Consider the following 54,103-nt stretch of genomic DNA (forward strand, 5'->3'; position numbering starts at 1 on the left):
AGATCAACACGCCCGCAACCAGGATCAGGACGATGACCGGTTGCACATACAGTCGCATCCGTTCCGCACGGCGCGTGGCGGCGTTCTCGGCCGCACCCAGATCGGGGGCGTCCGGTTCCATCTCAGGCGCGGAGACGCGCTCCTCTGTCGTGGCAGTCATGTTCAACCCTCGACGTTCTCGGTGTCTGGCTCTTCGTCGTGGTCGTGCGCATGCTCCTCGCGCATCTCGGAGAGATGGCTGACCAGTGTGTCGATGGTGATGAGACCGACATACTCGCCGCGCCGTCCGGTGACCACAGTGGACGCATTGCTTTCAGCGAGAAGAGCTTCCAAGGCATCCTGCAGGGTGGACTGGATGGACACGGCTTCGCCGATCTCGTTACCGACACCTCGAAGCGTCGACGCATGGGCGAGGTGGCCGGGCGAGACCCAGCGAAGCGGCCGTCCACGCTGATCGAGAATCAAGGCCCACTTCCACTTACGCGCTGCGAGTGCGGTTCTCAAATCATCGACCGAATCGGTTTCGCGGGCGGTGAGGCACTGCTTGAGTTTGATCTGGCGCACGCGTGTCAGGGTCAGCTGCTTGAGCGAGGCGTCCGCCCCGACAAATCCCGCGACCATGTCGTTTGCGGGATTGGCGAGAATCGCTTCCGGAGTGTCATACTGCATGATGCTGGACTGATTGCCCAGCACGGCAATACGGTCACCGAGTTTGACTGCCTCGTTGAAATCGTGGGTGACGAAGACGATGGTCTTACCCAACTCCGACTGCAGACGCATCAGTTCGTCCTGCAGCAGGCCGCGGGTGATCGGGTCGACGGCACCGAAAGGCTCGTCCATCAACAAGACAGGGGGATCGGCAGCCAGCGCCCGCGCCACGCCCACACGCTGTTGCTGGCCACCGGACAACTGGCGAGGGTAGCGGTCGCGATAGGTATCGGGATCGAGGCCGACGAGGTCGAGCATCTCGTCGGTGCGAGCTGCGATACGTTTCTTGTCCCAACCGATGAGGCCGGGCACCGTCGCGACGTTCTTCGCAATGGTGAAGTGCGGGAACAATCCTGCCTGCTGGATCGAGTAGCCGATGCCGCGGCGAAGCTTGTCCGGGTCGATGGACAGCGCGTCCTTGCCGTCGATGGTGATCTTGCCCGAGGTGGGTTCGATCAGACGGTTGATCATGCGCATCGTCGTCGTCTTGCCGCAACCCGAAGGTCCGACGAAGACCACGATCTCACCGGCCGGAACAGTCAGTGAAACATTGTCCACCGCTGCAGCTTTCTGGCCCGGGTAACGTTTGGTCACGGATTCGAGAACGATCTCGACCCCGGATACCTTCTGATTTGTGGATACGTCAGACGGAATGGTTTCAGTCATTGCAGCCCCTTCGAAGTAGTGAGACGACCGATGACGACGTAGATTCCGTCGAGAATCAGAGCGAGAATGACGATCAGTACGGTGCCGACCAGCGCTTGAGGAACAGCGTTCGGGCTACCGACACGCGAGAGTCCGGAGAAGATCAGGTTTCCCAGACCAGGACCCTTGGCGTACGCCGCGATGGCGAGGATGCCCATGAGCATCTGTGTGCTGACCCGCATGCCGGTGAGGATCGACGGCCACGCGATCGGCAGCTCGATTCGACTCAGAACATGCATGCGATTCATTCCGACACCGCGGGCTGCGTCCGTGATCGCCGGGTTGACCGCATCCAGACCGATGATCGTGTTCCGAATGATCGGGAGCAGGGCATACAAGATCAACGCGGTGATCGTGGGAGCGACGCCGAGACCGAGAATCGGAATGAGCAGTCCGAGGAGAGCGAATGAAGGAACCGTCAGGATCGTGCTGGCCAACGCCGTAGCGATGGAGGATCCCGCCGGGCTCCGGTAGACGAGAATGCCGATGATCACGGCGGCAATCGTCGCGATGATCACGGACTGGATAACTGCTGAAACATGTAGGTACGAGTCGGTCATCAATTGTTGTCGTCGTGCAACGACAAAATCCCATAGGGCGCCCATATTTCCGAACCCACTTTCTTCGGACTTCTGCTCGCTCGAACGTCTTCCCTCGACACCGACCGGCGCACAAGGGCTTTCCCCGCAGCCTCCGTAGGCCGAGGGGTTTCCCTCGACTGTCGTCCAAAAACTGAGATACTGCAACTAATTCCGATTGCAGCGTGTCGGATGTTGTTCTGGACGTGAGATTTTGCGGGACGCGGGTAGGTACCCACTGCGTGCGGAGTTGAAACGTGCTGGAGACAGCAAACGCTCGAGACAGCAATGCGGGAGGGCTCCGGAGAACCCTCCCGCATTGTGGGAACTGTACGAGTCGGCCTCAGGCCCAGCTGAGCGCATCCTCATTGGACAGCCGCGGCAGACGGTCGAACCACGGGTTCTCGCCGGGATGGCCGATGTTGACCACCAGGGTGGTCTTGAAGCGTCCGTCCGCGAAGAACTCGCCGTCGATGCCGTCGGCGTCGAAGCCGGCCATCGGGCCGGCGACCAGGCCCTGCGCCCGAATCGCGAGGATCACGTAACCAGCCTGCAGTGCGGCGTTGAACTTGCTGCTCGATGTGGCGGCAGCGTCGTCGGACTCGAAGTAGTCCTTCATCTCCGGACGGATGGGGAACAGTGCCGGAATATGCTCGTAGAACTTGGTGTCAACGGCAAGAACCGCGACAGCAGGCGCCGATGCGGTCTTGGCCTTGTTGCCGTCGGACATGTGCTCGACGAGGCGCGCTTTGCCCTCCTCCGTACGCACGAACAGCACGCGCAGTGGATTGGTGTTGGCCGCGGTCGGTGCCCACTTCGCGAGCTCCCAGATCGCAGTCAGTTCGTCGTCGGTGACCGGTTCGTTGGAGAAGGAGTTTGCCGTGCGGGCTGCTGTGAAGAGCAGTTCACGGCCGGCTGCGTCGAGCTGCTGTGCGGTAAATGGGGTGGCTGCGTCGAGTGACATCGGTGGTTCCGTTTCCGTTGTAGCTCATCCGAGCGTTACCCGGTAAAGCTAGTTGCTAGTAAAAAGAAAGTACTTGGATACGGTAGCACCAGTCGTAGGGTTCAGCGCTGGGGAGTGACGAGTCAGACCGTCTGGGTGGCGAGAATCCTCACCGCCAGATCCTCGATCGCGCACTGTCGTGATTCGAGTCGGACGCGCGTGAGGTCGTTGATCATGCTGATGGTTGCCAACACCGTCGCCCGTGCATCCGCGGTTTCGTTACCGAGCAGGTGTACCCACTCGTCGATGTACTCGCGTTGTGCAATGTGCGTCGAGGCCTGCGCTTCTTCGGGCAAGTTCGCGGTTTCTTCGATGAGAATGGCAATCGCGCTGTCAGGTGAGATCACCGAATTGGTGTACGAATGTACGACGCGGGCAATCGCGTCTTCCCGTGAGTCTGCGTTCCTCAAAGCCTGGACCAGGCCGAGCCGGAGTGTTTCGTTCCCGCGGGCCAGAATTGCTTGCAGCACTTCGGCTTTACTTCCGAAATGGGTGTAGATGCTCGAACTCGGAACACCGGCGGCGCTGCCGATGTCGTCCATTGTCACGGATCGGTAGCCGCGTTGATCGAACAGCGTGATTGCGGCGCCCATCAAACTTTCGCGACGCGAAGTGTGGCTGAAGTTCGAAGTCGGCTGCGGCTGTGCCGCCGGCTCCTCGGGAAGGACCGGAGCGGTACGAACGACATCGAACAACCTGGCTAACAGAGCCTCGAAGCGCTTTCGAGGAAGCGTCGTGCGGTGTCGAGCGGGGCTGAACGCGATACTGGTGAGTGCCCACCCCAGAACGACGGAATCGGGAACCGACAGGTCGGGACGCTCGTGTCGAAGGGCGACTGCGACCCGGCTCGTGACTTCCCGAACTCCGGCACGCGCCTCCGTTCTGCGCTCAGGGGTCAGGTTACGGGCCTCCTGATCGAAGAGAAGACTACGGAAGTTGTTGTCGAGTCCGTAACGAACCAGTGCCGTGAAGACCACCTTGGAATCGGTTCGATCGACCTCGTCGAGGATCGCGAGGATCGAAGACGAGCCGTCGAGCATCGCCTGCGCGAGGAGTTCCTGCTTGTTCGGGAAGTGGCGGTACAGCGCGCCTGCGGTGATGCCCACCGCAGACGCGATGCCTTCCATGCTGACGTTGTGGTACCCCGAGCGGCCGAACTGTTCACGAGCCACGGTGATGATCTGCGCCTTGCGGTTGCGTGGGCGCAGCGTCTTCTTCAGGGTCGTTTTCGGCGCGGCCGGCCGGTCCGGCGAGGCCGCAGGTGTGCCGTCCGATGTATCGATCGTCATGGGGCCCTCGAGGTCGGTGGCGTGGTCAGGTGATGGTGCTGGTTGCCAAGTCGGAGAACTGCCTGCGGAGTTCTCTCTTGAGTATCTTGCCAGCCGGGGACACGGGCATTTGCTCGACGATGGTGATACTTCGCGGAGACTTGTAGCCGGCGATCAGCGTCTTCGAGTGTGCGCGGACTTCTTCGCACGTCAGAGACACCCCGGGACGCACGACCAGGACTGCGTGGACTCGTTCGCCGTACTGATCGTCGGGTACGCCGATCACAGCGCAGCTGATCACGTCCGGATGTGTGGCCAGAGCGTTTTCGACCTCCGTCGAATAGACGTTCTCACCACCCGAGATGATCATGTCCTTGAGCCGATCCACGACGAAGAGATACCCGGCTTCGTCCATGTAGCCTCCGTCGCCGGTGTACAGCCAACCGTCGCGCAATGCCGATCGTGTTTCTTCCGGCCGATTCCAGTAGCCGCACATGATGTTGCCGCCGCGGGCGATGATTTCGCCGACCTCACCGCGAGGAAGCTCGTTGCCGTTCTCGTCGACCACCTGAATCTCGACGTGTCCCATCGGCCGACCGGCAGATTTCAGGCGGGTCGCGTCGACGTGATCTTCTGCGCTCAGGCTGGTGAGTCCGGGTCCGGCCTCGGTCATGCCGTACCCCTGCATGAAGGCTGCCTGCGGAAAAGCCTGTTGCGCTTGCCGAAGCAAGGTTTCGGAGATCGGGGAAGCACCGTACTGCACGGCCAGGATGCTGGACAGGTCCCGGTTCGTCCGGTCCGGATGACGAATCAGCATTTGAATCATCGTGGGTACCAACAGCATCGACGTAACTTTGTGCTGCTCGATCAAGCGCAGTGCGGTGGCCGGTTCGAAACTTGGCTGAATCACCAACGTCGCCCCGACAGTGTTACGGCCGATCCAATTTGCCAGCGACGCAAGATGAAACATCGGGGCGGTGATCAGAGCCAGGCCGTCGGTACCAGGCGTTCGATTACTGGCCACTGCGCCGAGGCTCGACGTCACGAGGTTGGCGTGGGTGAGCATGACCCCCTTGGGGTGACCGCTGGTTCCGCCGGTATAGAAGATTCCGGCCAAGTGGTCGCCGCCGAGTCGCAGGTCCGGTGTGGGTTCGCTCGAGGCGATCAGATTCTCGTAGTCGAGAGCGCCGGCCGGCGTCGGCAGTTCGCCGGCATGTATCACTACGGCGAGCTGTGGGAACAACACCCGTACCTCGTCGAGTAGCGGCAGAAAGGTGTCGTCGACGACCAGCACTCGTGTATCGGAATCGTCCAGCGCAAAAGCGATCTCGGCAGCGCTCCATCTGGTGTTGAGCGGATTGACAGCGCCTCCCATCCACCAGGTGGCAAAAAAGTACTCGTGATAGCGATCGGAGTTGAGCGACAGTATCGCGACGCGATCGCCTACCTGCACACCGAGGTCACGGAAAGCGCCCGCAAGACGGGTTACTCTCCCGCCGACCTCGGCGCAGGTGCGGATACGGTCCCCACACACGGTCATGGGTTGGTCAGGGCGTTGCTGCATTGATCGTTGCAGAGACTGAGTCAAGTACATGGGGACCGCTCCTTTCGGGAAACGTGAGGTCAGCGACTGCCGCCGTCGCACACCAGGCATTGGCCGCTGACGTAGTCGGTTTCGGGCAGGCAGAGCGCAAATACCGCGCCGGCCGCTTCGTCCGGACGTCCGGCGCGGCCCAGTGGGATGGTCCGCTCGGCTGCCGCCAGGAGCTGTGGGTTGACGCCGACTTTGATCTCGCGACCCTCGACGTCGATGGTCGAGTTACCGTCTGCCGACGCTTCCGTCAGGCGGGTGTTGATCAGACCGTACGCAACGGCATTGACGTTGACCTTGTAACGACCCCACTCACGCGCAAGGGTCTTGCTCAAGCCGATGATGCCGGCCTTGGCGGCTGCGTAGTTGGACTGTCCGGCATTGCCCACCACTCCGGCATTGGAGGAGATGTTGACAACCTTGCGGTGGTAGTCGGTGGGATTGGCCTTGATGTAGGGCTGAGCGGCGCGCAGGATCTGGAACGGTGCCTTCAGATGCAGATCGAGAATCGTGTCCCACTGCTCGTCGGTCATCTTCTGGATGACGTTGTCCCAGGTGAACCCGGCATTGTTGACGATGATGTCGAGGCCGCCGAAGGTATCGATTGCGGTGTTGACGAATCGATCCGCAAAACCTTCTTCGGTGACCGAACCGACGCACGCCACTGCCTTGCCACCGGCCGCGATGATCTCCTCGACCGTCTCCTTGGCCGGGCCCGGATCAAGATCGTTGACTACGACGCTCGCGCCTTCCGCGGCGAACTTCATGGCGATGGCGCGGCCGATACCACGGCCGGATCCGGTGACGAGTGCTGTCCTGTTGTCGAGCTTGCCCATGTCGGGGTTCCTTTCGGTAGAGAGTTTTCAAGCGGCTACGACGGCGTCGCCGCGCAGGGTGACGGTGCCGTCGGAGAGAGTGACGGCAATATCGAGATGGGCCAGGCCGTCCTCGACCTTGGTGACGGTCCCGGTGCACGTCGGCTTGGCGTGCAGCGGTGTGATGGAGGCAAAGCGAACACTGTAGGTGCGGATGCGTTCCTGCGGAACGTAATTGGTCAGCAATCGACCGAGGTAGGCCATCGAGAGCATGCCGTGTGCGAACACGTCGTCCATTCCGCCGGAGCGAGCGACGTCGAGATCGATGTGCATCGGGTTGTGGTCACCCGAAGCGCCGGCGTAGAGCGCGAGAGTGGTGCGACTGATCTCGGGCAATTCCAGGGAGGGAAGAACATCTCCTGTTTTCATTTCTGCGCCTTAGGGTTTCGAACGACCAGGGTGTTGGTGAGGCGGGCGATCAACTCGCCGTCGCGGGTGACCTCGGCGGTCCGGACAAGGAAGTCCAAGGCGCCGTTCTTCTTCGAGTACACGTCCGTGACCTTGCCGTTGTAGGCAAGTGTGTCGCCGGCATAGGCGAGTGCGTGATATTCGAAGGACTGCTCGCCGTGCAGGACGTACCTCATGTCGATTTTCAGCGATCGGACCAGGGCAAACGGGTCCGGTTTTTCCATGTCGAGGCAAAACAGGAATGTCGGCGGTACCACCAGGTCACGATGCCCCGCAGCCTTGGCGGCCTCGACGTCTCCGTAGATCGGGTTGGTCTCACCGATGGCCTGGGCGAAGAAGCGCAGGCGTCCGCGCTCGACCAGTGCCTCGTGGCCCGGGATGATCGTTCCGACGACGGACGGATCGAGCGCCATGTCAGCCCACCTTCTTGAAGATGCTGACCACACACGCACCGCCGAGTCCGAGGTTGTGCTGCAGTCCGATTCGTGCTCCTTCGACCTGCCGCTTGCCGGCCTGACCGCGCAGTTGCCAGACCAGTTCGGCGCACTGGGCAAGACCGGTGGCGCCGAGGGGGTGGCCCTTTGACAGCAGGCCTCCCGACGGGTTGGTGACTACTCGTCCGCCGTAGGTGTTGTCGCCGTCCAGGATGAACTTCTCGGCAGTACCTTCGGGCGTGAGGCCAAGACCTTCGTACGTGATGAGTTCGTTGGCGGAGAAGCAGTCGTGCAGTTCCACGACCTGAACGTCCTCAGGTCCGATGCCGGCGGCTTCGTAAACCTGCGCAGCTGCGGCAGCCGTCATGTCGTAGCCGACGACCTTCATCATGTCGCGGTCCTCGAAAGTGCTTGGTGTATCGGTGGTCAGGGCCTGTGCCTCGATCACTACGTCAGCCGCCAGCCCGTGCTTGCGGGCGAACTCTTCGCTGCAGACGACAGCGGCAGCGGCACCACAGGTGGGTGGGCAGCATTGGTAACGAGTGAGCGGGCCGAAGATGTGCGGTGACTCCAGCACCTGCTCTTCGGTGAGAAGATCACGGAAGACCGCGTTGGGATTGTTGGCCGCGTGCTTACGTGCCTTGACCGAGATCTTTGCGAAGGTCTCGGGCTTGGTGCCGTACTTCTCCATGTGCGAAAGTCCTGCGCCACCGAACATCTGGGCTGCGCGCGGTGCGTCGTGGACGCCTTGGATCTCGGTCATCAGATCGTCGAAACGGTACATCGGGGCAGGGCGGTCGTCCCAAACTCGCTTGAGCGCACCGGGTTTCATCTGCTCGAAGCCGACAGCCAATGCGCATTCGACGGCGCCACTCGCGACGGCTTGGCGTGCGAGGAAAAGGGCCGACGAGCCTGTGGCGCAGTTGTTGTTGACGTTGATGACCGGGATTCCGGTGAGCCCGAGACCGTAGACGGCGGCCTGTCCGGCAGTGGAATCGCCGTAAACGTAGCCGGCATAGGCCTGCTGGACCAGCGAGTAGTCGATACCGGCGTCGTCGAGGGCGGCACGGGCGGCGGTCTCTCCCATGACGTTGTAGTTCTCGCTTTTGCCCGGCTTGGTGAACGGGATCATTCCCACTCCGGCGACATGGACTTTTCTGGTCACGATTGTCTCCTAATTGATCGGATGGAAATTTACTTAACACCACGATTCGAGTTTTGTCTACTGGATCATAGTGCGTCTTTACGTGGGACTTTCGTTGCAATTTCCGATGGTTCGCCGAGGTGTGTGGATGATTTTGCGAGACTATTGCGTCAGCATGCCGATTGATGATTTACTTTCTAGGCGGCAAGGTGGCGTGCGTCACAGAGTAGGTGCCCAGGCGGTTGAATCGACCACGAATCGACCACATCGGGTTCGCACCGGACCGGTCTCCGAGTCCCGCATCCAGTACTTCGGTGCTGAGATCAGTTCACCCAGCTTCTGTTTCGCATTGCGCTCACTCCGTGGCGCAGTTGTCGCACTTGCCTGAGAGGATCGATGAGAATGACGTTGAGCAAGCCGGCTCTTCCCACCGCCGCACCACCGCGAGAAGTAGGGGAATCCCGAGTGCGGGCATGGGGGCTCACCGGAGTTCTCGTTCTCCTTGTCGTCGTCAACTGGGCTGACAAGGCAGTCTTCGGCCTGGTTGCACAGCCACTGGCCAAGGAATTCGGGCTGACCTCTGCACAGATCGGACTGGTCGGCAGTGCATTCTTCCTGGCCTTCACCGTCGGTGGCTTCTTTGCCGGGGTACTGCACAAGTGGATGTCGCTGCGGTGGTTGCTGGTTCTGCTCTCACTGGGGTGGGCAGCGTCGATGATCCCGCTCGTCGTGGTTGCCGGTTTCGGCATGCTTCTGTTCACGCGCATGATGCTCGGATTCTTCGAGGGACCAGCGGGTGCGCTGGTTCACACGGGTGTCTACTCGTGGCATCCTGCGGAAAAGCGTGGTCTGCCAGGAGCTTTCCTGGCTTCCGGTGCCTCTATCGCGAAGATTGCGATCGCGCCGCTGATGGCCTTGGCTGTAGCCAGTTGGGGGTGGCGAGCAACGTTCGTCATCCTTGCCGGGGTCGGCGTGGTCTGGTGCGTCCTGTGGTTGTTCACCTGGAAAGAGGGGCCGTACATGCAGCGGCCGGTTCGGAAGTCCGAGCGGGAGACCACAACGGCCGCAGACTCGGTGGTTGTCGCCAAGGTGCCGCTGACGAAGATCTTCTTCACGCCGACATTCCTCGGTGCGCTTGCCGCGGTGTTCACCATGTACGCTCTCATCACGGTGGTGCTCACGTGGCTGCCGTCGTACTTCGAAGTGGGACTTGGATACTCGCGGGTTCAGGCGGGAACCATGTTCGGCATTCCCAGCATCGCGGGACTGTTCTTCATGTTCCTGTGCACGTCGATCAGTGACCGGCTGATGGCGCGGGGTGCCAGCTCTCGGATCCTGCGCGGTATCGTTCCCGGAATTGCCCTGCTGATCTGTGGGCTTGCCCTCGTCAGCATGCCGTTCATCAAGACTCCGATCGTTGCGGTGCTCGTGGTATCAGTGGGTTACGGCATCGGGACGGTCATCATTCCGCAGTTCAACGCAGCGATCTCCGAAATCTGCCCGCCGCAGCAGATGGCCTCGGTACTGGGTGTTTTCATGGCTCTGATGGCCACCGGCGGACTTGTCGCCCCTTACCTGACCGGTGTCATCGTCGACAGCGCAGCAACCCCGGCCGAGGGATACGCCACCGCATTCCAGATCTTCGGAATCGCGACTGTCATCGGTGCCGTCATCGCGCTCTGCGCCGTCAACGCCACCCGCGATCGGGTGCGAATCCTCGGCTGAGCACTACTCACTTTCATTTCACAATATCCAGGAGAAACAATGCAGCGCACAGTATTCAACGAAGAGCACGAGGATTTCCGCATGGTCATCCGTAGCTTCATCGAAGCCGAGGTAGTGCCCAACTTCTCCGATTGGGAGCGCGAGGGCATGGTGCCCCGCGACTTCTATCGCCAGCTCGGCAAGCTCGGCGTTCTCGGAATGACGGTTCCCGTGCAGTACGGCGGAGCGGGTGAAACAAGCTTCAAGTTCCAGGCTGCCCTGACCGAAGAGACGGCTCGTGCGGCAGTCAGCTTTGGCGCATTCGGTGTACACACCGGCCTGGTCCTGCCATACATCCTGACCTACGGAACCGAAGAGCAGAAGCAGCGTTGGCTGCCCGATTTCATCAGTGGCGACATGATGACTGCCATCGCGATGACCGAACCGGGCACCGGCTCGGACCTGGCGGGCATCAAGACCACGGCCAAACGGTCCGAGGACGGCACTCACTATGTTCTCAACGGCGCAAAGACATTCATCACCGGCGGCGTTCAGGCCGATCGGGTTCTCGTGATCTGCCGTACGTCACCGCCGACGGTAGAGAATCGTCGCGCCGGGTTGAGCATCCTCGCAGTGGACACGTCGAGCGAAGGCTACGAGGTCGGTCGCAAGCTCGAGAAGATCGGCATGCGCACTTCGGACACGGCAGAGCTTTCCTTCACCGACGTACGGGTGCCGGCCGAGGATCTACTCGGTGAGGAGGGGGCTGCCTTCGGCTACCTGGCCAACAACCTTCCGCAAGAGCGACTGATGATCGCAGTCACCCAAACTGCGGCGGCCGTCGGAGCCATCGACTTCGCCTCTGCCTACGTGCGTGACCGCAAGGTGTTCGGCCAGGCGGTGGCGGAGTTCCAGAACACCAAGTTCGTCATCGCCGAGTGCATCGCCAAGGTGGAGGCTGCTCAGTGCATGGTCGACCGGGCTCTGGAATTACACGAGACCGGCGACCTCAGTGTTGCCGACGCCGCCAAGGCAAAGCTGTTCTGCACCGAGACGGCAGCCGAGGTCATCGACAAGTGCTTGCAGCTTCACGGGGGCTACGGCTACATGCTGGAATACCCCATCGCGCGTCTGTACGCGGACACCCGTGTGTCGCGCATCTACGGCGGAACCAACGAAGTGATGAAGACGATCATCGCCAAAGCGGCCGGGTTCTGAACGAATCGAGGGAAACCATGGCAGAGCTTCTCTACGACGTCGATGACGGTGTCGCCACGATGACTCTGAACCGACCGGATCGACGCAACGCGATTACGTACACGCTGCTCACCGAGCTGCAGAACGCGCTTACGTCGGCGGCCGGTGACGAGGCCGTGAGAGTCGTCGTGCTCACGGGCGCTGGAGGGAACTTTTCGGTCGGTCGCGATCAGTCCGGTGATCGGTCGAGCCGTGTAGTGCGGGGTGATTCACAGCAAGAGGATCGCACTCGCTTGCTTGATGTTTCACGGGTGATACCAACTTTGGTGCAGCATCCCAAGCCTACGGTGGCGGTGATTCGCGGTGGCTGTGCGGGCGCCGGCTTGAGTCTCGCTCTGGCGTGCGATCTTCGCTATGCCGGAGCCGATGCGATGTTCAACACGGCCTTCCTGGGGGCTGGAATGTCCGGTGACATGGGAATGGCGTGGTTGCTGACCCGCGCAGCGGGCACATCGAAGGCGCGGGAATTGATGCTGCTGTCCGAACGAATCAAAGCTGATCGCGCTGCCTCGTTCGGAATGATTCACGAGGCTTTCGCCGAAGAATCGCTGGAAGCGAGGACTACGGAAATTGTTCAGCGGCTCTCTGTTTCGGCACCGTTGGCAGTGCGTGGCGCAAAGCTGAACCTCGATTCGGCGATGTCGCGGCCGCTGTCCGAATTCTTGATGGACGAAGCCGACCGGCTGATCACGTGCGCGTATTCCGAAGACGTGGAGGAAGCGCGCTCGGCATTCCTCGAGAAACGAGTACCGCACTTCACGGGCCGCTGAAAAGAACTGGAACACATTGTTATCGGGATCAGGAGAGTGAACGAGAATGTACTTGACTCAGGGTTTACATCGGTCGGTCCAGCGTGAACCCGACGCGATCGCCGTCGTTGACGGGCAGCGCCAGTTGACGTTCGCTCAACTGGAGAGTCGCGTTGCGCGATTGGCCGGTATGTTCACGTCGTACGGGCTCGACCGAGGTGACCGGGTAGGAATACTGGCCACGAACTGTCTCGAGTATGTCGAATACTCCTTCGCCTGCGCCTGGGCGTCGATGGTCGCGTCCCCGGTGAACAACCGCTGGAGTCCCGACGAGATGGCATTTCACATCGAAGACGCCGGAATCACAGTGCTTCTCGTGGACGGACCGCGCCTGGCCGCTGCTCTGGAACTGCGTGAACGGTGCGCTGTACTGGAGACCGTGATCGTATTCGGTGCGGCGGATCTGCCCGGCGATACGGTCGACTACGACTCTGCTTTGGCGCTGCACGGTCCGATTCCCGATACTCATGCAGATCCCGATGCATTGGCGCTGCTCATGTACACCGGCGGAACTACAGGCCGCCCCAAAGGTGTCATGCTGAGCGCAGGCCAGATCCTGACATCGGTGCTCGGAGTCCTTGCCGGTAGTGGTGAGCCGAATCTGCCAGGCCGCTCCCTGCACGTGGCGCCCCTGTTCCACCTCGCAGCCTTCGCCGGTTTGGTCCAGGCCTCGGTTACCGGATCCGTGCACGTTTTGATGGGGGACTTCACCGTCGAGAAACTCGTCGAAACCATTGCAGAGAAGGAAGTTACACAATCTCTGCTCGTGCCGACAATGGTGCAAGCGATGCTCGAATACGCTGATCGGACAGGTCTGCCGATCGACAGTCTCACCTCGATCACCTACGGCGCATCGCCGATGCCCGAACCACTGGTTCGGCGCTTGATCGAACGATCGCCTGATCTTCGACTGCGCCAGGGCTACGGAATGACCGAGTTGGCCCCGGCAGCAACACTTCTCCGCGACGACGACCACCGCAATCCTGATCACCCGGAACGACTTCGATCAGTGGGACGTGCTGCGCCACACACCGAGGTGCGGATTGTCGACGCAACCGGCACAGAGCTTCCGCGCGGCGATATCGGTGAGGTCGTCGTGCGGGGTTCGAACGTCATGATGGGTTACTGGAACAACGAGGCGGAGACGGCGCACGCGGTGCGCAGTGGATGGATGCATACCGGTGACCTCGGCTTCATGGACGAGCATGGCTACGTGTTTCTCGTAGACCGACTCAAGGACATGATCATCTCGGGCGGCGAGAACGTCTACAGTGCCGAAGTCGAAGCCGCCCTGTCCCAGCATCCCGGTGTAAGCAGTTGCGCGGTCATCGGAGTACCCGACGACAAATGGGGAGAACGCGTCCATGCAGTGGTGGTGCGCACACCTGAAAACAATTCGAGCGGTGATGAACTCCGAGATTTTGTCGGTGAGCGTATAGCTCGGTACAAGGCGCCGCGGTCGGTCGATTTTGTCGACGCACTCCCGCTGTCGCCGGTAGGGAAGATCCTCAAGCGCACTCTGCGTGAGACCTACCGGTGACACAGCCATCTTCCCAACATGCTTCCAGGAGTAGAACCGTGATCGACCCACAGATTCGCGACCTCGATTTCGACGCCTACCGGCAGGTGATCCGCGACTTCACCGACAATGAGCTCATTCCTCGTGAGAACGAAATGGTCGCTGCTGGTGAGGTTCCCGCCGACCTCGTGACAAGGATGGCCGAGGTCGGACTATTCGGCATCACGCTTCCGAGGAGCGTCGGTGGGTTGGGGTGGACCGTCGAACAGCAGGTGCTGCTGACTTTCGAGTTCACCCGGTCATCGGCGGTGTACCGTTCCCGATTCTCGACCAGTATCGGACTGGCTTCGCAGATCCTCCTCGAATACGGCACCAACGCTCAGCGTGAACAGTATCTACCGGCGATGGCGGCGGGGGAGTGCGTCATGGCGTTTGCTCTCACCGAGGAGCAGGCGGGTAGTGACGCCTCCGCCGTGCGCGCCACCGCTACCAACACCCCGGACGGCTACGTCATCAACGGTGAGAAGCGCTTCATCACCAACGGAGCGTGGGCTGATGTTCTGGTGGTGTTCGCCCGCACCGCGGACGGCGAGATTTCATCCTTCCTCGTAGATCGGGAATCGCCGGGGGTAGAGACCCGGGTGCCTGAATTGATGAACGGTCATGCCGAAGGCCCAGTCGCCGAGATCAGCTTGCGTGACGTTGTGGTGAGCGCCGACCGGTTGATCGGCGGTGCAACAGGTTTGGGGATGATTCACGCGATGCGCGGAATCAACCAGGCTCGCACCCACGTTGCCGCGACCGCAGTCGGTCAGGCGACTCGGATGCTCGCGGAGGCAATGAAATACGCGGGTTCTCGTGAGCAGTTCGACCAACCTTTGGCCGAGTTCGGTGCCGTGCAGGCGATGCTCGGACGCAGCTATGCGGAACTCGAGGCCGGACGAGCGATGATCCTCGACTGCGCCCGTGAGTTCGACCGCGGAACGCCGCCGCGTCATCGGATTGCCGCGGCAAAGCTGTACTGCACCGAGATGGCGTCGGTGGTCGGGGACCGGGCGGTGCAGGTGCTCGGCGGGGTCGGCATCGTCGGCAATCACCCGGTACCGCGTATGTGGCGGGATGTGCGTGCCTTGCGAATCTACGAGGGCGCCTCCCAGATTCACGAACGCAACCTCGCCCGGGCTCTGCCGTCATTACTCGGCTGAAAACCGTACCTACACAGATATTTCGACTCGAGAGAGAACAGAGGGACAATCATGGCTCCCACCACAGGCCGCGGACCGCTCGCCGGACTTCGCGTCGTAGAGCTTGCCGGAATCGGTCCAGGTCCCCACGCAGCGACGTTGCTCGCTGATCTCGGCGCTGACGTCGTCCGTGTTCAACGCGCCGGTCGGATCCCCGGTCCCGGTCAGCCACGGGATCAGACCCAGCGTGGGCGTCGTATCTGCGAGGTGGACCTCAAGGACCCTGCCGGCGTCGACATTGTTCTCGGATTGATCGAGCGTGCGGACGTGCTCATCGAGGGTTTCCGTCCTGGGGTCACCGAGCGGCTCGGCCTCGGACCGGAGGTTGCGCTGGAACGGAATCCAGCCCTGGTGTACGGCCGGATGACAGGATGGGGTCAGGAGGGGCCGCTTTCGCAGGCTGCCGGGCACGACATCAACTACATCTCGCTGACCGGTGTCCTGCACGCGATCGGTCGTGCCGGTGAGCGTCCGGTTCCGCCGCTGAACATGGTGGGGGACTTCGGTGGTGGCTCGATGTTTCTGTTGTTCGGAATACTTGCCGCGCTCTTCGAGCGACAGAAGTCCGGGCAGGGTCAGGTTGTCGATGCCGCAATGGTCGACGGGACGCTGGCGCTGTCGCACATGATGTGGAGTTTCCGCGGTCTCGGACGCTGGTCTGACGAACGCGGTGTGAACATGCTCGACACCGGCGCCCCGTACTACGACACCTACGAGACATCCGACGGCAGATACATGGCCGTCGGTGCCGTCGAACCGCAGTTCTATGCACTACTTCTGGCCGGTTTGGGACTTGATCCCGCGACGTTGCCGAGCCAGAACGACAAGAGTGCATGGCCGCACACGAAGAAGGTGTTTGCCGATGTGTTCGCGTCCAAGACACGCGACGAGTGGGCGGCGATCTTCGACGGCACCGATGCATGCACGACACCGGTTCTGACGTTTGCGGAAGCCTCATCCAATCCCCATGTTGCCCAGCGTGGTTCGCTCGTGGAACTGGACGGGGTCACTCAGCATCGTCCGGCGCCGCGATTTTCCCGCTCCGATCCGGGTCTGCCGTCGGCCCCTGCCGCTGAAGCCGTTGACGCAGGGACGTTGTGGACGTGACGCTCACCGAATCTCGAGAACTCGAGTCCTTCGATCTGCGCACGTTGCTGAGCCTGGAGGATCGCGGCTCCGACAGATTTCAGGGTTACTGTCACGCAGGTTCTCCCGGGCGTATCTTCGGTGGGCATCTGGCGGCGCAGGGTTTGACCGCTGCCGGCCGGACAGCGCCTGCGACTGCGGTGGTGCATTCCCTTCACGGATACTTCCTCAGCTCAGGCGATCCGCGGCAGCCCATCACCTACGAAGTCGGTCGTCTTCGTGACGGACGTACGTACTGGTCCCGTCAGGTCACTGCCCTGCAACTGGGCACGCCGATCTTCACACTGTCCGTGTCCTTCAAACTTCCGGAGGACAGCACCGATCGACAGGGGGAGATGCCCGTCGTACCTGCTCCGGAGGACCTTCCCGATCCATACGAGCGCTGGGCGAGTGCGCGCGCCGACGAGTTCCGCGACAACAAGACACATCGTGCGATGGACATGAGATTCGTTGCCGACGAGGGTGAGCGCGAGCGGGGGTCGGTCGCACAGTCGGTGTGGTTCAAACCGAATCACGCTTTTCCTGACGAACCGTTGTTCCATGCCGGGGTCCTCACCTACGCTTCGGACTTGTCTTTGGCATCGACGGCCTCACTCGACGTCCAGCCCCACCGGTCGTTGATGGTCGGACCTTCGCGAGTGCTGATGGCGTCACTCGATCACGCGATCTGGTTTCACCGACCCTTCCGGGCCGACGAGTGGATGCTCTTCGCTCAGGAAAGCAACTCCGCCACTGATGGTCGGGGATTCTCGACGGGCCACTTCTGGACACGCGACGGCGTCTTGGCTGCAACCGTCGCCCAGGAGTCCCTCTTGCGGCGAGTTGACGGGCCACCGTGGCCTCGGGCCTAGGATGAAGCAATGCCTGGGAAGAGTGAAGCCGAGCACCAACCACGCGTCTGTGACGCGGCGTTGGCTCGCGCTTTCAGCTTTCTCGGCAAACGCTGGAACGGTGTGATCCTGGCGACGCTCCTCGGTGGTCCGGCGGGATTTGCGGAACTCAAGCGTGCAGTCGGCAAGATCAGCGACTCCGTGCTCTCGGACCGATTGACCGAACTGGCTGGTGCGGGCCTGGTCACGCGGACCGTCGACGCCGGCCCGCCCATCGCTGTGGAGTACGAACTCACGGCGTCGGGGCAGGCGCTGCTCCCCGCTCTCAGTGAACTGACAACGTGGGCCGCCGAAAACCTGCCACCCGAGAGTTGCCCGAACTGACCTATTGCGTGTGAACAGTCTTGTGAGATTCGTACCAGGTGTCACCTGCCGGTTCTCCCGCCAAGTTCCAACTCCACGAGACTGTCGGCGTGATGCGTGAATAGATTCCGGGACCGACCATTCCTACCCTTTCGATCGGCTGTTCAGCGATTCCGTAGATCCTGATCCCGCGCGCGACAAACGGCTCGAATGACGGCATGTCGTCGATGACGAGGGCTACTTCGAGTTGTCCTGACCCGATATTGCGGAACTTCCTGGTTTTCAGGACACTCTGGCCGCCCCCGCCGATCCAGAAGTGGGCCCCGTCGTATTCGAAGGCCAATGGAACGACGTCTGGTTGCCCGTGTGGTGAGAGCGTCGCAACGCGCGCCAGTGGCTGCGACTGCATGTATGCGATTTCTTCTTCCGTGAATGCCATCCGTTCTCCTTCGGGGACGAAACACGTACGCAACGTAGATGCAACGTAATCAAAACTAGTGTTCTGGATCACACAGTGTTCGTGTGGTCGAGAGGCCTTTGGTCACGAATCTGTGGGCAGAACGGGTCCTGGTTCGCTACCGGTGGTGGATGAGGACAAGGTTCCGCGGGTTGAGCACACAGCTCGCGGAACCGCCCCACCACGCGCCCCGGCAAGGGCACCGGCCGACAGGAGTTCAGGTGTCCGTAGTTGCGGAAGTCTCGGCGATCGATTTCGCGGAGACCGAATTCGATTGGGCGCAGCGATCGACGCGGATTCGTGAAGTCGACCCACTCGTTCCGGGGCCACCATCCTTGGCGATGTGTCTGAGCGAGCCGACGCGCGGACTGGTCGACATCGCTTCACTGCTTCTCGCGGCTCCTTGGTTGCTTCGATCGCCGCGTGGGGACGGGCATCCGGTCCTCGTTCTCCCCGGATTGCTGACTTCGGACGTGTCGACTCTCGCCTTGAGGACGTACCTGAGCTTTCTCGGATACCGGGTTCACGGTTGGAATCTGGGTCTGAACACCGGTCCGACGGCGACGGTGGTCGACGGATTGCCTGCCGCATTGGCCGAGGTAGCAGATCGATACGAGCAGAAGGTGTCGGTGATCGGCTGGAGTTTGGGCGGTATCTACGCCCGAAAGCTGGCGAGGGATCTGCCGGATTCGGTACGTCAGGTAGTGACACTCGGAAGTCCTTTCGGTCTCACCAGTCTGGAGCAGACGAGAGTCGGATCTCTCTACGCTCGCTTGTCCGGTAATCACGCGATACTGCCTCCGGTCGACGGCATCGAATCCGAACAGGGATCGCCTATTTCCGTTCCTGCCACGTCGGTCTACTCCAGGCACGACGGTATCGTTCCATGGCAAGCGTGCTGTGAAACCTCGGCAGGCCTGTCGGAAAGCATTGCGGTGCAAGGCAGTCACATGGGGTTGACCCACAACCCGTCGGCGTTGTGGACCGTTGCCGATCGTCTGGCGCAGGACGTCGACAACTGGCAACCTTTTGCGGCTCCGAAACGGCTTCGACGCATGTTTCCCTGCTGAGGTACGAGGCTGGGGTTCGAGGCTGGGGTGTGGGGGAGAACCCTGAGTCCGACGCGGGGACGGACTCGTACCTGAGGACACACCGCGTCGGAAAAGATGGGTCCATGGCCTGATGCGCACAGGTGGATCGGCGGCGGATAGTGGAGGTCGACGCGGATGAACCGCGAGTTCCGTTGAAAGGAAACAACACATGACCTCCCCGATGAAGACCCGCAAGCTCACCCGCGCCCGCTCGGGAGCAATGTTCGGTGGGGTGTGCGCCGGAATCGCTCGATACTTCGGTTGGAAGTCGTCGACTGTCCGCTTGCTGTTCGTGCTCTCGTGCCTGCTGCCCGGCCCGCAGTTTCTGATCTACATCGTGATGTGGATTTTCATTCCTCGTGAGCAGATCTGACCGAACCGCTCAACGGCGGCGGTCTTTCAGGCATTGCTTGGCCTCGTGCAATTCCTCCGAACTCAGTGGAGGAAGGGGGAGTGCGTCACGGTGCAACCCCTCCGTGCGTAGACCGTCGAGCATCACCGAGAGGTATCGACGCCACACGGTCGGGTTGACGGGCTGAGCAAATTCGGTGACTGCGCCCACCATGAAGATGAGGCCGAACAGGTCCGTCGGTACGGCGTCGGGGCGCAGCATCCCGGCCTCCTGGGCCCGGTAGAAGATCCTCTCGACCGACGGTTCGATGATGGATCGTTGGCATGCGACTTGCTCGCATCCCTCGTCGGTTCCATTCAGGACGTCTTTGAGCCCGCGGTTGACCGACATACGGCTGCAGGCGAATTCGGCAAAGGTGACCAGGCCGTCCCACGGATCCGGATTGGCGAGTGACGCGTCCGCGGCCGCCGCCATGTCGGCGAAGTTCTGTTGGAAGACTCCGTCGATCAATTCTTCTTTGCTGGCGAACCGCCGATAGACCGTTCCGACGCCGACACCCGCGCGCCGGGCGACGTCGTCGAGTGTGACGTCGATCCCTTCTTCGGCGAACAATTCACGTGCGGCGTCGATGATCAACTGCCGATTACGTGCAGCATCGGCGCGAAGGGGGCGCTCCATTGCGGTACTCATGTCCCCACTCTACCCGCCAAGTGGAGACAGCCTCTCCGTTTTCGTGTAGCGTTTTTGCTAACCGGAGAAGCCATCTCCGCATAGGTTGGGCGAGGGACTATGTCAGACATTGCTGAACGGACTGAATTCGAGCAGTCCTCAGCGCCTTCAGGGGACAACCACGCAAAGCGGTGGCTGGTTCTCGCGGTTCTGGGAATTGCGCAGCTGATGGTGGTCTTGGATGCCACCATCGTCAACATCGCGCTGCCTGCTGCGCAGCGCTCACTGGAGTTCGGTGATTCGGACCGCCAGTGGATCATCACGGCATACGCATTGGCGTTCGGCAGCTTGCTGCTACTCGGCGGTCGATTGAGCGACTTGTTCGGGCGCAGGCGAACTTTCATCGTCGGCCTGATCGGCTTCGCCGTGGCTTCCGCCATCGGTGGCGCAGCCGTCAACTTCGAAATGCTTGTTGCCGCTCGTGCCGGCCAGGGCGTATTCGGTGCGCTCCTTGCCCCGGCAGCCCTGTCGCTGCTGTCCGTGACATTCACGGATCCCGGTGAGCGTGCCAAGGCTTTCGGTATCTTCGGTGCCGTTGCCGGCGGCGGTGGCGCCATCGGACTGCTGCTCGGCGGAGCGCTCACCGAGTGGGTCGACTGGCGTTGGTGCCTCTTCGTGAATCTCTTCTTCGCGGCGATCGCCCTGGTCGGAGCAGTCCTGTTGCTCGCGCCGCACACCAGTGACTCGCGACCCAAGCTCGACATCCCGGGAACGATCCTGGTGTCGATCAGCTTGTTCAGCATCGTCTTCGGATTCTCGAAGGCCGAATCGGACGGGTGGAGTGCAACTCCCACCATCTCGTGGCTCGTTGCCGGCGTCGTGTTCATGGCGGCGTTCATCTACTGGCAGACCAAGTCCGAGCACCCGCTCCTTCCGCTGCGGGTGGTCCTCGACCGAATCCGGGCTGGCTCGTACCTGGCGATCTTCCTTTCCGGCGCAGGCATGTTCGCAGTCTTCCTGTTCCTGACGTACTACATGCAGCTGATCCTCGGGTACAGCCCGATCATGACCGGCCTCGCATTCATGCCGATGGTGTTCGGAATCGTGACAGCGGCAACGCTTTCGACAGCGGTTTTGCTACCGCGCGTCGGTCCGCGAGTGCTGATCGTGAGCGGAATGGTCATCGCGGCGATCGGAATGACGCTGCTGGCCCAGATTTCCGTGGACAGCACCTATGCAGTCCACATTCTGCCGGGGCTCGTTGTCACCGGACTCGGCATGGGCAGCATTTTCGCCCCGTCGATGCAGGGAGCAACTTCAGGCGTGCACCACGAAGATGCTGGCGTCGCATCTGCCACGGTCAACACGATGCAGCAGGTGGGCGGCTCGATCGGAACTGCACTGCTCAGCACGATTGCAGCCTCGGCTTCCACCAACTACCTGGTGGGCCGCGAGATGAATCCGCTGACCCAGGCACAGGCTGCCGTCGAGAGTTACACCACCACGTTCTATTGGGCCGCAGGCATATTCGCGGTCGGTGCGGTCTTGACCGGACTGGTTCTTCGGAGTGGACTGCTTCCGGATTCGCCGGAAGGTGAACCGGTAATCGCTCACTGACAGCAAATTTCGGGGTCGACGCCATTGCGGCGTCGACCCCGAAATCGAGTCAGCAGTTCTTATCGGGCGATGCCTGAAACCGATGAAGGACGTGATCGAGTTGTTCGGAGGAAAGCGCCGGGACGGGCAACTCGCGATGGCCGGTGCGGGACGCGCAGAGTCCGTCGATCATGAACCCGAGTGCGCGGCGGTAAGCCTGAGGGGCCTCGTCGCCGCCGAACTTCTGGGCCATCTTGACGACCTGCATGAGAAGCGGAATGTCGTTGACTTCGAAGTCGCTCCGCAGGGTGCCCTGTTCCTTGGCACGATTGACAAGTGCCGCGGTGTGCTGAGCGATCCCGGCGCGCGCGCGAGCGAAAGTGTCGGACGCGAAGCGCCCGTCCATCAGGAGATCGCCGAATCCGCGGTTGTCTGCCATGCGCAGGGAGATCACGTCGAGAAAGTAGACAAGACCTTCCCAGGCGTCTGGCATCTCCCGGGCGGTGGCGGCAATCGTTTCGATCTCGGAGCACCGTGTGTCGAACAGGGCCTGGATCAGCTCGTCCTTGCTGGCGAACCGGCGATAGACGGTGCCGACGCCGACGCCGGCGTGCTTGGCGACGTCCGCCAGCGTGGCGTCGAGTCCTTGGGCAGCGAACACCTCGCGAGCGGAGTTGAGGATGCGCTCGAGGTTGGCCTTGGCGTCGGACCGAAGGCGCGGCTGTGAGCAGTCGGCCGAGGTCCCCGCATGAGAAGCGTCGGGGTGTGTTGTCGGCATCCTCACAGTCTACGGCACTAAGCGGAATGATCGATTCCGTTAGTGCTATATTACTAAGCGGAACGTGTGGTTCCGATTGTCCGTATGAGAGAAGCCGATATGAGCACGTCTGACATCTGGGTCGGGAGCAATCCGATCTCGATGGTGGGTACGCGGAGTGCAGGTTTCGCGGCAACGAGGCTTCGCGCTCTTGCCGGCGACGGCGCCTTTGCTCAGCTCGTTCGTTTTGCCCTCGTCGGCGGAGCCAGCAACATCTTGTACTTTGCCGCTTTTCTGGCGCTGCGCGGTGACGGAGCGCTGGTCGCCAACGCAGTTGGTGCAGTCTTGAGCACCATTCTGGCCAACGAACTGCATCGCCGGCTCACCTTCCATGCCGCGGATCGCGTCAACTGGTTCACCGCGCAGTGGGAAGGCGGTGGACTCGCTCTGGTCGGGTTGATCGCCAGTTCGGCCGCCATCAGTGCGCTCGGCTTCCTTCTCCCCGGAGCCGACGGACTTCTTCAAGCCGGGCTTGTGATCGCAGTGAGCGGAATTGTCGGTGGCCTGCGATTCGTCGCTCTTCGCGGTTGGGTTTTCTGAGCGGTTCTCGAATTCGAATCGGACTCGGCTCGTAGGGAACACTGTGACCTATGAGCCTTTCGATAGCCGACTCCGGCATCCGTCTGGCTGTGCTCTGCATCGTCATGGCTCTTGTCGCCACGCTCGTCTACCGATTCACCTCTCTCGGTAGCGTTCGGGTAGTCCCCGGCGCACTCGCTCGTGGCGCTCTTCAGTTGGCTGCGATTTCGTTGATACTCGCCGCAGCCTTGGCTCACATCTGGTCAGCGCTCCTCGTGCTCGTCGGCATGTTCGCTGCGGCGTCGTTCACTGCGGCACGACGCTGCGGCGCAGGAACGTCCGGAGCGTGGCTGACCATCGCCTTGGCGTCGGGAATCGGTGTGGTTCTGCCACTGATGCTGCTGTCCGGAGTGGTTCCGCTGGAAGGCGTCGCTCTTGTCCCGATCGGCGGAATTGTTCTGGGCGGCGCGATGACTGCAACATCGATGGCAGCCAAACGCGGACTCGATGCCGTCGACGACCGGTACGGGGAAGTGGAAGCCGCACTGAGCCTTGGATTTTCCCAGCGCGATGCACGGTGGGAAGTAGCCCGCACCGCTGCCTCCGACGCCCTGCTATCGGGAGTCGACCAGACGCGCACCGTCGGCCTCGTGACATTGCCCGGCGCTTTTGTCGGCGTTTTGCTCGCGACGGGGTCGGCCGTTCAAGCCGGTGCCGTGCAAATTCTTGTGCTGGCAGGGCTGCTGTTGGCGCAAACCTGCTCGGTCGCCGTGGCGTTGGAACTCGTCGCCCGCGGCTTCGTCTTTCGAGGTAAGACTGTCAGGCCTGCGCGAGTTCGTTGATCTTGTCGCTGCGAAGGACGCGGTCGGGAAGCTCGGGTGTGTTTGCCGCGAGGGTGATCATTGCCCTGCCGATGTTTTCACTGGTGGTCACGCTGCTGGGCCAAACCTTGCGCAAGAGTGGGTAGAGAGGCACGGAGATTTGATAGAAGGCCTTGTACCACCAGGTCTTCGAGGGCGATCCCGGGCGCGGACGGATGAATCCCGGCCGGAGGATGTAGGTCGTGAGAGGGAGTGCGAGTAGCGCATTCTCGGTCGCGCCACGTACTCGCTTCCACATGGTCTTGCTGGTTTCGGTGGAGTCGGCGCTTTCGCCGGACACGTAGACGAACACCATCTGAGGGTTCACACCCGACAGTGTCGTGGCGGCGGCAAGCGTGATGTCACGCGTGATGCGGGTGTAGTCGGCTTCGTTCATGCCGGCAGAGGAGACACCGAGGCAGAAGAAGCAGGCATCCGCGCCGGTCAGATCGGCTTCGATCGCCGAGAAGTCGAGCATGTCGCGGTGAACGATGTCGACGATCTTCGGGGCGGTTGTACCGGACGGATTGCGGCCGACGGTCACGACTTCGTCGATTCGCGGATCGTCGAGGCATTCCCTCAGGACGCTGTTGCCGACCATTCCTGTTGCCCCGAAAACGACGACCTTCATGATGTTCCCCCCGGCGTTGGTTCCACTTTCTGTGATGCGCACACTACGGAACGGTCTGCAGTTCATCCGACCGGAGTGGCCAACTGAACGCTTGACCTGCAATTATGAGTCCATTTTGACCCGACTCGTGACTAAAGTCCCTACAAACCGGCTGGACGGTTGGCTGAAAATAGTTTTATGAACGAAGGAGTTGATGAAATACACGTTCTGGGATCGGAGTCAGCCGGTCGAATGGTAGAGGCGTCGACGATCATCGTTCTCGGTGCGCTCTGTGCCGTGGTCGCAGGTTCTGGCGTGTTCTTCGTCGTCGGATCGATTGGTGGCTTCGCCAGACTGCTCTACCTGGTTGTTCGTGGTCCGCTCAACTCTTGCTCGGTACCGGCGTCGAATGTCGAGCTGGTGCCTTCGAGAACGTCATGTGGTCGTTGATGCTCCCGAACGTGGAGTGAAGACGGTCAAGGATGTAGTTCTGACGCATGTTCCACGGTGACTTCGATCCCTGCTTCGGGAACTGTTCCACGGCACGCATGACGTACCCCGACGCCAGATCCAGGATCGGCCGCTGGTCCATTTCTTCGGTCGCGTGCGGCACGCACTCCGAATAGTCGCGCTTGTCCATCTCCGTCAGCAGTCGGCACACGTACATCGACGTGAGATCTGCTCGCAGAGTCCACGAGGCGTTGGTGTAGCCGACGCACATCGCGAAGTTCGGTACGTCGCTGATCATCATGCCCTTGTAGACGTAACGATCACCGAGGGTGACGGGTTCGCCGTCCACTTCGATGGACATCCCGCCGCACGCCTCCATCTTCAATCCTGTTGCAGTGACGATGATGTCAGCTTCGAGTTCGCGACCTGACGCGAGAAGGATCCCGGTCTCGGTGAAGGTGTCGATGTGATCGGTCTCGATCGAGGCCTTGCCGGATCGGAGGGCTTTGAACAAATCGCCGTCGGGTACGACGCACAAGCGCTGGTCCCAGGGATCGTAGGAGGGTGTGAAGTGAGGATCGAGGGGGATGTCTTTCGGGAGTTGACGACTGATCGCGAGGTTCAGCATCCTCTTTGCGCGCGCCGGACTGCGTCGGCACAGTTGGTAGAAACTCAGGTTCACTACGACGCTCTTCCATCGAGCGATGCTGTGCGCGAGTTGATTCGGCAGTACCGCGCGAATGGTGTCCGATAATTTGTCGCTGGACGGCAGCGCCAGAATGTACGTCGGTGATCGCTGGAGCATCGTGACGTGGCTTGCGTTCCGCGACATCGTGGGGACCAAAGTGACTGCGGTGGCGCCGCTTCCGATCACAACGACCTTCTTGTCGGAGTAATCGAGTTCTTCGGGCCAGAACTGGGGGTGCACTACCTCACCGGCAAACGATTCACGTCCGGGGAAGTCGGGGGTGTATCCGCCGTCGTAGCTGTAGTACCCGCTGCAGAGATAGAGGAAGTTACAGGTCAATGTTTCGTCTTCGTCGCCGGTCGTGACCGTGACTGTCCAGGTCGAGTTCGCTGACGACCATGATGCGGCCGTCACCTTCCGGTTGTACCGAATCTTCTTGTCGATCCCGTTCTCTCGCGCGGTGTCGCGCACGTACCGCAGGATCGAATCACCGTCGGCGATTGCTTTGGCATCTGTCCACGGGCGAAACGGGTAGCCGAGCGTGAACATGTCGGAATCCGATCGGATACCGGGATACTTGAAGAGGTCCCAGGTTCCGCCGCTGTTCGCTCGGGCCTCGAGGATTGCGTACGACTTTCCTGGGAGCTCGGTCTGGAGTCGATAAGCAGCACCGATGCCGGACAAGCCGGCGCCGACGATCAGGACATCGAGGTGTTCGGTGCTCATCAGTTCGGACTCCGTATCGACTATGTGGGGCCACCGGCAGAGTTAGTGCTCGATCACCACACTACTGAACGATGCTCAGTAAGGCGAGGAGGACCATGTGATCGTTGGTGGTCGGATTGCCGCGCACAGTGGTTTACCTGCGGCGTCGGTGAGCCCGAGGTCTGCGTGGAGCACGCCGGAAGCGTCGGCCTGCTCGACGATGTGCTCGGGGATCGCGTCGAGCATCAGCTTTGCGCGCCGAAACATCTCGAACGTCTGGTCATCGGATACCGTCACCCAGGACAGGTAGATGAAGCGTCCGCGAGGTGGACCCTGGATGTGTGAACCGAGAATGTCCCAGGCACCGGACTTTCGCTCCAGACTCGCTGTCAGTTCCCATCGCACTGTCTCGGTATCTCCTGGTACGAGGTCGAGGATTTCGTGTGGCTTGCCTCGGCGCTGAACGCCGACGTGGATGTTGCTGCGCCCTTCGAAGGTTGCGGTTTCGGAACACTCACGTCCGGGCAGGCTGTGACCGGTGATGATGATCTGCATATCGACATCATGCTCTGCACAGGTCGGGAGGGGTTGGCGTGGTGAGTCGTTCGGGTAGAACCTTTGTTGCGGCCGTGGTGGCGAGCATTCTGTTGTCGAGTCTCGGGTGGGGGTCAGGTGCTGCCGCGGCGACGGCGGACGAACCGGAAGTCGCGGGCGCGCTGGAGTCCTATGGCGAACTCTCGGCCGCAGTGTTTCCGGTCGGCGCCGGTGAGACGCAGCGGGTCGTGTATCGAACTCTGCGTACCGCTGACAGATGGGGGGAGTCGTCAGGGTCCGTGTTTCTGCCGGAAGGTGCCCCACCGGCGGGCGGTTGGCCCGTCATCTCCTATGCCCACGGAACTTTGGGCAGTGCGGATCAGTGTGCACCCTCGTCGACCGGATTCGGTCCGGGCGAGATCGAACCGATCGAACGCTGGTTGGAAGAGGGATACGCGGTAGTCGCTACCGACTACTCGGGACTTGGTACCGACCGGGTGCTGGCCTATCTCGACGGACATGCCGCCGGCGCGAATGCGGTCGACATCGTGCGGGCTGCGCACGAGTTGTACGGCAGTGTGCTGAGTCCGCGGTGGATGGTTGCGGGTTTGTCCGAAGGCGGTCATGCGGCGTACTTCGCGGGACACGAGGCCACCACTCGTGCACCGGAATTGGATTTCCGCGGCTCGGTCGTTGTTGCCGGCCCCACCCATATGGAAGGTTTGTTTCCGTTGGGCGGACCGCTGTTTCCCGACATCGGCATCACCGGGTTGGTGGGATACGCGCTGTACGTTCTGGCCGGGATCGACGATCAACGACCCGAAGAGAACATTCGGGAGGTTCTCTCGCCGCAGGGGATCGAGTGGATGGAAAAGGCTCGGACACTGTGCGCCGGAGATCTCGGCCGCCACATTCGCGCCGAACGAATCCAGTTGAGCTCGTTGTTTTCTCGGTCGGTGTGGACGCCACGCTTCCACGATCTGTTTCGCGAGATGATGCAGGTGCCGGTCGACGGCTACGACCGGTCACTGCGTGTGGTGCAGAGTGCGTCGGACACAACGGTTCCTGTCGCCCTTACCTGGGCGCAACTGGTCGACATGCGTTCGCGAGGAACGCAGTTCGAGTATCAAGAACTCAGCGGAATCAGCCACGGCCAAACGACGGTCGCTTCGATGGACCAGACCATGGAGTTCATCGATCGATTGATGAGGTGATGTTCGGCGGTGTTGTTGTTGCGGTGTTGTTGTTGCGGTGTTGTTGTTTCAGGGTGGTTGTTCAGCGCATACGTCGCGGCCCGTAATCGTGGCCACCGTTGGCGAACCACACGATTGCCGCAATCGCGTACAGGATGCAGACCAGGAGTAGTAGCCCGCCTGCGATCCACAGCGAGATCTGACCGAGTCGTTTCACTCGATCGGACGCGTACCGCGACCCGGCCACATCGCCGTCGGCCCACAGCGGATACACGTTGAAGGCGTGCGTGAAAGCGGAGAAGGAGAGCGGCCAGAAGAACAGCAGCGAGACCACTGCCCAACCCGCATTGACGGGCGGTCGAATCGGGTGCTGAGGAACGGATTGCTGGACGGTGGGTTGATCCGGGTTGGTCATGGGGGCTCCTGACATGAGGTGGCCCTTTCGACGCTACTGCGATGGAGCTGAAGAATCACTGAGTGTGCACGATCAGCCGTAATGCCAGTCGCGATCCATCCGTCGGAAGTACGGAAAGAGTGTGGCCTCCTCGAAATCGAGGTGCGACTGCATATGATCCGCCAATTCGGAGATTGCGGTTTGTGCCCGATTGACCGTGGAGGATTCGGTGCTCAGCGCGAGTGACGCACGCTTGGCTTCCGACACGATCTCCCCGACAAGCTTGTGTTCTGCCTGCAGTCGTTCGACCGCAGGGGCCAACTCGGGAAAGTTCCTGGTCATTACCGGGAACATACGTTGATCTTCGATGGTGTGGTGCAGAGTCAGCGTTTTGCAGTAGAAGTCGCAGTTGACCCGTAGTTGCCAGACGAAATCCGCGATCGTCAGATTGTCGATCATTTCGGGTATCCGAGTCAGATCGGTGGTTTCGTCCGACAACAGTTGCAGGGCATTCTCGAGTACCTCGATATCGGCTCGCAGAGGTTCGTGAACCTGACGTAGCTGTTCGATCATCCTCAGACCGGCAACTGTTGCCGTGTTGTGTGAATGAGGGGCGTTCACGTCAGCGCAACTCGATCCCGCTCCGCGAGCATCCTCGCTACCGGCAGGACGTCCTTCGCTGCCATCTCGATACGTTCGAATACCTCGGGGTTGAGGATAGTCGTTCCGTCGAAATCACCTGAGCTGAGATAGATCCCGACCGGAGCGGTCAGCGCTTGGAAGAAAGCGAACAGTGGCCGCAGGGCATGGTCCAACACGAGAGCATGGCGGTCGCTGCCACCTGTCGCAGCAAGAATCACCGGAGTGTTGGCAAGCGCGTACTGGTCCACGAGATCGAAGAAATGCTTGAACATTCCCGTGTACGAGCCGCGGAACACCGGTGACGCCGCGATGACGATATCGGCGGACTCGACTGCTGCCAGCGCTTCGGCGGTCACTGAGTCGACGTGATCGCGATCCAGAGCAGATGCAAGACCTGGAATCAGATCCACGATCTCGAAAACTCGTGTGTCGATCTGCTCGAAGTCTCCCAAGGTTTCGACGATCAGGTCGACGAGGGCACGAGTCTTGGAGGGTTTTTGGAGGTTGCCGACAACGGCAACAATTTTGAGCGGTGTGCTCATCGAAACTCCTATTTTTGGGACGATTTCAGTGATTCGATTTCCTTACGCACAACGGGGGCTACTTCGGTGCCGAGGATCTCGATCGCACGCAGCATGTCCTTCTGTGGCACGTTGCCGAACCCCATCTGGATCATGATGCGGTCATGATGGAACAGTTCGTACTGCGCCATCGTCTTGTCGATGATTTCCTGCGGGCCGCCGAGGAAGAACGCACCCGCGGTGGTTGCCTGCGCTTCGTATGCCCTGCGCGGCATGGGAACTCCGTTTCCCCGCTGATGATGATTCTGCATCCACCCGGCCTGGAAGTACGGGTACGACGTGTCGAGTGCTGTTTGCTTCGAGGTATCGACAAATCCTGGCGAAGCAATCGAGACCGCCAGCTTCTTCGGATCGTGTCCGAACTCCGCTGCAGCCCTGCGGTATAGATCGACGAACGGTTCGAACTGTTGGTAGCTTCCGCCGATGATGGCAAGCGAGAGGGGCAGGCCCAGTTTCGCGGCACGGACGACAGAGGCCGGAGTACCTCCGACTGCGATCCACACCGGAATCTGACGGTCCGGGCGGGGCGTCACGTCACCGTCGATCAGTGGTGCGCGAAGTTGTCCTTCCCAGTTGATCGGGTTCTCGTCGCGCAGTTTCAGTAGTAGATCGAGCTTTTCGGCGAAGAGCTCGTTGTACTGGGACAGGTCGTACCCGAAAAGCGGAAATGACTCCGTGTACGAACCTCGGCCGGCAATGATCTCGGCACGGCCTTCGGAAAGCAGGTCAACTGTCGCGAACTGTTGGAACACACGGACGGGATCGTCGGAACTGAGTACAGTTACGGCGCTGGACAGCTTGATGTTGTCGGTAGCCTGAGCCATTGCCGCGAGCACAACTGCAGGGGCTGAGACTGCGAAGTCGGTGCGATGGTGCTCGCCGACGCCGAAGACATCGAGTCCAACCTGATCGGCAACGGTTGCCTGCTCCACCAAATGGCGAAGGTGGACACCGGGATTCATCATCGCGCCGGTGGTGGGATCTGGGGTGAGTTCACCGAAATGGTAGACGCCCAATTCGAAAGCCATGTTGTTTCTCGCTATCTGTTCGTGGGGGTGATGGAAAGTTGTTCTACGTGCGCATCGCATGCGCCGCCTTGATTCGTGTGATGTGCGGCAAGTCGGGAGAAGAAGCGTTCGAGTGCCGGAAGCTCCTCGGTTTCAATGAGATCAGAGAAGTATTCGGCGATCCCTCGCGTGTGTATGGCGGACGCTTTTCGAAGCGTCTTCTTGCCCGCAGGCGTCATCGACACCGTCACGACGCGTCGATCGTTGTCCGGTCGAACGCGCTCTGCCAGTCCTGCCTCGACCAATCGATCGACGACGCGCGTCACGCCACTGGTGGTGACCAGGACCAGTTCGGCCAGATCGCCCATTCGGATCGTGTTTCCCGGCGCTTCGTGCAGTCGGAGCAGAACGTCGTACTGGCCAAGGGTGAGCCCGGTGGTGGTTCGAAGGTCCGCCTCCATCTTGCCGAGGATGACGCTGTGGCTGACCACTAGGTCACGCCAGACGGAACCGCGTCGACGTTCATCGGTAGTCATCGGTGACAGCCTCCATTTATTTGCGCTCGCAAGTATTGCTTACTCAAATAATACGCCTGGATCGATCGAACTATTCCCCGCTCTCATTTGTGCTGGTAGCAAGGTATTGACTCGAACACGTGTTCGAGTATTGTTTGGGGTGGGGATCGGGGGATTCAATGAGTGTTCTGTTGTCGGATGTGGTGTCTGGTTCTGCGGTGGGGTTGCGCGGACGCCTGTGGCGGTTGTCTGCTGCGGAGTTGCGTGCTGCTGCCATCGAGGCGAGTGCGGAGATTCTTCGTCTCGAGGCTGTTCGTGTGGCGGTGGTGGACGAACTCTCGATGCGTCCTGATGATCAGGTGATTGCGAGCCGCGGGGTGGGTTGCTGGTTGGCGGCGAATACGATGCTGCAGGTTCGGGACGGGAAGAAGATCGCCGCCCTGGGTGCTGCGCTTCGGCCTTTTCCGGCGGTGGCTGCTCGATTCGATGACGGGGACTGCTCGTTCGAGCACGCGGTGTTGATCGTGGCGTTCTGCGAGTCACCACCAAAGGGCATGCCTGACGAAGCGCTACCGAAGTGCATCGATTTGTTGTTGGCTGCCGCTTCCGGAGTGGAGGCCACGACCACGAAAGTGCGAAACGTCATCGCGACCTTGGAGCGCATTTTCGAATCGGATGAGATTCCGCCCGCCGAGGATGTGGATCGGAATGAGTTGCGGATCGCGTCGACGTTGAATGGTCGGGTGGTGGTGCGCGGTGATTTCGACGCTCTCACCGGCGAAATGTTGTTGTCGGCGTTGTCGAATCTGACGATGCCCACCCCGGCACCCGATGGAACCCCGGATTCTCGGTCCGCAGCGAAGCGGACCGCGGACGGGTTCACCGAACTGATCCGCCGGTATTTGGATTGCGCGAAGACCGGTACGGATGGTGGTCAGCGGCCGCATGTGAACGTGCACATCAATGCTCGTGATTTGGCTGAGCATCGGGGTTGTGCCGCACAGTCTTCGGATTCGGGTGATGACGGCTCACTGGAGCCGGCCGATCTTGATGTCGGTCACATGCCGTGGCTCGGGCCGCTGTCGGTATCGCAGACCAGACTCCTTGGGTGCGATTGTTTCCTGTCCACCGTACTGCTCGACGGTCACGGGGCGCCGCTCGATGCGAAACCCGGGAAACGGTTGGTCACCGCGGAGCAGCGAGTGGCGCTGATCGCGAGAGACAAGGGTTGCGCCTTCCCGGGCTGCACATGTGTGCCCGCGTGGACCGATGCACACCACATCCGGCACTGGGCCAACGGCGGCCCGACTGTGATGAACAACCTTGTCCTGCTGTGCCGTTCACATCACCGGTTGATGCACCGCAAAGCCGGGTTCGTCGGGAAATGGGAAATCCGCATCGGGGTCGACAACAAACCCTGGTTCATCCCGCCGACCTCGATCGACCCGCAGCAGCACCCGCGGCCGGCGAACACCACCTTCAAAACCTGAGGTAGTACTCCTCGGGCACAACAGAACACGGGCCAGCACCGCATCGAAGGGATCCTCCGATGCGGTGCCAACAGGCCGTGGGGGAGTCGAATCAGTGCTTCGAGCGCTTGTGGCGGTACATCTCGGCATCGGCCGTATCCCAAGTCTCGGAAAGGCTTTGGAACATGGAAAAGTCGGCTCGGCCGATCGAACAACAGACGTCGGCATTCCGGAACGCCTTCTCCAAACACTCGACCAGGTAGTCGACGGCGCGCGGCTGTGTATCGAGCAAAGCGATTCCGAACTCGTCTCCGCCCAACCGTGAAACCACCGCACCAGGGTGCGCGCATGCTGCCAAGATCTTGCCGGCCCGTTGAACATATTCGTCACCCGCGGCGTGACCGAGTTCGTCGTTGATGGTCTTCATGCCGTCCAGATCGACGATGATGATAGATCCCGGATCGGCGAATTGGCGGTACCGAGTTTGCTCGGCCTCGAGGATGCGGTTCCACCCGCGCCGATTGAGAAGACCTGTCAGCGGGTCGGTCTCGGCATCGAGTTGCGCAGTTTCGGCCAGTCGCACTGACTGCGCGCGCTGATAGTCGACATCGAGAATGGTTCCGAGGAGTCGGCACAGGAGAGTGAGGAGGGCCAGGTTGTCCTCGAGTACGGAGTCGCCCGTAATCGGGTCGGCGCCACACAGAGTGCCGAAGAGACTGCCGTCGTTGTGAAGGATTGGGATGCTGACGTATGCGCCTATGCCTTCCCACCTGTCATCTCGGGAAAGTGCAGGTACGAGTGCGCGATTCGATGAGACTGGCGGCGCATTTCCGAGGACTACCTCGCTGCACATGGTGTTTTGCCAAGTACGGGTCTCGCCGACTTCGATGTGAAGTGGGTTGGGTGAGACGGTGAGAAAGATTTGATTCGACCCGTCGAACCGCGTGATCGACCACAGTGCCAGCGGAAGATATTCGTCGAGGTAGGACACGACCGAGCGACTTGCATCGTCGAAATTCGTCAGTGGTGGCAGGAGTGGCAGCATCGGGATGGTGCGCGCCTGGCCGTGCGGCATTTGGTGACCTCCTGATCGACCCTAAGATTCTGTCGATGTTCAGGCTCTTGGTCCCGCGTGCGACAAATCTTCCACGAACAGTCTGCCTCGAGAATCCTGTCGATTGCTGAAAGTGTGCTGTGATTCTTCCGACCGCGGGGCCGTTGATTCTTTGGTGGCCCGCTAATCTTCCGGTATGGAGCTGGCGCGTGGAGCGAACACAGTCGTTGACGGAACTTCGCTGAAGGTGGCGGTGAACGGTAGCGCCCCGGGCACGGTGGACCTGATGGTGTTCCAGCTCGACGAACGGAACAAGGTGCGGAACGACGCAGATTTTGTCTTCTTCAATCAGCCGGTGTCGCCCGAAGGTGCGGTGCGCTTGGAGTCCGGCGGCGTCATCGAAATCGACATTGCGAGGTTGCCCGCCGACATCCACCAGCTGAGTGTTGCCGTGGCGCTTGATGCGGCGGCAAACGGAACCCTTTCTGCTGTCGGGGGCCTTGGTGTCGTGGTGGAGCAGGCTGGTTCCACCGCTATCGTGGCTCAGGCTTTGGGTTTGACGAGTGAGAGGGCAGCGGTCCTCGTCGAGATCTATCGCCGCGGCACGGACTGGAAGGTTCGGAACGTTTCGGCGGGTTGGGACAGCGGATTGGCAGATCTGGTCACTGCATTCGGAGTCTCGGTCGACGAGGAACCGCAGAGCCGACCCGACTCGGCTGAATCGGCAGATGGCATTCGGACCGTGCCCGACGAAGCCAAACTCTCGATGGTGAAGCGGGAAAAGCTGGACCTCCGAAAGCGCGAAGTGGCCAAGGTCCTGCTGACCAAGGGTGGCAACGGAATTTGGGCGCGAGTGGTCCTGGTGATCGACAAAACCGGAAGTATGGCCAAGCAGTACCGCACCAGAGTGGTGCATCGTGTTGTCGAACGCATGGTTCCCGTTGCGATCCAGCTCGATGACGACGGCAAGCTGGAGCCGTACTTGTATGCAGTCAGCTTCGTCAAGCTTCCCGAGATCTCTGTCCATGACGCGGAAGAGTGGTCGGATACCTACCTGCACTTGCGCGGCTCGCACGGCGGATTCAACTATGACAAGATCGGCGCCGCAAATCGTGAAGTGCCGATCATGACTGAGATTCTCTCCGGCCTGACACGTGGTTCGGCGCCGACGCTCGTCCTGTTCTTCACCGACGGAGGCTTCAGCGAGCGCAAGGAAATCACGAAATTGATGCGCGAAGCGTCTGGGCTCCCGGCCTTTTGGCAGTTCGTCGGAATCGGCAAGGCCAACTACGGAGTGCTGGAGAAGCTCGACGACCTCGACGGCAGGGTGGTCGACAATGCCGGATTCTTCGCGCTGGACGACATCGACACCGTCGACGACGCCCAGTTGTACACCCGTTTGCTGAGTGAATTCCCGGATTGGCACAAGGCAGCTGTAGCCGCGGGCATCACGACGCCGTGATTTAGCTGGTCGAAACCAACTGCGGTGCATTCTCTTTCAAGAATTCGTCGATGTGCGCCCAGGTGGAGTCTCTCGCGGTGGGGCCGGCAACGAGCCCGAGGTGACTTCCCGGCGCCTTCTCGAACCGGACCGACGGCGCGCCGGTGAGGACCGACGTGATTGCTTCCACCGAAGCGATGGGTGCAATCACGTCAGTGGTGCCGCCGATCGCGAGAACGGGAACGCTCAGAGCTGACAGTTTGATCTCGCGTCCGGCAAGCGTGACGGCGTCGTTGTAGAGATTGTTGCCGAGCATGAGTTGTTCGCAGATCTGCTGAAATGCCTTGCCCGGGTATCCAGGCATGGCTGCCATGAACTTGTCTATCGATTCCATGCGAGCCAGGGTCTCGGTGTTGTGAAGATTGCGGACGATGAACCATGGCTTGAGGACTTCACGCTGCAACGCCGTCACCTTGTAACTCGCCTGAACGAGTGGAGCAGGTAGTCCGCCGACCAGATTGGTCGCGGAGGTGAGCGGGGTGTCGCCCGTGTATTTGCCGATCAGCCTCAACGGGCTGATAGCGGGAATCTTCGTGTAATCGATTGGCGTGCCGATTGCCGTGATCGATGCGATCGGAAGGTCGGAGTGAGCGGAGCCCGTGAGCAGAGACATGGTCCCGCCGAGGCTCCACCCGATCAGCGAAACAGGTGCGCCGTCATGTAGGTCCGAGATCGTACGGATCGCTTCCGGGATGATGTCGTCGACCCAGGCCTCGAAACCCATTCCGCGGTCGGAGTACCGCATGGTCCCGTAGTCGAGGAGGTAGGGCGTGTTTGCGCCATCCAGTAGGTGTGCGGCGAGGCTCTGGCCTGCACGAAGGTCGTAGCAGTCGGCTGAAACCGCGAGGGGAGGTACGAGGAGAACCGGATTGCCTCTGGGCGTCCACAATGCGCCGAAGCGATATAGATCGCGGTGTAGACCTTCGCTGATCAGTACCGACGGCGTGCGTTCGGCCTTTTCGACACCGTCGCCGAACGAGAGTCCCCATGCATTGCGCGCTGCGGTGTCCAGCGTCGGACGCCACGTCGCGATCAAACCACTGATATCGAGCACTGGTTCCCCTCGGAGTCGAATCGGCGGACGGCCGAGTCAGCCGCGCTCGGTGTATGTTACCTGCCTTCACATACATCGATCTCGGGGGTGCAAAAACCCAGCTCGGCAACGGAGCCACCGTGCCGAGCTGGGCTGATCGGGGTGATATGGCAGTGATCGGGCGGGGACGATCAGGCGGGGACGATCAAGCCGGTCGAGGCTGTGGCCGTCGCGTATCGCTGTGCAACGTCTTCCCAGTTGATGACGTTCCAGTAGGCCTTCACGTAGTCGGCCTTGACGTTCTTGTACTGCAGGTAGAAGGCGTGCTCCCACATGTCGAGCATGAGCAACGGAACGATACCGATGCTGATGTTGCCTTGCTGGTCGGTGAGTTGCTCGATGACCAGGCGCTGCCCGACCGTGTCGTAGGCCAGTACCGCCCAGCCGGACCCCTGCAAAGTCGTTGCTACAGCGGAGAAGTGGTTGACGAATGCGTCGAAGGTACCGAAGTGCTCGTCGATCGCGGCTGCCAACTCGCCTTCTGGTCGCTCACCGCCGTTGGGGGAGAGGTTCTTCCAGAAGATCGAGTGATTGGTGTGGCCGCCGAGGTGGAAGGCGAGGTTCTTACTGAGCAGCGGCGCCTTCGCGGTGATCGTGCCGTCTTCGCGTGCAGCAGCCAACTGCTCGATTGCGCTGTTGGCGCCCGCCACGTACGTGGCGTGGTGCTTGCTGTGGTGCAGTTCCATGATCTCGCCGGAGATGTGCGGTTCGAGTGCGGCGTAGTCGTAGTCCAGCTCGGGGAGAACGTATTCAGTCATGTGACATGCCTTCCTTTGAGGAAATGTTGTGAGACGAGAGATTTCGATAGGTTCGATCGTGATAGACGAGCGGCGCTGACACGTGCTGCGGATCGATGACGTCGACGACGCGCGCGGTGACAATCACTGCGGAGCCACACGTCGTGGCATTCAAGGGAACCGCCCGCAAGGCGTGGCCCGTGCCGTGCAGGAATGGTTCACCCGTCGACAGAAACGACCAGCGCATGTCGTCTCCGAAGCGGACAGCGCCGCGGGTCGCGAACGTGGCCGCCAGTCGCGCGTTCGCCGAATTTGCCAGGTGAACAACAAAACTGCTTGCGGAAGCAATGACGCTCGCAGAACCACGCAACGACTGCAGTGAGAACGCCAGAACTGCCGGATCGGCGCTGATCGAGATCACCGAAGACGACGTGATGCCGGCCGGGCCGTCATCGCCCGTCGCGGTGATGATCGAGACGCCGGCGGGATGATTTCGGAATGCCTCGACGAATGCGCTTCGGATGGACGGCGCCGAATCAACAGCGACGTCCGAAACAGGTTGGGTGCCAACCAGTTTTGTCGTCACACTTAGCACCTCTTCTGACTCGGGTTTTGCTGTCGTTGCACTGTCTTGTGCAATACCGACGTTAAAACCTCGAGTGCAGTTGAGGTCAAGGTGCTGTGGCGGACCTCACCGTCCGAGCTTGGCTGCCAGACGTTCCATGTATCCGACCACCTCTTCGGGGCTCTTGTCCGGAGTGCCGAACATCGCCTCCGTGACACCGATATCTACCCAGTGGGCGAGCTTCTCCGGATCGGGTTTGCCTGCCAGGACGGTTATTTCAGGCTCGCCGACTCTACCTGCTTCGGCCCAGATCTTTCGGAGCAGTTCCACGTTTCCGTCGATCTCCTGCTCGATGGGTGTGGTGATCCACCCGTCGGCAGACTTTGCGATCCACTTGAAAGTCTTCTCGTTACCGCCACCGCCCAAGAGGATGGGCGGACGGGGCTTCTGAACTGGCTTGGGCCAGGCCCAACTTGGCCCGTACTTCACGAATTGGCCGTCGTACGAAGCTTCTTCCTTCGACCACAGTTCACCCATGGCTTCGAGATACTCGCGGAGTGCGGTCCGGCGTTTGTTGGGCGGTACGCCGTGGTCGGCGAGTTCCTCTGCATTCCAGCCGAATCCGACGCCGAAAACCACGCGTCCGCCGGAAAGATGGTCCAGCGATGCGATGGTTTTCGCGAGAGTGATCGGATCGTGCTCGAGGGGGAGGGCCACCGAGGTGCCCAATCGGATGGTGCTCGTGACCGACGCGGCGGTGCCGAGGGCAACCCAGGGGTCGAGTGTGCGCATGTAACGGTCGTCGGGCAATTCTGCCGACTGGGTTCCGGGGTGATCGGAATCCCTCGATACGGGGATGTGAGTGTGCTCCGGAACGTAGAAGGCGTCGAATCCATTCGCCTCCGCAGCCTTTGCTGCATCGGCAGGGCGGATGCCGCGATCACTGGTGAACAGGCTGAGTCCGTAGCGCACTGGTTCTCCTTCGATGGTCCGTCGAAAAACTGTAACCTGTTGCATCTTCGTTCGGATAGGTTTCCAGCCCAGTAAATCGATTGCTGACGTGACCGGAGGCGTGGTGAACTCGGGCGGAGTTGTTGTGGGCCGAGAGGTGGATGCAGTAGAGATGGATGTAGCGGAGATGAATCGGTTGTCGTGGAATGCAGCGACCGTCGCTCACAACAGTCACAAAGGTGACCAAGCACAGTTCTTTCGCAACGGCGGGTCGACCTTGTTTCCGGAAGAAGTGGCGCTGCTCGGCGAGATCGACGGTTCCTCGATTCTTCATCTGCAGTGCAATTCCGGTCAGGATTCGTTGAGTTTGGCTGCTCTCGGTGCCGCGGTGACCGGCGTCGACATCTCGGATTCTGCGATCGACTTCGCCCGAACATTGTCTGCGGAATCCGGCATTGCCGCCGATTTCGAGCGAGCGGATGTATCTGCGTGGCTCCGAGATGCCGGCGCTACCGGGAGGAAGTTCGATCGAGTCTTCTCTTCGTACGGAACGGTGATCTGGTTACCCGATCTCGACGAGTGGGCCGAGGGGATTGCCGGTGTTCTGGCGCCGAACGGTCGATTCGTTCTGGTGGAGTTTCATCCGTTTGCCATGTGTTTCGACGAGAAGTGGTCGCTGACATACCCGTACGGAGGCGGGACTCCCGTGACCGAACCCGGTGGCGTCGGCGACTACGTGGCAGATTCAGCCGATCTCGTCTTGCCGGGCGCTCAGGGAGACGGAGTCGAGAACTTCGAAAATCCCTTCCCTTCATGTGAATTCAACTGGTCCATCGCCGAGGTGCTCGGCGCCCTGCGGCGTGCCGGATTGACGCTCGAGTCCTTCGACGAGTACCCGTACGCCAACGGTTGGCAAGGATTCGAGGAGATGGCAGAACTCGGCGGCAAGCGTTGGGGAGTCCCGGCCGGACGACCAGAGATACCGCTGATGTATTCGCTGTCTGTTCGCTTGGCCGACTGACGCCTATTTCCCCCGCATTTGCGGGTAATTGCAGACACAGGTAGTAATTACCCCCATGCCCACGACGCCACTGACACGACGCATCGCCGTCGACCTGTGCCGTCTTGGTGCCAACTGCTGTTGCTGTTGATTCCTTCCGACTCTCCTGAGTGAGAATGGCGCCGCTCTGTGTGCCTTCGCCCCTGCATATGCGCTCGTTGCTGCATGTGTGCCGGAATTTTCCGTACGTCGAGGAAGAACAGCGATGTCGACTCCTGTCGAAGCAATAGAACCAACATCAGTCGCGGAACCGAACCGTGAGCCGCGTCGGCCGTGGACTTCGAGTGTGACCACTGTCGGACTGCCGGTGCTTTCCGTGATCGCATTCTTGGCCTTGTGGCAGGTCGCCGCGGCGAGCGGCACCTGGAGTGAGACCTTCGTGCCCTTTCCGAGCACGGTCTGGCATGCCTTCGTCAACACGATGACCACGCACGACGGAGTGCGTGGCTACCAGGGGTATTTGCTCTGGGAGCACCTCTACATGACGCTGCGACGGGTGCTGGTCGGTGTGATCATCGGCGTCGGCTTGGGCGTGATCTTAGGTTTGGCAATGGGATCGGTGACATGGCTGCGGAGCCTGCTCGAACCGTGGTTGACCTTCCTGCGGGCACTGCCGCCCTTGGCGTACTTCTTCCTGCTGGTGATCTGGCTGGGAATCGACGAGGCGCCGAAGATCACGCTTCTGGCGCTGGCTGCCCTCCCGCCGGCAGCAGTGGCCACCACAGCTGCTGTTGTCGCGGCACCCGTCGGGCTGGTCGAAGCTGCCAGGGCGCTGGGAGCCTCACGGGCACAAGTGATCCGAGACGTGGTTGTCCCGTCGGCGCTGCCTGAAACTTTCACGGGCATTCGCTTGTCGGTGGGTATGGCGTACTCGTCAGTTGTCGCGGCCGAATTGTTCAACGGCATCCCCGGAATCGGCGGAATGGTCAAGGATGCAAGCAATTACAACAACACTCCGGTAGTGCTGGTGGGGATCTTCGCCATCGGATTCTCCGGTTTGATCATCGACGGACTGTTGCGGGCTGCTGAGCGCCGCGCCGTTCCCTGGAGGGGAAAAGTATGACCGACAATGAGATATATGGCAGCATTTCCGAGCCCAGCGGCAATCTGAAGCGCAACAGCAATCCGAACCGCAACGAGGGAAGGGCTTCCCGGACGGCGTTCACGGTGCTGATCGGCGTTCTTGCCCTTGTTCTCGGTGCGTGCTCGGTGGATCATTCGGGCCAGGATTCGTCCAAGGAAACGATCCGTATCGCTTACCAGTCGTTCCCGAGCGGCGACTTGATAGTCAAGAACAATCGCTGGCTCGAAGACGCACTGCCCGAGTACAACGTGAAGTGGACGAAGTTCGATTCGGGAGCCGACATCAACACCGCCTTCATCGCCGGTGAAATCGATTTCGGCGCAATCGGTTCGAGTCCGGTTGCTCGTGGCCTCTCGGCACCGCTGAACATTCCGTACCAGGTCGCGTTTGTTCTCGACGTGGCCGGCGACAACGAAGCCCTGGTGGCGCGCAACGCAACCGGAATCAAGACCGTCGCAGATCTGCGTGGCAAGAAAGTGGCCACGGCATTCGCCTCGACCGCGCACTACAGTCTGCTGGCAGCACTGAACCAGGCCGGACTCAGTGCTGACGACGTCCAGTTGGTGGATCTCCAGCCGCAAGCATCCCTCGCTGCCTGGCAGCGAGGTGACATCGATGCCGTCTACACCTGGTTGCCCACGCTCGACGAACTCCGTAAGGACGGAACACAGTTGATCGCCAGCCGCGAGCTCGCGACGGCTGGAAAGCCGACACTCGATCTTGGTGTGGTGTCGACCGCGTTTGCCAAGGATCACCCCGAGATCGTCGATACCTGGCGCCAGGTTCAGGCCCGCGCGCTCACGACAATCGCCACAGACCCGGACGCGGCAGCGGAAGCTGTTGCCGCGCAATTGGGCGCCTCGAAGGACGACGCGGCAGCGCAGCTGAAGCAGGGAGTGTTCCTCACTCCCGAGCAGATCTCCTCGCCGGAATGGCTGGGCACCGAAGGCGCTCCCGGGAATCTGGCAGTGAACCTGCAGAGTGCAGCGCAATTCCTGGCCGAGCAGAAGCAGATCGACAGTGTGCCTGATCTGGCGGTCTTTCAGAATGCTCTCTATGTGAAGGGGCTTCCCGATGTCCTTGACCAGTAGCGAGACCGCACAGCAGGCCGCGGGAGGATTCGCTGCCGACCGCCCGGGCGCGATCCGAATCGACACCGTCTCGCACAAGTACGGCCACGGTCGAGAGTCCGTCACGGCACTCGGGCCGGTATCGATCGACGTCACACCTGGTGAGTTTCTGGTCCTCGTCGGAGCGTCGGGTTGCGGCAAGAGCACGTTGCTGCGGCTGATTGCAGGTTTCGAAAATCCTTCCAGTGGAACAGTTCAGGTATCAGGATCCGACCCGATTCCCGGGTCGAGTGCCGGCGTGGTGTTTCAGCAACCACGACTGTTTCCGTGGAAATCGGTGGGCGGCAACATCGATCTGGCACTCAAATATGCCGGGGTGACGAAGAGCGAACGCGGGCGAAGGCGCGACGAGCTTCTCGACCGCGTCGGTCTGGGCGGCACAGCGGACCGGCGTATCTGGGAAATCTCCGGCGGGCAGCAGCAGCGGGTGGCAATTGCCCGGGCCTTGGCGGCCGAAACGTCGTTGCTGTTGCTGGACGAGCCCTTTGCCGCATTGGACGCCCTCACTCGCGAGCGTCTGCAGGAGGACCTCCGCAGTGTCAGTGCCGAATCGGGGCGAACAAGTGTCTTCGTCACTCACAGTGCCGACGAGGCGGCCTTTCTCGGCTCCCGCGTCGTAGTTCTGACAAGCCGGCCCGGCAAGGTCGCGCTGGACCTGAAAATCGATCTGCCACGAACCGGCGTCGATCCCGACGATCTCCGAGGCTCACCCGAATACGCGGCATTCCGAGCCGAAGTCGGCCATGCGGTCAAGGTTGCTGCTGCAGCGTAGGTACCCTGCGCGTCGACTGCCAGGTGGCCGCGTCGATAATAGGAAGGAGAACGTGCAGGACACGACGAACAAGGAGTGGTCATGGCAACTGAGGTGGAGTCCGGTGACCTCGTGCAGGCAGCCGGCCATGCGGGTCCGTGGACGGTAGTCGAAGTTCGCCAGGGCATGGCGTTGCTCGAACACAGTGACGGGCACAGGTTGTCGCGTCGAACGACGACGTTGACCGTCGTCCGCAAGGGCTCGGGCAAGAAGACGACGGCGGTCGACGACGGGAAAGACGAAAACGGGTCGCCTACCCTGTTCGACTGATCTTCTGTCAGCCCGAGACGGCGTCAGCTGGAGAAGACGTCGTCGACGCGTTTGTCGAAGTACTCGGCGATTCGGAACGCCAGCGACAGACGCGGGTCGAAGTGGCCCTTCTCGATCGAGATGACGGTTTGGCGCGTGATTCCGAGTGCGTCGGCGCACGCTTGCTGTGACAATCCGGCTGCCGTACGAAGTTCTTGAAGGTTGTTGCGCATCAGATCTCGATCGTGGGGGCGCGGTCCCTCGACACCGCCCAGTACCGAATTCCGAAGTCGACCAGGCCGAGGGCAGTGAAGATCAGGAGCGGCAGTTCGGGAGCGCCGAAGACATTGTGCGCGATCAGCGCGATTCCCATGGCAGTGATCAAGTCTGTGAACGCGCCGAATCCGGCCTTGCGACTCCATTCTGTTTCGACGGTGTCCTCGGGATAGGCGGGAGCCTTGTTCTTTTCCGATGGGAAAAGGGCCCATACCGATCCGATGCAAGCCGGCGCCATGACGATTGCGAAGACGACGAAGGTCAACGTCTTCTGGTCGCCGGCGGTCAGTGCTGCGAAAAAGCCGAGGGTCAGCGTTACTGCGACGCCGATGCCGATAACCAGGCTCCACCGTGCCGTGGTGCTCATGAAGCCTCCCGGATGTAAGAGTTCTTTGACAGGGTTGAGCGTAGATTCACGCACGCCGTATGTCAAAGAACTCTTACATCGCGCTCCGGGTCACGCGATTCCGAAAGGCGCTGCGTATGAAAACTTCCCCGTCCGATCAGCGCGATGTGTGGTGAGCGTTCTGATCTGAAAGTGAGCGCCCCACTCAGCTTCCGGAGACTCCACTCCGACGTCCGTGCTGGTGACGAATCCGAACCGCGGGTAGTACTCGGTGCTGCCCAAGAGTGCGATCAGCGGCACGTCCAGGGCGTCGCACGCGCCGACCACCGCGTGCATCAGTGCCGAACCAACCCCGCTGCGCTGGTTACCCGGGGTGACAGCCAGCGGGCCGAGGCCAACAGCCTCCACGGGACCTACCCATCCGCGTGTCCCGATCACGAAGCCGACGATCTCACCGCCGGCTACGGCGACCAGCGACAACTTCGGTAAGTAGTCGTCCGAGGCGAAGAGTTGGCGTGTCAGTTCGATCTCGTAGGGAGTCTCGCCGGGCGGTGCCTGGTCGGCAAACGCCGCCCCGAGCAGTGAATAGATGGCGTCACGGTCGGAAGAAGTTTCGCGGCGGATGTACATGGCCACGAAACTACCCGGTTCACTTCGGATTGTGCTCCCCGTTTTCGGCCTGACGTGCCACTCGCTTTTCGTAGTCCGCACGCCCGTTCGGATCTACCGATGTCAGTGCGCGGCGATCATCGATCACCCGGCGGCCGATGTTGATGATCCATTCGGGGACCAGTGCGTCGACGAGATCCCAGCCCGCAAGGTAACGGGGAACTGCAGTTTCGGCTCGCCGATGCGCGACCGTGTCGACGACGGCCTTGGCCACTACCTCGGGCTCAACCGTCGGCATTCCCTTTCCGAGTGGCACGCCTGACGAGAGGCCGGTCCGCACCGCGCTGGGCAGGATCGCGCTGACGCTGACCCCGGAATCTGCGAATTCGACACGGGCAGAAGCCGAAAGACCCACTGCGCCGAACTTGCTGGCGTTGTACACGGCCATCCCGGGTACCGGAAGTTTGCCTGCCATCGATGCGATGTTGACGACGTGCCCGCGTCGTCGATCCACCATGCCGGGCAACACGGCGCGCATCCCGTGAATAGGCCCCCAGATGTTGACGTCGAGGGTGACTCGACTGGTGGCGTCGGACTCGTCGAGGAAGCTGCCGAGCGGCATCACTCCCGCGTTGTTGACGAGAATGTCGATGTGGCCGAATTCGCCGATCACCTTGGAGGCGAACACATCCCAGGAATCGCGCGAGGTGACGTCCAGCAGGTAACCGCGGGCACGTGGGCCGATGGACTCCGCTGTGTCGACGGCCGTCTCCTCGTCGAGATCGCCGACGCATACGAGTGCACCGCGAGCAGCGAACAACTTGGCTGTCGCCCTTCCGATTCCGCGGCCACCGCCCGAGATGACGACGACCGCTCCGTCGAGATCGATCGGCGGGTAGGTGGTGCCGAAGAGGCTCATGCGGTGTACTCCGGTTCCGGACTGGTGGTGGGCTCGGATGGCGTGGGTTCGGATGGCGTGGGTTCAGGGGGCGTGTTGTCTGACTCAGGGTTCGACGTGTGGTTGTAGGCATACGGATCGAAGTCCCGTAGCCGTCGACGCATGGCACCGGACGACCACGGCCAGTTGAAACTGTTGCGGCCGTTGACGTCGAAGAAGTAGCTTTCGCAACCACCGGCGTTGTAGACCGTGGTCCCCAATGCCTCCTGAACCTGAGAGTTGAAGGCTGCCTGAACTTCCTCTCGCACGTCGATGGTCAGCCAGCCGTGACGACGGGCGTGGCCGATTGCCTGCGCCACATAGTTCAGTTGGGCTTCCAAGATCATGAACGCCGACGTGTGCCCGGTGCCGAGGCTCGGGCCCAGCAGAATGAACGCGTTGGGGAATCCACTGACGGCGGAACCGAAGTACGCCTGCGGGCTTCCCTGCCAATGATCGTCGAGTGATCGACCTTCTCCGTCGAATACCTTGGATGCGATTGGCATGTCGAGGATGTGGAAGCCGGTTCCGAAGATGATGGCGTCCACCTCCGCCTCCACTCCGTCGGCGCCGATCACGGTGTTACCGCGGATCTGCTCGACGGCGTTGGCATGGACGCTGACGTTGGGTTTGCCGAGGGCCGGATAGTACGAGTTCGACATGAGCAGTCGCTTGCAACCGAGGGTGTAATCGGGAGTCAATGCCTTGCGCAGCTTCGGATCGCGTACCTGCAGGCGCAATTGGGCTGACCCGAGTTTCTGCACGATTCGCAGAATCCACGGATTACGGAATCCCAATCCGAGCGCTTCCATGATTCCGTATTCGATGCTGCGCAAGGCTTTCTGTGCTCCCGGCACGAATCGCATGACGGACCTTTCGATCCGCGGTACGTAGTGATCGGGTTTGGGAAGAACCCATTGAGCGGTTCGCTGGTAGAGGTGAAGGGCGGAGACCTGGGAGACGATGCGCGGAACGAACTGGACTGCCGACGCTCCGGTTCCTACGACGGCGACGCGTTTTCCGGTCAGGTCGTAGTCGTGATTCCACTGCGAGGAATGAAACACCTCTCCCTCGAACGCTTCCAGTCCGGGGATCGCCGGTGTCAGGGGTTCGTTCCATGGGCCGGCAGCGGCTATCACGAAGCGAGCAGTCAGTTCGCCGCTGGAAGTTGTTATCTTCCACAGTGATTGCGACGCATCCCATCGCGCGGAGAGCATTTCGACCCCGAAGCGAACGTGTTTGTCGACTCCGTGCGTGCCCGCCGTGTTCTCGATGTATTCGCGGATCTCCGGTTGCTCCGCGAACAAGCGCGTCCAATCCGGATTGGCGGCAAAGGAGTACGAGTACAGACCGGATGGAACATCACAGGCGCACCCGGGATAGGTGTTGGCGCGCCAGGTTCCACCGAGGGAGTCGGCCTTCTCGAGGAGTGCGAAGTTGTCGATTCCGAGACGCTGCAGGTGGATAGCCGCGCCGATTCCGGAAATTCCACCGCCGATGATCACGACCTCGAAGTGGTCAGATTCGTTGTTCACTGAGTCTGCGCTTTCACTGGTGGGAACGAGTGGGCTGGAACGGGTGCACATCGAGTTCGCGCTTGACGCTCGCACGTGTTGTACGCAGCGATGATTCGAAGGTGGCGAGCCGTCGGCGGCCGTCCATGAAGTTGGCGCCCATCACGGCAAGGTCGTCGTCGGTGGCATCGATTCGTATGACTCTGGTACCCGCGGAGCGGACCAGTTCGATCTCCTGATCGAGCCCCTTGGACATGGCATTGCGCAGTGCACCGCGTTCGATACGGGCGGCTCCGCGCGCCGGCCTCAGGGTTCGAGAAGCCATGGGCGCCAGTACAACCAGCTCGTCCAGTTGGAGGGGGAGCAGAAGGTCTACCGAAGCCGTGGATGCGGCGCCGCCGTCGATGTACCTGACGCCGTCGATCGTGACGGGTGGAAACCAGCCGGGAATCGCCCATGACGCTCGGAGTGCTTCACCGACGGTCACTTTCGGAGCCCCCTGTGCCCCGAATGCGACCCGTCGCCCCGTTCTGTAGTCCATGGATACCATGTACGCGTTCGGATGTGGGAGCCACGAATCGCCCGGAGCAAGTGATTCGGCGAGCGTAGTGAGCCAGGACGGGTCGCCGCCACCAACCGGTGCGATGCCGCTCATCCGGCTCAGAACCGGAAGGTCTCGACGCGTGAGGAGTCGTGGATTGCCGACGCCCAGTCTCGGAAGTGGCGGGAGCTTTCCGGGCGCCGACGCGATGTGGGTGAGGAGCTCGGGGCGTGCGGCGGCGTTGCCGAGTTGCATGGCAACCAACTCGTCGACACCGACTCCGCTGCCGAGCATCGTCACGAACTCGGCGCCGGCGGACGTCCCGATGATGGCTGTGGCTTCCCGTGGATCCCAGTCGAGCGCATCCCGGACCGAGGCGAGCGCGGCAACAGTCCAGGCAAAACCGAGAGTGCCGCCGCAGCCGATGGCCAAGCCGCGTCTCGGTGCGCTGTTTTGGCGCACGGTGGTACCGGTCACATCTGAAGTCATGTTTCGGAGACTATCAGTATCCGAATAACGTCGGTACCCCAAAAATTGGTTTCAGTACTCCACTCGACGACCGTTCGCGGTATTCGGCTACCGTGGGAATCTCGATACCGAGGACCACTGGGAGGTTCCGATGGCGCGATTGACCAGGCAGGAAGCGCAGGCGTTGACCCGCGAGACCCTGTTGGCGACGGCCGTCGAGCACTTTCTCGATCGCGGATACGCCGCGGCCTCTCTCGATCAGATCGCCGAGGACGCCGGGTACTCCAAGGGGGCGGTGTACTCGAATTTCAAGAACAAGGATGAATTGTGTGCCGAAGTTCTCGGCCGGATCAGGCTGACCAAGGTCGGTGAGATCACTGCGCAACTCGGGGCGAAATCGACCCTCGACGATGCGGTGGCTGAATTCGCGCGGTGGGCCGAGCGAACAATCGGGGACCAGAGGTGGACGCTGCTCGAGGTCGAGTTCTCGGTGAGATCGCGGCACAGCGAGGACATTCGGGAGAAGATCGCGGCGGGTGCAGACCAGGTGCGGGGACTGATCGCCGGACTGGTCCAACACCTCACGGAATCCAACGGGGTGACGCCGACGCTGGATCCGGACGCAGCCGCGCTGCGAATGCTCAGCGTCGGAATCGGTTTGGGGCTACAGCGCGCAATCAGCCCAGAGCTTCCCGTCGATCCGCTGGTGGATACGGTGCGGGAGATTCTGTCGGGCGGCTGAGGAGTGCGCGGAGCATGCCGCCGATCTCGGCGACCGCTGCACGGGATCCGGCACTGGGCCCCAGAACGTTGACGAAGCCGTGGATGAAGCCGGGATAGCGTCGATCCGTGACGTGAACACCGTTGTCTCGCAATCGTGCTGCGTACGCTTCGCCTTCGTCTCGGAGTGGATCGAATCCCGCCGTGATCACGATGGCTGGTGGCAGTCCGGCCACGTCGGGGGCGCGTAGCGGCGATACCAACGGGTCGAGTCGATCGGCATCCTTGCCGAGGAAGCTGGACTCGTAGAAGTTCATATTGGCCTCGGTCAGGAAGAAGCCTTCACCGAACGTCGTTCTCGAGGGAGCCTTCTCGTGAAAGTCGGTAGCGGGGTAGATCAACAGCTGTGCTGCCGGTGGGGTCTTGCCGTCGTCGCGGGCACGCAACGCCACCGTCGCGGACAGGTGCCCGCCCGCACTGTCTCCACCGACAGCGATGCGTGTCGGGTCTGCCCCGAACTCTTCGGCGTGGTCGACGATATCCTGGTACGCGGCATAGGCGTCGTCTACCGGTGTGGGGAAAGCGAATTCGGGTGAAAGCCGGTAGTCGACCGAGATGACCCGTGCGCCGGAGGTCTCGGCCAACAGGCGACACGGAGCGTCGTGGGATTCGATGCCGCCCTGTACCCAGCCGCCGCCGTGGAAGTAGACGAGCAGAGCGCCGGTGTCGGCAGTCGGAACGTAGAGCCGGGCGCGGAGCGGGCCGTCGGCACCCGAAACGGAGATCTCTTCGGTGCGGACCTGCGCGGGTCTGCCGCCCATCATGATCGCGGTTCGGGTGAGATTGGCGCGAGCAGCGGCGAGTGACTGGGGATCGGTGGAATGTGAGGGGAGTGGCCGCGTCTTCGCGAGCGTGAGCAGCAGGTGTGCGTCGGCGTCGAGCGTGTTGCCCTCGATGACGACGGGTGGCCCGGTGATTCGACGTTTCACCGCGCTGGGCAGCGCGAATGCGGCTGCTACCAAGGACGCTTCGGCGCGATCTCGAATGCTGCGGCTGCTGGCCTGCTTCACGGATTCCGACACGTGGCGCAGACTACCAAGCATGACTACTGCGGCACTGTCGATCACGCAGATCGAGAACACACATCTGGTTCGGTGCGGTCACGCCAATTGGGTCCTGGTCGAAGAGGGGGCCGATCTGACGTTGATCGACGGCGGATACCCGGCTAACGGCGCCGACGTCGAACGCTCGATCGAGCAGATCGGTCACCAGCTCGGGGATGTTCGGGCAATCCTCGTCACTCACGCGCATGTCGACCACATCGGTGGAATCGCGGACATCGTGACTCGGCTCGAGGTTCCGGTCCTGATGGATCCGTTGGAAGTGCCCCACGCGAAGCGGGAGTACCTGCAGCAGTTGTCGCCGGCCAAAGTTCCGTTGCTGTTGTGGCGGCGAGGCGCTCCGAAGTGGCTACGTGACGTGATCGGAGCGGGCGCGTTGAAAGGCGCGGAACTGCCTCGAGCACAGGCCTTTGCGTCAGGTGGTGCGCTGGACGTTCCCGGTCGGATCGTGCCGATTCCTACCCACGGGCATACCGACGGCCACAGCGCTTACCTTGTCCCCGAGGCAGGAGTCATCGCGTCGGGTGACGCTCTGGTGACCGGACATGCGACGTCGAGCGTCGCCGGACCACAATTTCTGGTGTGCCCCTTCAACCATGACCGTGGAGCGACGGACCAGGCGTTGGACAATATTGCCGCTGCGCCCGCCGGCGCGCTGTTTCCCGGACACGGGCCGGTCTACGAAGGCAGCTTGGCTGCCGCAGTCGAACAGGCCCGAGCGGGCCGGACAAGGATGCGTCCATGAGTACTGTCGAAACGGTCGACGAAGGCGCGGTGCACGGTTTCCTGCACCGCCCCGAGTCAGTGCCCGTCGCAACCCTGGCATTGACCCACGGCGCCGGAAGTAATTGCGACACTGTGCTGTTGCGTGCTGTCGCCGACGGCTTTGCTGCAGCAGGAGTGCAAGTTCTGCGCTTCGATCTCGCGTTTCGGGTGCGTCGAGCTTCGGGGCCGCCGCATCCGTCGCGTGCTGCGGAGGATCGTGCGGGCATTGCCGAGGTGATTGCCGCTGTTCGCTCGGACTACTCGGTGCCCGGACCCGTTCTGCTCGGCGGACATTCGTACGGCGGTCGGCAGGCGTCGATGCTGGCAGCGGAGAACCCGGGACTTGTCGACGGCCTGGTCCTGCTGTCCTATCCACTGCATCCACCGAAGAAGCCCGAGAAGCTCAGAACCGAACACCTGCCCGACCTGAACACACCGACCGTTGTCGTCCACGGATCGAAGGACGAGTTCGCGACGACGGAGGAGATACAGGCAGCACTCGACCTGGTTCCCGCCGCGACACGTCTGGTGGAGTTCGAAGGAGCGCGACACGACTTGTCCGTGGTGAAGTTTCCGGTGGTGGAGGCGACAGTCGCGGCCGCATCGGCTTTGTTCGTGTTCTGAACGCCGAGCGGGCAGTTGCCCGTGTCGGTGGTTCCTGGTGAGATCGAATCATGAGTGCCCAGCCGTATCAGCCCAGTGCCCTGTCCGACGTCACGGTGAGCGTCGACGGGGACGACACAGTCGTCAGCTTCCCTCGGGTGCTGCCGTATCCCGTCGAGAAGGTGTGGGAGGCGATCACCGACCCGGAGATGTTGGCGCAATGGACGCCGTACACCGCCGATCGGAATCTGAGCCGTACCGGTGACGCCGTGATCACCATGCTCACCGAGGACGGAGCCCCCGAAATGTCGCTGCCGGTCACCGTTCACGTTGTGGAGACCACTCGGTGGCTCGAACACGAGTGGGGCCCGGACGAATTGGTGTGGGACCTGACCTCGGTCGAGGGCGGCACCCGCGTCGTACTTACGCAGAGGTCGCGCGCCGAGGGGATGGCGTCGGCACTCGCTGCCGGGTGGCATTTGTGCTTCGACGTACTCGATGCCCTTCTGGCAGGCGAGCCCTTCGGACCGATCGTGGGCGAACGGGCGCGCGAGTACGGTTGGGACGCACTCAACTCCGGTTACGCGCGACAGTTGGGCATCGACGAATCTCAGGTTTGGTAGCTGCTCAGAGTTTGCGACTGGCAGGCTTTCTGGTGGAGGCTCGCACGATCAGTTCGACGGGAAGTTTCACGGATTCGACGTTCTTGCCGGAGATCAGTGCGAGTAGGTGCTCGAGCCCGGTCGCGCCGATCTTTCGGGCGGGGGACCTCACCGTTGTCAGGGGCACCGGGAGTTGCGAGACAACCGGAATGTCGTTGTAGCCGACCAGCGCAAGATCGTCGGGAATGCTCAACCCGAGATCACGGGCCACACCGAGTACGCCGATCGCGATGGTGTCGCTCACCGTGAAGACGGCGTCGGGGCGTGAATCTCCACCGAGCAATGTGGCCGCCGCATCGACACCCCCTTGAACTTCGAACTCGGACGCCACTATTCGGTTCGGCGGCAGTTCCAGACCGGCTTCGGTCAGGGCATCGCGGAAACCCGCGACGCGTTCCCGCGACGTGCTGGCGTGATCCGGCCCCGCGATCACTCCGAGATCGCGATAGCCGCAGTCCAGTAGATGCTTCCCCGCGAGGTAGCCGCCGAGGCGGTCGTCGCCGCTGACAAAGGGAAGACCTCGGTTCGGAGACGACGTCGCCGAGTCGATGTGCCGGTTCAGCAGCAGGATCGGCAGTGAGAGCAGGGGGAGCGAGTCGACGAAATCGGTACCCGGCAGGTGGATGCTGCTCAGCATGAGACCGTCGACCTGTCGGCTGACCAGGAACTCGACCGCTTTGCGCTGTGCGTCCAGATCGTCGGGTGGGCTGGAGAGCAGGACGGAGTACCCGGCTGCGGTGGCGGCTTCCTCGATGCCTTGGAACATCGTGGCCACCACGACGTCCGTCAGCCTCGGCATCACGACGCCGATGGTGGTGGTCTTGCGGGTACGCAGGCTGGCCGCCCACAGGTTCGGTTGGTAGCCGAGTTCCTCGGCAACCTGACGAACTCGGAGTGCGGAGTCGGACCAACCGTCGGCGGGCTCGGGCTGACGGAGGACCCGCGACGCCGTCGAGATGTGGACCCCGGCCTGGTCGGCGATTTCGCGCAGCGTTGGCGGACGGCCGTTGCTGCGGTTCGACGGATCGGGCGTCATCTGCGTCGGGGCTCCTGGTGTGCGTCGGTTCTGAGTCGGTTCTGAGTCGGTTGGCTGTTCGGGGATTGACGGGTGTTCAACCGGGCTCTACTGTAGGCGATGCAAACGATTGCGCAATCGTTCTCGCAAAGGATTGCGCCCGAGAACACTGGAGGCCCCGTGACCACGCCGCAGTCCCTGTCCGAGCTTTTTGCCATCGACACCCTGCTGGACGCCGAGGAGATCGCGATCCGCGACACGGTCCGCAAGATGGTCGACGATCGCATCCGCCCGCACATAGGCGAATGGTTCGAAGCGGCAGCACTGCCGGCGCGTGAGCTGGCCAAGGAACTGGGCGCGCTCGGCGTTCTGGGTATGCACCTCGAGGGCTACGGCTGTGCCGGAATGAGTGCCACGGCGTACGGGTTGGCCTGCCAGGAACTCGAAGCTGTCGATTCGGGCATTCGCAGCCTCGTCTCGGTCCAGGGCTCGCTCGCCATGTTCGCGATCCACCACAACGGAAGTGAAGAGCAGAAGGAAGAATGGCTCCCGCGGATGGCGGCGGGTGAAGCCATCGGTTGTTTCGGCCTCACGGAACCCGATTTCGGATCCAACCCCGGCGGTATGCGAACCAACGCCAAGCGCGACGGCGACGACTGGGTCCTCAACGGAACCAAGATGTGGATCACCAACGGCTCCATCGCGGACGTCGCCGTGGTCTGGGCGCGAACAGACGACGGCGTGCGCGGATTTGTCGTTCCCACCGACACTCCGGGATTCTCCGCCCCCGAGATCAAGAACAAGATGTCGCTGCGTGCGTCGGTCACCTCGGAACTGGTGCTCGAGGACGTGCGTCTTCCTGCCTCGGCGATGCTGCCCAAGGCACGCGGACTTTCCGGCCCGCTCGGCTGCCTCAACGAGGCACGCTTCGGCATCATCTTCGGCGCGATGGGCGCCGCACGTGACTGCCTCGAGACCGCGATTTCCTACGCGCGTGATCGCAAGGTCTTCGACAAGTCGCTCGCCGCGTACCAGATCACCCAGGCCAAGATCGCCGACATGGCAGTCGAATTGGGCAAGGGGCAGTTGCTCGCCATCCACCTCGGACGCCTCAAGGACGCCGGGACGGTTCGCCCCGAGCAGGTCAGTACCGGCAAGCTCAACAATGTCCGCGAGGCCATCAAGATCGCCCGTGAATGCCGCACCATTTTGGGCGCCAACGGCATCACGCTCGAGTACCCCGTGATTCGGCACGCCAACAACCTCGAATCCGTTCTCACCTACGAGGGCACCTCCGAGGTTCACCAGCTCGTGATCGGTCGCGCTCTCACCGGTGAAGAAGCGTTCCGGTGACGGTCGACGCTGTCGGAGCACTCGACGGGCTGGTGATCGCTGATTTCGGTCGCGTCCTCGCCGGCCCGTACGCCACGATGATTCTCGCCGACCTCGGCGCGGAGGTAGTCAAGATCGAACGTCCGGGTGTCGGCGACGACACTCGTAGTTGGGGTCCGCCATGGGTCGGGGACGAGTCGAGTTACTTCCTGTCGGTGAACCGC

The 54,103-nt window shown here is 61.5% G+C and carries 61 protein-coding genes (2 of these 61 running past the window's edge); 27 read left to right on the plus strand and 34 right to left on the minus strand.

Annotated features, from left to right (window positions below; translation table 11 throughout):
• From ACKAMS_RS05955 to ACKAMS_RS06000, 10 genes are all read right to left on the minus strand, one after another.
• Nucleotides 1–160 carry the 5' end (the start) of an ABC transporter permease gene (locus ACKAMS_RS05955; protein WP_003939758.1) on the minus strand. It extends 659 nt beyond the left edge of the window, so 160 of the gene's 819 nt are visible here — the first part of the coding sequence; it begins with the start codon at nucleotides 158–160; its stop codon lies beyond the left edge, outside the window.
• A 2-nt stretch (nucleotides 161–162) separates the two neighbouring features.
• A complete protein-coding gene (locus ACKAMS_RS05960; protein ID WP_408988747.1) occupies nucleotides 163–1,374 on the minus strand; it encodes an ATP-binding cassette domain-containing protein in 1,212 nt (403 codons plus the stop codon).
• Nucleotides 1,371–2,018 (minus strand): ABC transporter permease, encoded by a 648-nt coding sequence (locus ACKAMS_RS05965; protein WP_019745160.1) that lies wholly within the window; start codon nucleotides 2,016–2,018, stop codon nucleotides 1,371–1,373. The genes ACKAMS_RS05960 and ACKAMS_RS05965 overlap by 4 nt, the downstream gene beginning before the upstream one ends.
• Before the next feature lie 316 nt (nucleotides 2,019–2,334).
• Nucleotides 2,335–2,955 (minus strand): malonic semialdehyde reductase, encoded by a 621-nt coding sequence (locus ACKAMS_RS05970; protein WP_020908996.1) that lies wholly within the window; start codon nucleotides 2,953–2,955, stop codon nucleotides 2,335–2,337.
• A gap of 122 nt (nucleotides 2,956–3,077) precedes the next feature.
• A complete protein-coding gene (locus ACKAMS_RS05975) occupies nucleotides 3,078–4,283 on the minus strand; it encodes a TetR/AcrR family transcriptional regulator (RefSeq protein ID WP_408988748.1) in 1,206 nt (401 codons plus the stop codon).
• Between the two features lie 25 nt (nucleotides 4,284–4,308).
• Nucleotides 4,309–5,856, minus strand: a complete 1,548-nt coding sequence (locus ACKAMS_RS05980) for a long-chain fatty acid--CoA ligase (protein ID WP_020970676.1) — start codon at nucleotides 5,854–5,856, stop codon at nucleotides 4,309–4,311.
• Nucleotides 5,857–5,885: 29 nt separating this feature from the next.
• Nucleotides 5,886–6,689 (minus strand): SDR family NAD(P)-dependent oxidoreductase, encoded by an 804-nt coding sequence (locus ACKAMS_RS05985; protein WP_020908993.1) that lies wholly within the window; start codon nucleotides 6,687–6,689, stop codon nucleotides 5,886–5,888.
• Nucleotides 6,690–6,716: 27 nt separating this feature from the next.
• Entirely contained in the window at nucleotides 6,717–7,097 is a 381-nt protein-coding gene (locus ACKAMS_RS05990; protein WP_020908992.1) for a MaoC/PaaZ C-terminal domain-containing protein, read from the minus strand.
• Nucleotides 7,094–7,549: a MaoC family dehydratase N-terminal domain-containing protein gene (locus tag ACKAMS_RS05995; protein ID WP_020970674.1), complete on the minus strand. Its 456-nt coding sequence runs from the start codon at nucleotides 7,547–7,549 to the stop codon at nucleotides 7,094–7,096. The genes ACKAMS_RS05990 and ACKAMS_RS05995 overlap by 4 nt, the downstream gene beginning before the upstream one ends.
• A 1-nt stretch (nucleotide 7,550) precedes the next feature.
• Complete coding sequence (locus ACKAMS_RS06000; RefSeq protein ID WP_020970673.1) at nucleotides 7,551–8,735, minus strand: lipid-transfer protein; 1,185 nt, start codon at nucleotides 8,733–8,735, stop codon at nucleotides 7,551–7,553.
• A 444-nt stretch (nucleotides 8,736–9,179) separates the two neighbouring features.
• Between ACKAMS_RS06000 and ACKAMS_RS06005 the strand changes: the two genes are divergently transcribed.
• From ACKAMS_RS06005 to ACKAMS_RS06040, 8 genes are read left to right on the plus strand one after another with little or no spacing between them, the layout of a single operon-like run.
• Complete coding sequence (locus tag ACKAMS_RS06005) at nucleotides 9,180–10,439, plus strand: MFS transporter (protein WP_408988790.1); 1,260 nt, start codon at nucleotides 9,180–9,182, stop codon at nucleotides 10,437–10,439.
• Between the two features lie 39 nt (nucleotides 10,440–10,478).
• Nucleotides 10,479–11,636 carry an acyl-CoA dehydrogenase family protein gene (locus ACKAMS_RS06010; RefSeq protein ID WP_408988749.1) on the plus strand — a complete coding sequence of 386 codons (1,158 nt, stop codon included), beginning with the start codon at nucleotides 10,479–10,481 and terminating at the stop codon, nucleotides 11,634–11,636.
• Between the two features lie 17 nt (nucleotides 11,637–11,653).
• Nucleotides 11,654–12,445 (plus strand): enoyl-CoA hydratase/isomerase family protein, encoded by a 792-nt coding sequence (locus tag ACKAMS_RS06015; protein ID WP_029256164.1) that lies wholly within the window; start codon nucleotides 11,654–11,656, stop codon nucleotides 12,443–12,445.
• A 46-nt stretch (nucleotides 12,446–12,491) separates the two neighbouring features.
• Nucleotides 12,492–14,024, plus strand: a complete 1,533-nt coding sequence (locus ACKAMS_RS06020; RefSeq protein ID WP_097386932.1) for a long-chain fatty acid--CoA ligase — start codon at nucleotides 12,492–12,494, stop codon at nucleotides 14,022–14,024.
• 38 nt (nucleotides 14,025–14,062) lie between these two features.
• The gene (locus tag ACKAMS_RS06025) at nucleotides 14,063–15,208 is read left to right on the plus strand and encodes an acyl-CoA dehydrogenase family protein (protein WP_408988750.1); all 1,146 of its coding nucleotides are present in this window, start codon (nucleotides 14,063–14,065) and stop codon (nucleotides 15,206–15,208) included.
• Nucleotides 15,209–15,259: 51 nt separating this feature from the next.
• Complete coding sequence (locus ACKAMS_RS06030) at nucleotides 15,260–16,354, plus strand: CaiB/BaiF CoA-transferase family protein (RefSeq protein ID WP_029256161.1); 1,095 nt, start codon at nucleotides 15,260–15,262, stop codon at nucleotides 16,352–16,354.
• Nucleotides 16,351–17,244: an acyl-CoA thioesterase II gene (locus ACKAMS_RS06035; RefSeq protein WP_279218619.1), complete on the plus strand. Its 894-nt coding sequence runs from the start codon at nucleotides 16,351–16,353 to the stop codon at nucleotides 17,242–17,244. Before ACKAMS_RS06030 ends, ACKAMS_RS06035 begins: the two co-directional genes overlap by 4 nt.
• 9 nt (nucleotides 17,245–17,253) lie before the next feature.
• Nucleotides 17,254–17,607, plus strand: a complete 354-nt coding sequence (locus ACKAMS_RS06040; protein ID WP_019745158.1) for a helix-turn-helix domain-containing protein — start codon at nucleotides 17,254–17,256, stop codon at nucleotides 17,605–17,607.
• A 1-nt stretch (nucleotide 17,608) separates the two neighbouring features.
• On the opposite strand, the gene ACKAMS_RS06045 is transcribed toward ACKAMS_RS06040, so the two are convergent.
• Nucleotides 17,609–18,025 carry a PPOX class F420-dependent oxidoreductase gene (locus ACKAMS_RS06045; RefSeq protein ID WP_029256158.1) on the minus strand — a complete coding sequence of 139 codons (417 nt, stop codon included), beginning with the start codon at nucleotides 18,023–18,025 and terminating at the stop codon, nucleotides 17,609–17,611.
• Nucleotides 18,026–18,264: 239 nt separating this feature from the next.
• Between ACKAMS_RS06045 and ACKAMS_RS06050 the strand changes: the two genes are divergently transcribed.
• Nucleotides 18,265–19,113 (plus strand): alpha/beta fold hydrolase, encoded by an 849-nt coding sequence (locus tag ACKAMS_RS06050; RefSeq protein WP_069145660.1) that lies wholly within the window; start codon nucleotides 18,265–18,267, stop codon nucleotides 19,111–19,113.
• A 190-nt stretch (nucleotides 19,114–19,303) separates the two neighbouring features.
• A complete protein-coding gene (locus tag ACKAMS_RS06055; protein ID WP_019745155.1) occupies nucleotides 19,304–19,507 on the plus strand; it encodes a PspC domain-containing protein in 204 nt (67 codons plus the stop codon).
• 9 nt (nucleotides 19,508–19,516) lie between these two features.
• Here ACKAMS_RS06055 and ACKAMS_RS06060 read toward each other — a convergent pair whose 3' ends face one another.
• The gene (locus ACKAMS_RS06060) at nucleotides 19,517–20,176 is read right to left on the minus strand and encodes a TetR/AcrR family transcriptional regulator (protein ID WP_019745154.1); all 660 of its coding nucleotides are present in this window, start codon (nucleotides 20,174–20,176) and stop codon (nucleotides 19,517–19,519) included.
• Nucleotides 20,177–20,275: 99 nt separating this feature from the next.
• On the opposite strand from ACKAMS_RS06060, the gene ACKAMS_RS06065 reads away from it, so the two are divergent.
• Nucleotides 20,276–21,772, plus strand: a complete 1,497-nt coding sequence (locus ACKAMS_RS06065; RefSeq protein ID WP_003940566.1) for an MFS transporter — start codon at nucleotides 20,276–20,278, stop codon at nucleotides 21,770–21,772.
• A gap of 49 nt (nucleotides 21,773–21,821) precedes the next feature.
• Here ACKAMS_RS06065 and ACKAMS_RS06070 read toward each other — a convergent pair whose 3' ends face one another.
• A complete protein-coding gene (locus tag ACKAMS_RS06070; RefSeq protein WP_020970663.1) occupies nucleotides 21,822–22,529 on the minus strand; it encodes a TetR/AcrR family transcriptional regulator in 708 nt (235 codons plus the stop codon).
• Between the two features lie 141 nt (nucleotides 22,530–22,670).
• Between ACKAMS_RS06070 and ACKAMS_RS06075 the strand changes: the two genes are divergently transcribed.
• A complete protein-coding gene (locus ACKAMS_RS06075; protein WP_020908979.1) occupies nucleotides 22,671–23,108 on the plus strand; it encodes a GtrA family protein in 438 nt (145 codons plus the stop codon).
• A gap of 50 nt (nucleotides 23,109–23,158) precedes the next feature.
• Entirely contained in the window at nucleotides 23,159–23,929 is a 771-nt protein-coding gene (locus ACKAMS_RS06080) for an ABC transporter permease (protein WP_408988751.1), read from the plus strand.
• On the opposite strand, the gene ACKAMS_RS06085 is transcribed toward ACKAMS_RS06080, so the two are convergent.
• The 3 genes from ACKAMS_RS06085 to ACKAMS_RS06095 all read right to left on the minus strand — a co-directional run bounded on the left by ACKAMS_RS06085 (nucleotide 23,907) and on the right by ACKAMS_RS06095 (nucleotide 26,955).
• The gene (locus ACKAMS_RS06085; RefSeq protein ID WP_238076571.1) at nucleotides 23,907–24,620 is read right to left on the minus strand and encodes an NAD(P)H-binding protein; all 714 of its coding nucleotides are present in this window, start codon (nucleotides 24,618–24,620) and stop codon (nucleotides 23,907–23,909) included. The two genes, ACKAMS_RS06080 and ACKAMS_RS06085, sit on opposite strands and share 23 nt — an antisense overlap.
• Before the next feature lie 319 nt (nucleotides 24,621–24,939).
• Nucleotides 24,940–26,421: a flavin-containing monooxygenase gene (locus ACKAMS_RS06090; RefSeq protein ID WP_408988752.1), complete on the minus strand. Its 1,482-nt coding sequence runs from the start codon at nucleotides 26,419–26,421 to the stop codon at nucleotides 24,940–24,942.
• A 75-nt stretch (nucleotides 26,422–26,496) separates the two neighbouring features.
• Nucleotides 26,497–26,955, minus strand: coding sequence for a DUF5990 family protein (locus tag ACKAMS_RS06095; protein WP_279219582.1), 459 nt, complete (start codon nucleotides 26,953–26,955; stop codon nucleotides 26,497–26,499).
• A 38-nt stretch (nucleotides 26,956–26,993) separates the two neighbouring features.
• Here ACKAMS_RS06095 and ACKAMS_RS06100 point away from each other — a divergent pair, with 38 nt between their 5' ends.
• On the plus strand, nucleotides 26,994–28,148 hold the full coding sequence (locus ACKAMS_RS06100; RefSeq protein ID WP_408988753.1) for an alpha/beta hydrolase: 1,155 nt from the start codon (nucleotides 26,994–26,996) through the stop codon (nucleotides 28,146–28,148).
• 61 nt (nucleotides 28,149–28,209) lie between these two features.
• On the opposite strand, the gene ACKAMS_RS06105 is transcribed toward ACKAMS_RS06100, so the two are convergent.
• The 5 genes from ACKAMS_RS06105 to ACKAMS_RS06125 form a co-directional block, all read right to left on the minus strand.
• Entirely contained in the window at nucleotides 28,210–28,542 is a 333-nt protein-coding gene (locus ACKAMS_RS06105; protein WP_003940071.1) for a CD225/dispanin family protein, read from the minus strand.
• A gap of 72 nt (nucleotides 28,543–28,614) precedes the next feature.
• Nucleotides 28,615–29,142 carry a hemerythrin domain-containing protein gene (locus ACKAMS_RS06110; RefSeq protein ID WP_408988754.1) on the minus strand — a complete coding sequence of 176 codons (528 nt, stop codon included), beginning with the start codon at nucleotides 29,140–29,142 and terminating at the stop codon, nucleotides 28,615–28,617.
• The gene (gene msuE / locus ACKAMS_RS06115) at nucleotides 29,139–29,705 is read right to left on the minus strand and encodes an FMN reductase (RefSeq protein WP_019745144.1); all 567 of its coding nucleotides are present in this window, start codon (nucleotides 29,703–29,705) and stop codon (nucleotides 29,139–29,141) included. Before msuE ends, ACKAMS_RS06110 begins: the two co-directional genes overlap by 4 nt.
• Before the next feature lie 8 nt (nucleotides 29,706–29,713).
• A complete protein-coding gene (locus ACKAMS_RS06120; RefSeq protein WP_021332078.1) occupies nucleotides 29,714–30,772 on the minus strand; it encodes an LLM class flavin-dependent oxidoreductase in 1,059 nt (352 codons plus the stop codon).
• An 11-nt stretch (nucleotides 30,773–30,783) separates the two neighbouring features.
• The gene (locus ACKAMS_RS06125; protein ID WP_042952835.1) at nucleotides 30,784–31,287 is read right to left on the minus strand and encodes a MarR family winged helix-turn-helix transcriptional regulator; all 504 of its coding nucleotides are present in this window, start codon (nucleotides 31,285–31,287) and stop codon (nucleotides 30,784–30,786) included.
• Between the two features lie 158 nt (nucleotides 31,288–31,445).
• Here ACKAMS_RS06125 and ACKAMS_RS06130 point away from each other — a divergent pair, with 158 nt between their 5' ends.
• Nucleotides 31,446–32,756: a DUF222 domain-containing protein gene (locus ACKAMS_RS06130; RefSeq protein ID WP_408988755.1), complete on the plus strand. Its 1,311-nt coding sequence runs from the start codon at nucleotides 31,446–31,448 to the stop codon at nucleotides 32,754–32,756.
• 91 nt (nucleotides 32,757–32,847) lie between these two features.
• Here ACKAMS_RS06130 and ACKAMS_RS06135 read toward each other — a convergent pair whose 3' ends face one another.
• Nucleotides 32,848–33,810, minus strand: a complete 963-nt coding sequence (locus tag ACKAMS_RS06135; protein WP_408988756.1) for a GGDEF domain-containing protein — start codon at nucleotides 33,808–33,810, stop codon at nucleotides 32,848–32,850.
• Between the two features lie 175 nt (nucleotides 33,811–33,985).
• Between ACKAMS_RS06135 and ACKAMS_RS06140 the strand changes: the two genes are divergently transcribed.
• A complete protein-coding gene (locus ACKAMS_RS06140; protein ID WP_408988757.1) occupies nucleotides 33,986–35,251 on the plus strand; it encodes a vWA domain-containing protein in 1,266 nt (421 codons plus the stop codon).
• 1 nt (nucleotide 35,252) lies between these two features.
• On the opposite strand, the gene ACKAMS_RS06145 is transcribed toward ACKAMS_RS06140, so the two are convergent.
• The 4 genes from ACKAMS_RS06145 to ACKAMS_RS06160 all read right to left on the minus strand — a co-directional run bounded on the left by ACKAMS_RS06145 (nucleotide 35,253) and on the right by ACKAMS_RS06160 (nucleotide 38,657).
• Nucleotides 35,253–36,344 (minus strand): alpha/beta fold hydrolase, encoded by a 1,092-nt coding sequence (locus tag ACKAMS_RS06145; RefSeq protein ID WP_029256148.1) that lies wholly within the window; start codon nucleotides 36,342–36,344, stop codon nucleotides 35,253–35,255.
• A 170-nt stretch (nucleotides 36,345–36,514) separates the two neighbouring features.
• A complete protein-coding gene (locus ACKAMS_RS06150; RefSeq protein ID WP_003940303.1) occupies nucleotides 36,515–37,141 on the minus strand; it encodes a superoxide dismutase in 627 nt (208 codons plus the stop codon).
• Nucleotides 37,134–37,706, minus strand: a complete 573-nt coding sequence (locus ACKAMS_RS06155; RefSeq protein WP_070795745.1) for a flavin reductase — start codon at nucleotides 37,704–37,706, stop codon at nucleotides 37,134–37,136. Before ACKAMS_RS06155 ends, ACKAMS_RS06150 begins: the two co-directional genes overlap by 8 nt.
• A gap of 105 nt (nucleotides 37,707–37,811) precedes the next feature.
• Entirely contained in the window at nucleotides 37,812–38,657 is an 846-nt protein-coding gene (locus ACKAMS_RS06160) for an LLM class F420-dependent oxidoreductase (protein ID WP_290283528.1), read from the minus strand.
• Between the two features lie 88 nt (nucleotides 38,658–38,745).
• Here ACKAMS_RS06160 and ACKAMS_RS06165 point away from each other — a divergent pair, with 88 nt between their 5' ends.
• The 5 genes from ACKAMS_RS06165 (at nucleotide 38,746) to ACKAMS_RS06185 (ending at nucleotide 42,991) form a co-directional block, all read left to right on the plus strand.
• A complete protein-coding gene (locus ACKAMS_RS06165) occupies nucleotides 38,746–39,657 on the plus strand; it encodes a bifunctional 2-polyprenyl-6-hydroxyphenol methylase/3-demethylubiquinol 3-O-methyltransferase UbiG (protein ID WP_041815219.1) in 912 nt (303 codons plus the stop codon).
• A 244-nt stretch (nucleotides 39,658–39,901) separates the two neighbouring features.
• A complete protein-coding gene (locus ACKAMS_RS06170) occupies nucleotides 39,902–40,759 on the plus strand; it encodes an ABC transporter permease (protein ID WP_020970648.1) in 858 nt (285 codons plus the stop codon).
• Nucleotides 40,756–41,871: an aliphatic sulfonate ABC transporter substrate-binding protein gene (locus ACKAMS_RS06175; RefSeq protein ID WP_408988758.1), complete on the plus strand. Its 1,116-nt coding sequence runs from the start codon at nucleotides 40,756–40,758 to the stop codon at nucleotides 41,869–41,871. The genes ACKAMS_RS06170 and ACKAMS_RS06175 overlap by 4 nt, the downstream gene beginning before the upstream one ends.
• Entirely contained in the window at nucleotides 41,855–42,682 is an 828-nt protein-coding gene (locus tag ACKAMS_RS06180; RefSeq protein WP_408988759.1) for an ABC transporter ATP-binding protein, read from the plus strand. Before ACKAMS_RS06175 ends, ACKAMS_RS06180 begins: the two co-directional genes overlap by 17 nt.
• An 81-nt stretch (nucleotides 42,683–42,763) precedes the next feature.
• Nucleotides 42,764–42,991 (plus strand): hypothetical protein, encoded by a 228-nt coding sequence (locus tag ACKAMS_RS06185; RefSeq protein ID WP_021345436.1) that lies wholly within the window; start codon nucleotides 42,764–42,766, stop codon nucleotides 42,989–42,991.
• Nucleotides 42,992–43,014: 23 nt separating this feature from the next.
• On the opposite strand, the gene ACKAMS_RS06190 is transcribed toward ACKAMS_RS06185, so the two are convergent.
• From ACKAMS_RS06190 to ACKAMS_RS06215, 6 genes are all read right to left on the minus strand, one after another.
• Nucleotides 43,015–43,203 carry a helix-turn-helix transcriptional regulator gene (locus tag ACKAMS_RS06190; protein ID WP_019745129.1) on the minus strand — a complete coding sequence of 63 codons (189 nt, stop codon included), beginning with the start codon at nucleotides 43,201–43,203 and terminating at the stop codon, nucleotides 43,015–43,017.
• Entirely contained in the window at nucleotides 43,203–43,613 is a 411-nt protein-coding gene (locus ACKAMS_RS06195; protein ID WP_020970646.1) for a hypothetical protein, read from the minus strand. The genes ACKAMS_RS06190 and ACKAMS_RS06195 overlap by 1 nt, the downstream gene beginning before the upstream one ends.
• Before the next feature lie 90 nt (nucleotides 43,614–43,703).
• Nucleotides 43,704–44,222 (minus strand): GNAT family N-acetyltransferase, encoded by a 519-nt coding sequence (locus tag ACKAMS_RS06200; protein ID WP_408988760.1) that lies wholly within the window; start codon nucleotides 44,220–44,222, stop codon nucleotides 43,704–43,706.
• 19 nt (nucleotides 44,223–44,241) lie between these two features.
• Nucleotides 44,242–45,120, minus strand: coding sequence for an SDR family oxidoreductase (locus tag ACKAMS_RS06205; protein ID WP_092764284.1), 879 nt, complete (start codon nucleotides 45,118–45,120; stop codon nucleotides 44,242–44,244).
• The gene (locus ACKAMS_RS06210) at nucleotides 45,117–46,673 is read right to left on the minus strand and encodes a flavin-containing monooxygenase (protein ID WP_408988761.1); all 1,557 of its coding nucleotides are present in this window, start codon (nucleotides 46,671–46,673) and stop codon (nucleotides 45,117–45,119) included. The genes ACKAMS_RS06205 and ACKAMS_RS06210 overlap by 4 nt, the downstream gene beginning before the upstream one ends.
• A 13-nt stretch (nucleotides 46,674–46,686) precedes the next feature.
• On the minus strand, nucleotides 46,687–47,682 hold the full coding sequence (locus ACKAMS_RS06215) for a patatin-like phospholipase family protein (protein WP_019745125.1): 996 nt from the start codon (nucleotides 47,680–47,682) through the stop codon (nucleotides 46,687–46,689).
• Nucleotides 47,683–47,812: 130 nt separating this feature from the next.
• Here ACKAMS_RS06215 and ACKAMS_RS06220 point away from each other — a divergent pair, with 130 nt between their 5' ends.
• Nucleotides 47,813–48,403, plus strand: a complete 591-nt coding sequence (locus ACKAMS_RS06220; protein ID WP_019745124.1) for a TetR/AcrR family transcriptional regulator — start codon at nucleotides 47,813–47,815, stop codon at nucleotides 48,401–48,403.
• On the opposite strand, the gene ACKAMS_RS06225 is transcribed toward ACKAMS_RS06220, so the two are convergent.
• Entirely contained in the window at nucleotides 48,339–49,463 is a 1,125-nt protein-coding gene (locus ACKAMS_RS06225) for an alpha/beta hydrolase (protein ID WP_317830520.1), read from the minus strand. The two genes, ACKAMS_RS06220 and ACKAMS_RS06225, sit on opposite strands and share 65 nt — an antisense overlap.
• Before the next feature lie 19 nt (nucleotides 49,464–49,482).
• Here ACKAMS_RS06225 and ACKAMS_RS06230 point away from each other — a divergent pair, with 19 nt between their 5' ends.
• Genes ACKAMS_RS06230 through ACKAMS_RS06240 form a run of 3 tightly spaced genes read left to right on the plus strand, consistent with a single transcriptional unit; the run spans nucleotide 49,483 to nucleotide 51,493 of the window.
• Entirely contained in the window at nucleotides 49,483–50,247 is a 765-nt protein-coding gene (locus tag ACKAMS_RS06230) for an MBL fold metallo-hydrolase (protein ID WP_069145665.1), read from the plus strand.
• Nucleotides 50,244–50,891, plus strand: coding sequence for an alpha/beta fold hydrolase (locus tag ACKAMS_RS06235; protein WP_069145666.1), 648 nt, complete (start codon nucleotides 50,244–50,246; stop codon nucleotides 50,889–50,891). Before ACKAMS_RS06230 ends, ACKAMS_RS06235 begins: the two co-directional genes overlap by 4 nt.
• A gap of 50 nt (nucleotides 50,892–50,941) precedes the next feature.
• On the plus strand, nucleotides 50,942–51,493 hold the full coding sequence (locus ACKAMS_RS06240; protein ID WP_408988762.1) for an SRPBCC family protein: 552 nt from the start codon (nucleotides 50,942–50,944) through the stop codon (nucleotides 51,491–51,493).
• 4 nt (nucleotides 51,494–51,497) lie between these two features.
• Here ACKAMS_RS06240 and ACKAMS_RS06245 read toward each other — a convergent pair whose 3' ends face one another.
• Nucleotides 51,498–52,568 (minus strand): LacI family DNA-binding transcriptional regulator, encoded by a 1,071-nt coding sequence (locus ACKAMS_RS06245; RefSeq protein ID WP_408988763.1) that lies wholly within the window; start codon nucleotides 52,566–52,568, stop codon nucleotides 51,498–51,500.
• 159 nt (nucleotides 52,569–52,727) lie between these two features.
• Here ACKAMS_RS06245 and ACKAMS_RS06250 point away from each other — a divergent pair, with 159 nt between their 5' ends.
• Together ACKAMS_RS06250 and ACKAMS_RS06255 are read left to right on the plus strand one after the other, a co-directional pair.
• The gene (locus tag ACKAMS_RS06250; protein ID WP_408988764.1) at nucleotides 52,728–53,900 is read left to right on the plus strand and encodes an acyl-CoA dehydrogenase family protein; all 1,173 of its coding nucleotides are present in this window, start codon (nucleotides 52,728–52,730) and stop codon (nucleotides 53,898–53,900) included.
• Nucleotides 53,897–54,103 carry the start of a CaiB/BaiF CoA transferase family protein gene (locus ACKAMS_RS06255; RefSeq protein ID WP_408988765.1) on the plus strand. It continues 942 nt past the right edge of the window, so the window shows 207 of its 1,149 coding nt (coding positions 1–207); it begins with the start codon at nucleotides 53,897–53,899; the stop codon falls past the right edge of the window. Before ACKAMS_RS06250 ends, ACKAMS_RS06255 begins: the two co-directional genes overlap by 4 nt.

Source organism: Rhodococcus sp. 5A-K4 (genome assembly GCF_046097995.1).
GTDB classification, from domain to species: Bacteria; Actinomycetota; Actinomycetes; order Mycobacteriales; family Mycobacteriaceae; genus Rhodococcus_F; species Rhodococcus_F erythropolis.

Excerpts from the sequence above, each read along its gene's own strand:
- ACKAMS_RS06065 (WP_003940566.1), top strand. The coding sequence starts at position 20,276 with ATGTCAGACATTGCTGAACGGACTGAATTCGAGCAGTCCTCAGCGCCT.
- ACKAMS_RS06075 (WP_020908979.1), top strand. The coding sequence starts at position 22,671 with ATGGTGGGTACGCGGAGTGCAGGTTTCGCGGCAACGAGGCTTCGCGCT.
- ACKAMS_RS06200 (WP_408988760.1), bottom strand. The coding sequence starts at position 44,222 with ATGTACATCCGCCGCGAAACTTCTTCCGACCGTGACGCCATCTATTCA.
- ACKAMS_RS06235 (WP_069145666.1), top strand. The coding sequence starts at position 50,244 with ATGAGTACTGTCGAAACGGTCGACGAAGGCGCGGTGCACGGTTTCCTG.
- ACKAMS_RS06180 (WP_408988759.1), top strand. The coding sequence starts at position 41,855 with ATGTCCTTGACCAGTAGCGAGACCGCACAGCAGGCCGCGGGAGGATTC.
- ACKAMS_RS06010 (WP_408988749.1), top strand. The coding sequence starts at position 10,479 with ATGCAGCGCACAGTATTCAACGAAGAGCACGAGGATTTCCGCATGGTC.
- ACKAMS_RS05995 (WP_020970674.1), bottom strand. The coding sequence starts at position 7,549 with ATGGCGCTCGATCCGTCCGTCGTCGGAACGATCATCCCGGGCCACGAG.
- ACKAMS_RS06055 (WP_019745155.1), top strand. The coding sequence starts at position 19,304 with ATGACCTCCCCGATGAAGACCCGCAAGCTCACCCGCGCCCGCTCGGGA.
- ACKAMS_RS05970 (WP_020908996.1), bottom strand. The coding sequence starts at position 2,955 with ATGTCACTCGACGCAGCCACCCCATTTACCGCACAGCAGCTCGACGCA.
- ACKAMS_RS06095 (WP_279219582.1), bottom strand. The coding sequence starts at position 26,955 with ATGCAGATCATCATCACCGGTCACAGCCTGCCCGGACGTGAGTGTTCC.
- ACKAMS_RS06135 (WP_408988756.1), bottom strand. The coding sequence starts at position 33,810 with ATGCCGCACGGCCAGGCGCGCACCATCCCGATGCTGCCACTCCTGCCA.
- ACKAMS_RS06140 (WP_408988757.1), top strand. The coding sequence starts at position 33,986 with ATGGAGCTGGCGCGTGGAGCGAACACAGTCGTTGACGGAACTTCGCTG.
- ACKAMS_RS06040 (WP_019745158.1), top strand. The coding sequence starts at position 17,254 with ATGCCTGGGAAGAGTGAAGCCGAGCACCAACCACGCGTCTGTGACGCG.
- ACKAMS_RS06170 (WP_020970648.1), top strand. The coding sequence starts at position 39,902 with ATGTCGACTCCTGTCGAAGCAATAGAACCAACATCAGTCGCGGAACCG.
- ACKAMS_RS06090 (WP_408988752.1), bottom strand. The coding sequence starts at position 26,421 with ATGAGCACCGAACACCTCGATGTCCTGATCGTCGGCGCCGGCTTGTCC.
- ACKAMS_RS06205 (WP_092764284.1), bottom strand. The coding sequence starts at position 45,120 with ATGAGCCTCTTCGGCACCACCTACCCGCCGATCGATCTCGACGGAGCG.
- ACKAMS_RS05990 (WP_020908992.1), bottom strand. The coding sequence starts at position 7,097 with ATGAAAACAGGAGATGTTCTTCCCTCCCTGGAATTGCCCGAGATCAGT.
- ACKAMS_RS05985 (WP_020908993.1), bottom strand. The coding sequence starts at position 6,689 with ATGGGCAAGCTCGACAACAGGACAGCACTCGTCACCGGATCCGGCCGT.
- ACKAMS_RS06220 (WP_019745124.1), top strand. The coding sequence starts at position 47,813 with ATGGCGCGATTGACCAGGCAGGAAGCGCAGGCGTTGACCCGCGAGACC.
- ACKAMS_RS05960 (WP_408988747.1), bottom strand. The coding sequence starts at position 1,374 with ATGACTGAAACCATTCCGTCTGACGTATCCACAAATCAGAAGGTATCC.
- ACKAMS_RS06150 (WP_003940303.1), bottom strand. The coding sequence starts at position 37,141 with ATGACTGAATACGTTCTCCCCGAGCTGGACTACGACTACGCCGCACTC.
- ACKAMS_RS06120 (WP_021332078.1), bottom strand. The coding sequence starts at position 30,772 with ATGGCTTTCGAATTGGGCGTCTACCATTTCGGTGAACTCACCCCAGAT.
- ACKAMS_RS06080 (WP_408988751.1), top strand. The coding sequence starts at position 23,159 with ATGAGCCTTTCGATAGCCGACTCCGGCATCCGTCTGGCTGTGCTCTGC.
- ACKAMS_RS06175 (WP_408988758.1), top strand. The coding sequence starts at position 40,756 with ATGACCGACAATGAGATATATGGCAGCATTTCCGAGCCCAGCGGCAAT.
- ACKAMS_RS06105 (WP_003940071.1), bottom strand. The coding sequence starts at position 28,542 with ATGACCAACCCGGATCAACCCACCGTCCAGCAATCCGTTCCTCAGCAC.
- ACKAMS_RS06185 (WP_021345436.1), top strand. The coding sequence starts at position 42,764 with ATGGCAACTGAGGTGGAGTCCGGTGACCTCGTGCAGGCAGCCGGCCAT.
- ACKAMS_RS06070 (WP_020970663.1), bottom strand. The coding sequence starts at position 22,529 with ATGCCGACAACACACCCCGACGCTTCTCATGCGGGGACCTCGGCCGAC.
- ACKAMS_RS06130 (WP_408988755.1), top strand. The coding sequence starts at position 31,446 with ATGAGTGTTCTGTTGTCGGATGTGGTGTCTGGTTCTGCGGTGGGGTTG.
- ACKAMS_RS06125 (WP_042952835.1), bottom strand. The coding sequence starts at position 31,287 with ATGACTACCGATGAACGTCGACGCGGTTCCGTCTGGCGTGACCTAGTG.
- ACKAMS_RS06195 (WP_020970646.1), bottom strand. The coding sequence starts at position 43,613 with ATGAGCACCACGGCACGGTGGAGCCTGGTTATCGGCATCGGCGTCGCA.
- ACKAMS_RS06015 (WP_029256164.1), top strand. The coding sequence starts at position 11,654 with ATGGCAGAGCTTCTCTACGACGTCGATGACGGTGTCGCCACGATGACT.
- ACKAMS_RS06215 (WP_019745125.1), bottom strand. The coding sequence starts at position 47,682 with ATGACTTCAGATGTGACCGGTACCACCGTGCGCCAAAACAGCGCACCG.
- ACKAMS_RS05975 (WP_408988748.1), bottom strand. The coding sequence starts at position 4,283 with ATGACGATCGATACATCGGACGGCACACCTGCGGCCTCGCCGGACCGG.
- ACKAMS_RS06240 (WP_408988762.1), top strand. The coding sequence starts at position 50,942 with ATGAGTGCCCAGCCGTATCAGCCCAGTGCCCTGTCCGACGTCACGGTG.
- ACKAMS_RS05965 (WP_019745160.1), bottom strand. The coding sequence starts at position 2,018 with ATGGGCGCCCTATGGGATTTTGTCGTTGCACGACGACAACAATTGATG.
- ACKAMS_RS06020 (WP_097386932.1), top strand. The coding sequence starts at position 12,492 with ATGTACTTGACTCAGGGTTTACATCGGTCGGTCCAGCGTGAACCCGAC.
- ACKAMS_RS06245 (WP_408988763.1), bottom strand. The coding sequence starts at position 52,568 with ATGACGCCCGATCCGTCGAACCGCAGCAACGGCCGTCCGCCAACGCTG.
- ACKAMS_RS06045 (WP_029256158.1), bottom strand. The coding sequence starts at position 18,025 with ATGGCATTCACGGAAGAAGAAATCGCATACATGCAGTCGCAGCCACTG.
- ACKAMS_RS06230 (WP_069145665.1), top strand. The coding sequence starts at position 49,483 with ATGACTACTGCGGCACTGTCGATCACGCAGATCGAGAACACACATCTG.
- ACKAMS_RS06030 (WP_029256161.1), top strand. The coding sequence starts at position 15,260 with ATGGCTCCCACCACAGGCCGCGGACCGCTCGCCGGACTTCGCGTCGTA.
- msuE (WP_019745144.1), bottom strand. The coding sequence starts at position 29,705 with ATGAGCACACCGCTCAAAATTGTTGCCGTTGTCGGCAACCTCCAAAAA.
- ACKAMS_RS06190 (WP_019745129.1), bottom strand. The coding sequence starts at position 43,203 with ATGCGCAACAACCTTCAAGAACTTCGTACGGCAGCCGGATTGTCACAG.
- ACKAMS_RS05980 (WP_020970676.1), bottom strand. The coding sequence starts at position 5,856 with ATGTACTTGACTCAGTCTCTGCAACGATCAATGCAGCAACGCCCTGAC.
- ACKAMS_RS06060 (WP_019745154.1), bottom strand. The coding sequence starts at position 20,176 with ATGAGTACCGCAATGGAGCGCCCCCTTCGCGCCGATGCTGCACGTAAT.